Origin of the sequence: Bradyrhizobium sp. SZCCHNR1002 (genome assembly GCF_032381435.1) — a bacterium.
Classification (GTDB): domain Bacteria; phylum Pseudomonadota; class Alphaproteobacteria; order Rhizobiales; family Xanthobacteraceae; genus Bradyrhizobium; species Bradyrhizobium aeschynomenes.
Genome location: NZ_JAUHIS010000006.1, coordinates 452,735 through 508,181, shown reverse-complemented (window position 1 = coordinate 508,181; position 55,447 = coordinate 452,735). Strand labels below are relative to the sequence as shown.

Genomic DNA, 55,447 nt, shown 5'->3' with positions numbered 1-55,447 from the left:
CGTGACGGCCGGCTGCGCCGCCTGCGCCACAAGACCGAACAGGATGCATAGGACACAGCTCATGACCACGACAGCAGCACCGAAACTGGTCGGCCCCGTCATCCGCGGCGTCGACGAGGACATCATCGACGCCGTGATCGCGGCGAGCGAGCAGGACAATCCGGACGTCGAGATCGTCATCGAGGACCGCGGCGGCTACGTCCGCATCCAGGCCGACCGGAATTTCCGCCTGACGCAGAAGAGCATGCAGGCGGCGCTGGGACGGCCGTTCCGGCTCGCCGAAATCGAGCCGAGCCTGGTGTCGTTCGGCGGCCGCCTGGAATCGATGGACGACGCGTGGGTCTGGACCATCCACACAGCATAGATCTCGGGAGAACACGTCATGACCGCAATGACCGCGAAGCCGGCTGCGCGCAAGCAGAAGAAGACCTGGAGCTTGTGGACCGAACGCCGGCTGCCGTCGGAATACGAGGCCGTCACCTACAAGTTCCACAGTCATTTCCGCCGCGCGCCGGCACCGTTCGAGTTGTCGGAAAACTGGCCGGTCAACCAGTTCTATCTCAGGAATCGCGAGGGCTCGAAGCTCAACCTCGATGATTGGGAGGGCTATCGCGATCCCCTCACCTACACCTACAGGCGCTACGTCACCGATCAGAAGGACCGCGAGGTCTATTGCGACAATCTGATCGACGAGTTCGAACGCCAGGACAGCTATCGCAAACTGCCGGCGCCATGGCTCGATTTCCTCGGCCAGGCCTATCTGCCGGTGCGTTTCCCCGGACATGCGATGCAGATGAGCGCGGCCTATGTCGCGCAGATGGCGCCGTCGGCCTTCGTCACCAACACCTTCTACTTCCAGATGGGCAACGAGATGCGCCGGGTGCAGCGCCAGGCCTATGTGGCCAAGGCGCTGGCGCTCGACACCGGTCGACCGGAGCTCGCCGACAGCGACACGGCGCGGGCGATCTGGACGCAGGCACCGCACTGGCAGGGCCTGCGCGAACTGATCGAGAAGCAGCTGATCGCCTATGATTGGGGCGAGGCCTTCGTCTCCCGCAATCTGGTGCTGCGGCCGATCTTCGATCACATCTTCAATCGCGAGATCGCCGAGCTGGCGCGCGCGAATGACGATGACCTGCTGGCGCTGCTGCACGACGACTTCCGCAGCTACGACGAAGCCTATGCGGTCGAGACCACCAAGGCCCTGGTAAGCTACGCGACCGGCAAGGTGCCTGAGCATGCGGCTCTGCTGCGGGACTGGGTCGCCAAATGGATGCCGCTCGGCGAGCGCGCCGCGCGCGGCCTTAGCGAGGCCACGTCTGCCGCGCCCGGCGCCGACAACGCGCGGGCGATCCTTGAGCGGACCATGACCGCCCAGGCGCGGCTGATCGCGGAGTGCGGCTTGTAGTTGGCAGGCGCGGTCGGCGTGTGGCGCCGACCGCCAAGCCGGAAAGGATGGCATTCATGACCCGGCAACTCCGCATCGAGCCCGACGGTGTCGCGATCGACGCCGCCGATCATGACTCCATCCTGCAGGCGGCGCGACGTGGGGGCGTTTCGCTCGCTTACGAATGCGGCTGGGGCAGTTGCGGCGCGTGCAAGCTGACGCTCGTCGACGGCGAGGTCGAGTTGATGTTTCCCGGCGCGCCGGCCGTCAATCCGCGCGACGCGCGGCGCAACCGGATCCTCGCCTGCCAGTCCCGCGCGATCTCGGATATCATCGTTGCGCGCGGCCCGGGCGACTGGTCGGCGCCCGCGCCGCGATGCATCGAGCAACAGGCGATCCTGCTCGCCGTCGAGGATCTCGCGCCGGAAATTCGCCAGTTCAGCTTCGAGACGGCCGAGCCGATCGCCTTCCGGCCAGGCCAGTATGCAATCCTGCATCTCGGCGTCGGCCTGCGGCGCTGCTATTCGATGAGCAACCTGCCGGGCAGCAGGCTCCTGCAGTTCATCGCCAAGCGCTACGATGGCGGCCGTGGCAGCAACGCGCTCGCGGCACTGGCGCCCGGCGCGCGCCTCACCATCGAGGCGCCGTTCGGCGCCTGCACCCTGCGGCGCGAGCCGGGCCGCAAGGTGTTCGTGGCCGGCGGCACCGGTGTCGCGCCGATCCTGGCGATGCTGCGCGAGGCAGCCGCGGCGCGGCTCGATTTCGAAGCGCCCGTGGATGTCCTCTACGGCGCACGCACGCCGGCCGATCTCGCCGCTGGCGACATGCTGGCGGCGGCGGTCGCTCGGATTCCCCACGCGCGCCATCTGCCTGTGGTCGAGATCGCGCCGGAGAGTTGGCCGCATGCGTCCGGCTTCGTCACCGCCGCCATCACATCGACGATCGCCGAGCCGGCCGCGGCCGAGTTCTACGTCGCCGGACCGCCGGTCATGGTGAACGCCGTCAAGTCGCTGCTGCGCAGTGCCGACGTTCCGATCACGCAGGTTCATTATGACAGTTTCGGCTAGGCCAAGGTTGCGCCGGATTCCCCCGGTCTGGGCGATGGCCCCTGGACTGCGCCGCCTCGCGGCGCGTCGCGGCGACGGCCCGCGATTGGCGCCGACCTGGCCATGCCACCAGCTCGACGACGGCGCGCCTTCCAGTTTCGCCGCGCAGCTTGGCTCCTCCGCGCGTACCCTGGCCGGCGTCGACGAGGTCCCCACGCCCCTGAATGCCGCGGGCCACGCCTTCGCGCTCGACGACGCGCACGCGATGGGCCAGCCGGAAGCTTTCGTGTTCGCCCCGGTCTGGCTGATCGTGCGCCCCGACGCATCGCTGCATCTGACCCTGCGGCCGGAATGGGCGCAGAAGATCGCGGCGAAGGGCTGGGGAACGGTGCATCCCTTCGCGCGCTACATGGCGGGCGCCGTGCCGCCGCAGAGCCTGATCATCTACGCGCCGCGCGATGAGAGCGAGCTGGCGATTGCCATACGCATCGTCGCGGCGGCGCATTGCTACGCGACCGGCCGCATCGGCGACGTCGCGCTGCCCGACAGCCGGTGGTGAACGATGACGGAGCTCCCGGCCAAGACCGATGCAGGCGGCGCCGAGCGGTTTCGCGTCCGGCTCGCGCGGCCGGATGGCATTTTCAGCTTCGACGCCTCGGCCGACGAGTATCTGCTCTATGCCATGATCGATGCCGGCATCGACAGTCCCCACATCTGCGAGCAGGGCTGGTGCATCGCCTGCGCCGCGCGCCTTCTGGCGGGCAACGTCGATCGCTCCGGCGCGCTCACCGTGTATCCCGAGGACATCGAAGCCGGCTTTGTTCTGCTGTGCTCGACCATGCCGCGCTCGGATCTCGTCCTCAGCCAGGATGACCGTCAAACCCGCAGAGACATGATGCAGCACCGGATCGAGCACAACCGGCTCGCACGGGCCTATCCGCCCGGTCCACGCTCCCGGTTCCGGCGCGGACGGGCCGCCGCGCGCAGCGACACGCGTGATGACCACTCGTGACGATCCAGAATTTGCAGATGCGGGGGATGGCGGATTTCCAAATGCGCCCGAACGCATGCGGCTCATGTAACGAGACGGGAAAAACCTGGCTGGGGCGGGAGGGATCGAACCTCCGAATGGCGGAATCAAAATCCGCTGCCTTACCGCTTGGCTACGCCCCATCAGATCGGCCGGACTGCTCGGGCGCGCGGGCGCCAGGCGATTCCGGATCGGCGACCGTGGTCTACAGAGCGCGCCGGTCCATTTCAACCGCCGCGCCGCAGGAAATTTGCAGGCCGGCCGAGTGATCCGCCATCGCGACCAATTCGTCAATTCTGGCAAGCCCTTATCCCACCCGGCCGGGGCCGCCGCGGCGGCGTGCCGCGAAACGGCGCGAAAAAGTTGAGACCCGGCCGGTTTCATGGGATGACGGCGGCCAAACCGGCAGACTTTCCAAGCCCCCGAGGACACGCCATGACCTATCGCGCCCCGCTCAACGACATGCTGCTCGCCCTCAACCATGGCGCCGGGCTGAAGGCGGCGGTCGAGGCCGGCCATTACGGCGATTTCGATCCCGACATTACCGCCGCCGTGCTCGAGGAAGCCGGCAAATTCGCCACCGACGTGCTCGCGCCGCTCAACAAGATCGGCGACAGGAACGGCGTCAAGCTCGCGGACAGACAAGTCACCACCGCGCCGGGCTGGCCCGATGCCTACAAGCGCTGGACCGAGGCCGGCTGGAACGCAGTGTCCGGCCCCGAGGCGCATGGCGGCCAGGGCCTGCCGCTTGCGATCAACGCCGCCTGCACCGAGATCTGGAGCGCGTCGAACGTCGCTTTCGGCCTGTGCCCGCTGCTGACCTTGTCGGCCATCGAGGCGCTCGACGCCCATGGCAGCGAGGAGCTGAAGAACATCTATCTCGGCAAGCTGATCTCCGGCGAATGGACCGGCACGATGCAGCTCACCGAGCCGCAGGCCGGCTCCGACGTCGGTGCGCTCCGCACCCGCGCCGAGCGCGCCGCGGACGGCAGCTACCGCATCAGCGGCAGCAAGATCTTCATCACCTACGGTGAGCACGACATGACCGACAACATCGTGCATTTCGTGCTCGCGCGGCTGCCGGATGCGCCGGCCGGCACCAAGGGCATTTCCCTGTTTCTCATTCCCAAATTCCTCGTCAACGCCGACGGCTCGCTCGGCGCCCGAAACGATATCTATGCCACCGGCGTCGAGCACAAGCTCGGCATGCACGCCTCGCCGACCTGCACCATGACGATGGGCGATAATGGCGGCGCCATCGGCTATCTGATCGGCGAAGAGAATGCCGGCATGCGCTGCATGTTCACGATGATGAACCAGGCCCGGCTCGGCGTCGGCCTGGAAGGCGTCGGTGTCGCCGATCGCGCCTATCAGCAGGCGCTGGCCTATGCGCAGGAGCGCAAACAGGGCCGCGCCGTCGGCAGCAAGGCGACCGGATCGGACGCGATCATCGCCCATCCCGACGTCAAGCGCATGCTGATGCAGATGCGCGTCCTGACCGCCGCCGCGCGCTCGATCTGCTACGCCACGGCCGTCGCGCTCGACGTCGCCGTGCGCGCGAAAGATCCGGCTGTGCGCACCGAGGCCGCCGCGCGCGGCGCGCTGCTGACGCCGATCGCGAAGGCGTTCTCGACCGACATCGGCAACGAGGTCGCCTATCTCGGCGTGCAGATCCATGGCGGCATGGGCTTCATCGAGGAGACCGGAGCTGCGCAGCATTATCGGGACGCGCGCATCACCGCGATCTACGAGGGCACCAACGGCATCCAGGCGATTGACCTCGTCACCCGCAAGCTCGGCGCCAATGGCGGCGCCTCGGTGTTCAAGCTGCTCGACGAGCTCACCGACATCGTCCGCCGCGTCGAGGCCTCGAACGATCCGGCGTTCGGCTCCACCGGCACGAAGCTGCGCGACGCGCTGGGCGCGCTCGATCGCTCCAGCCGCTGGCTCCTGGAAAAGCTCGGTACCGCGCCGAACGACGCGCTCGCCGGCGCCACGCCATATCTGCGCCTGTTCGGCTCCGCGCTCGGCGGCTGCATGCTGGCCAACGAGGCGCTGGCCGCGCGCAGCGAGAACGAGACCGACGGCGCCCGTCACGTGGCGCTCGCCCGCTTCTTCGCCGAGACCTTCGCGGTGCAGGCGCCGTCGCTGGAAAAGACCGTCACCGACGGCGCCGACGCGGTGCTCGGCGCCGAGGCGGTGCTGGTGGCGTGAGGGCTCCCGCCCCACACTCGGTGTCGTCCCGGCCTTGAGCCGGGACCCATAGCCACCGGCCATCGTGGCTGGGTAAGATCGGTCCACCACCGTGCCCCGCACTCCTCCCTGGGGTTATGGGTCCCGGCTCAAGGCCGGGACGACGGAAGAGTTTGTGGCGCGCGTCCTACCCCACATTCCGTCATTGCGAGCGCAGCGAAGCAATCCAGAGTCTTCGCTCCGCCCTGGATTGCTTCGCTGCGCTCGCAAGGACGCAAACGGCAAAATCACGATCCACACCATCAAGCAGCCCGTCGCGATCAGATGAGCATCCGCGTTCTCGCGACGCATTCCGCGCCCGAGTTCTGCTCTTCAAGTCCCGCCCTCTCCAATGGAGGGCGCGAGGAAGGCCGGGCCTCGGCTGAGGCCCGTGGCCCGCCTGCAGAAAAAAAGCAGGCGGCAGTCACCACAGGTCCAGCCGGACAGACCCGGCCTTCCCCGCGCGATGGTTTTAACGGGCTATAGCGCGCTCTCCCTGGTGCGCCGGCTTTCTGGCCACCATGTCCAGCGCGACACCGTCAGGCATCAGCGCCGGGTTGATACTAGCGTCGGAGTATCAGGACCACGCGCCTTCACCGTCCGCGAGAAGCCGTTCGTCCATGCAAGAAGCACTGCGACCGCCCGCGTCCACCGCATCCCACTGCCAACGTCCGTGACGACCGCGAACCGTCCCCTACCGTGCAACGGGATACGCGGACCATAAAGCTGATTTGGGGGTGCGGCCAAGTGATTTATGTTTTTCAGAATATCTTGACAGGATAGCTTCGGATAACCGTGATTTGCCCGACGGGCACGTCGGATCGTCGCACGCGGGCCTCCATCCCTTGACTTCTCGACGCGCTCCAGCCAGTGCTGGCCACACTCCTCCTCCGCATTCGGCCGTCTGATTCACGTCGGTCTGCGAAGGAATTGGTAACGCCCTGCATAGTTCATTGTTTTTCATCACCCCTTTGGAGACGATCCATGAAATCGCTCATTGCCCCGCTGGTTGCCGCTGCCTTCATGCTGTCGCCGGCTCCGGCGTCGGCCGTCGTTCTCGACCTCTCGACCATGAGCTGCAAGCAGTTCGTCGAAAGCGGCGACGACACCATCAAGATGGTGCTGATCTGGCTGGACGGCTGGTACAAGGGCGACCAGGACGAAGCGCTGTTCGACACCGAGGAGTTCGTCGCCAACGCCAAGAAGTTCGGCACCTATTGCGCCGAGCATCCGACGGTGAGCATCGTCACGGCAGCGGAGAAGATTCTCGGCAAGTAGTGGCAACGCGCTCATCCGCGACGCGCAGGGCGGGTTGGCGTCTGCGTAACCCGTTTCGCCGCTCGAACAATGGCGGACTACGCTGCGCTAATCCGCCCTATTCTGTTGCTTCAAACTCCAAGCCATTCCAGTCCACCCGGCAGCTCATCGGCCGCGAAGTCGACCTGCAGCACTCGGCGGTGGCCGGGCTGCACGGAAGGCTCGGAGGCGTGGAGGATCGGCGTGGCGTAGAGCCAGATGTCACCGGCCTCGGCGCGGCACACCTCCGTCCCGCAGCGCGCCACCACGGCAGGCACGTCGGCTTCGGCGATGCGGCCGAGGCAGTGCGAGCCCGGGGCGATCAGCAGCGGTGCGTTGCCGTCGGGCATGGCGTCGAGATGGACGCGGAGCGTGACCATGCGCGCGAGCACCGCGTAGGGCGGCGCGACGTGCTGCAAGCCGCCCTTGATGGTCCACGGGCCGAAGCCTGCGACCTCGATACGCTCACGCACCACGATGGTGCGGTCCTGATGCCACGGCACGGCCCAGTTGGCCTGCGCGGTCTTGTCGAAATAGACGGCGCGTACCGGACGCGCCGTGCCGCCGAGGACGGCGGCAGCGGCGCGGCCAACCCGGCCATCTTGGCTGAGAAAGGGTGACAGCGCGGCGATGCCGTGCAGGCGGGTACCGGCCTGCTCGGGCGCGTAGGGCGAGAGCGCCGCGGTGAGATCGCGCAAGGCGGCTGCATCGAGTGCGGCCGGGAAATGGAGTGCACCGGCAGCGACAAATTGGGAATGTTGCAAGGCAGAGAGCGCGAGGGTCATGCGCTGGAGACTAGAGCGCAGTACCGGCGTCTGCAATCGCTTGTCTCGGGCACGAACCGGCTCGAGTCCTGAAAGGCCGGCATTTCATGCGTCGATCTGAGCCGAAGCTTGTCGGGCGGGTTAGCGGAGCGTAACCCGCCAATTCACCGCCTAGCCATGGTGGATTTCGCTCCGCTAATCCGCCCTACTCTTCATGTCTCCGCCTGAGCCTCCATCAGAACCGACGCATCCGGACATAATCGGACGCAACTCGTCGCGCCAGCTTCGGAGCGAAGCTGCGTTCAAGACACGAGCTGCGCATCCGCGCAGCGCTGCCCCTCTTCTTGATGCGAGACCTCCATGTCGATCAGCTCCGTCACGACGGCCGTCAGCACCGGCTCGGCCCAGTCCGCCTCCGCTACCCAATCCACCCCGTCGACGTCGGCCACAACGGCAACCAGCTCATCGGGCAGTACGTCGGAAAGCTCGTCCGGGAGCGGCGGCTCATCGTCGGGCAAGACCGTGGTCAGCGAGGTGTCGATCACGCTCGACGGCATGACCACCACGACGATCACCTATTCTGACGGTTCGAGCGAGGTGACCAAGACCGCCGCCAGCTCGGATTCCAGCACCAAGGGCGCACCGACCGACAACGCGCAAGGCGCAACGGCGACGGCAAAGAGCGGCAGCGCGAGCGCGGACGTGACCGCCTGAGATCGCGCGCGACGACTGATCCGTCTTCGTGCTGCGTCGATCGCGTCGCGCTCCCATCCTCATAGGGTTCCGTCGCAGGAACAGGTAACCGGTCCGTATCAGTCAGCCGTGTCGTCGGTTGCAGGCGTTGCTCAGCCATCACGTTCAATGACGCTGGCGAGCAACACTGCGCAGGCGACGTCACGCGTCCGTCATTGTTAATTTGCGCCTTCGCTCCGAGTCACGCCTGTTGGTCGTTGGCGACGACAACGGGGAGAATGTCGATGTTGCGGGGAGTGATCGGCGCGGGGTTGGTGATCCTGGCGATGGGTTCCGACGTCCGAGCGGCGAACGAGGTGGGTCCGGAGACGCGCATGTCGTGCTCGGATGTCCGCTACTACGTCGAGAAGTACACGGCCGAGGTCGCCGAGATGTATGCGCGCAGCCGCGGCGCGACCGATGCGCAGATCAACCGTGCACGACGCTGTCTGACGCCGGTGCATGTCCGGCGCGCGGAGCGGTGGCGCAGCTATACGGAGTGAGATGGCGGCCCATATTGGCTTCGCTGTTGCCATCGCTCCTCCATCGTCATTCCGGGGCGCCCGCAGGGCGAGCCCGGAATCCCTACTCACGATGGTAATGAGGCGCGAGCGGGATGTGGCGAGTGCTCGCTTCGCACCGAGGCCTGTGGTTATGGATTCCGGGCTCATTCGCGCTGCTTCAAACGGCTGCGCCGTTTGCGCGCGAATGCCCCGGAATGACGATTGAGAGAGTTCAGACTCGTAGGGCGGTTATTCAGTTAGCCGATGTCGTAACCCGCCGTCTTGGTTGGGACGACGGCGGATGACGCTGCGCTCATCCGCCCTACGATTACGCCCCCTCACGCCTGCTCGATCGCCGCCGGCATCTTGGCGACGGACATCAGCGATCTTGCGACCTGGTTGAGGAGCTGATCGGCGTTCTCCTCCTCGGCCAGCGACTTCGAGAGCAGCGCGACCACCGCGCTGTGGCGGAGCTGCGAGGCGAGGTTGCGGGCGGTGGTGTAGCCGGACATCTCGTAATGCTCGACACGCTGCGCGGCGCCGATCAGCGCGAGATCGGCGGCGGCATCCTCCTTGTCCTCGCCTTGCGCGATGATCTCCTGACCTTCCTCGACCAGGCCCATCATGCCCTTGCAGGGCTTTGCCCGCGGTGTCTTGCCGAGCAGCTCGAAGCATTCGTTGATGCGCTCGATCTGCGCCTCGGTCTCGACCAGGTGCTGCTCGAACAACTCGCGCAGCTGGTCGAAGCGTGCGGCCTCGGCCATCTTCGGCAGCGCCTTGGTGAGCTGCTTCTCGGCATGGAGAATGTCGCGCAGCTCCTCGATCAGGAGCTCGCCGAGGCCGGCCTCATCGACCGGCGGTGAGCTCTCGGTGACGATCGCGCTGGACGCGCCGTTCTCGCCGGCCTGGATCGCCGGCGATTCGGTGAAGACCCAGTCGCCGCCCTCGTTCCAGGGGCCGCGGGTGTCGATCTCGCCATGGTCGCCGGCGCCGGTGGAATCGTTGAAGAACTGGTCGACCAGGCCAGGCGTCGGCGCGATGCGGCCGACGCTGAAGGCCGGCTTGTTCATGCTCTCCAGCGCCAGCGCGAACGCCTTCATGTGGGTGATCTCGCGCGTCATCAGGAACTGCAGCGCGTCCTTGGTGCCGGCATCGTCGGTGAAGTTGATCAGCCGCTCATAGACGATCTTGGCGCGGGCTTCGGCCGCGATGTTGCTGCGCAGGTCGACGTCGAGCTCGCCGGTGATCTTGAGATAGTCGGCGGTCCACGGATTACCCTGCGAGTTGAACAGGTTGACGCCGCCGCCGCCGGCGATCGCGATCAGCGGATCGGCCTCGGCGGCCTCGCGGTCGAACTTGGCGGGCTTGAGATGCATGCGGGCGAGCGTGCCGACCACCTCGAGATGGCTCAGCTCCTCGGTGCCGATGTCCATCAACAGATCCTTGCGATCGGGGTCCTCGCAATTGAGGCCCTGGATGGAGTACTGCATGGCGGCAGCAAGCTCGCCATTGGCGCCGCCGAACTGCTCCAGCAGCATGTTGCCGAAACGCGGATCGGGCTCGTCGACACGAACGGTGAACATCAGCTTCTTGACGTGGTGATACATGGGGACCTCGATATTCCTGGGGAAGGCAATGTCGGAACGGCCCGCTTCCATGGTTGTTCCTTACCGTCTGCCGAGGAACAGGCGCGGCTCTGCGTCTACGATCCCTGTCTTATGCACGGTGAGTCGCACTGAGAGGGGAAGGCGGCGAGACGATCTCGCAAGGAACCGGCCGGAATCCATGTGACCGGCACGACATCCTGTTGGCAGCTCAACAACTGCCTCTTGCTAAGGTTTTCCCTGCTCGCCTAAGCTGTTCCGCTGGAGAGTGACATGTTGATGCGAACACCGGCCAGGGAGAAGCCAGGTCTCGGCGAGCGAGTCCGCCGGGTCATCGAGCGACTCCGCGACCACGCATCGTCACTCACGTCATCCTCGCCCGCAAATGGGGCGACAGTGCGGAAGCCGTCCTACCATTTTGTCGACGACGAACCCGACGACAGCAACATGGACGTCGCGCTGGCTGCGCTGATCGATCAGATCGAACACCCGGCGCGGACGCCGCCACCGCGGTTTCCCGGCCTGGCCCGCGTCACCTCATCGCGCCAGGCGCCGCACATCCCGGTCTACGAACGGCCGCCCTATTTCGACGTCGAGCCGCGCCAACTCGAGCCCCGCCCCCTCGAGGTCGAGCCGCGGCGGATGCCGCATGACGAGCCGGCCGAGCGGATCGTGCCCGAGGACGAGCTGTCGGAGCTGCGCAAGGACCTGATGAGCGCCATCTCGTCCCGGCTCGGTTCGCCCGAAGACCATCTGGCGACGATCCGGACGCTGCTGCGGTCGGTGAAGTAGCATGTGGGGCCGCAGCAACATCGGCAAGACGGTCGAGGAGCTGACCGATCATCTGCGGCTGGTCGATCACGTGCGCGCGCTGCAGGACGGCCAGAAGGAGATCGCCGAGGCGATCCGGGCGTTGAATCAGCGCCTCACCACGATGGAAGCCGAGTTCAGGGTGCTCAAGGCGGAGACGCAGCGCGACGCGCTGCGCGAGGTGCAGCACGCCGTGCAGGGCGTCCAGACCTCGATGCATGACGAGCTGACGCGGATGGCGACGCGGCTCGCGGTGCTGGAGCAGGCGCTGCGGCGCGAGGTGGTGCGGCAGGCGCCGACGGGCGCGCCGCGCACGCCCGCCGCGCCACCGCGCACGGACGGAGCGCGCTGAGCGCAGCGCTCAGCGCAACGTCACGGTTCGGCGGAAGATGTCGATGAGGACGCTGCCGCTCTTGACGTAGGGGTTGGGAACGAAGGCCTCGCCCGGCGCGATCTCATAGTCCTGAGCATCCTTCGGAATCGGAAAGCCCTTGGCACAGGCCTTGGTGATCGTATCGCGGTCGGCATAATCCGCCTGCGCGACGACGGTGCCGGGGCGCGGGCCGGCGGCGAGCTTCGACAGTCCGAAATATTTGAACTGCTCCGAGCAGGTGACGACGTTGGACGTGTAGGCGCCGGTGGAATCCGAAGCCGTGAGCAGAAAGTCGTAGGACATCTCGATGCGCGCGCGGCCCTTGAAGCCGACCCGCGCCACCGCGGTCTCCAGAAAGCCCTGCCCCATATGCCCGGTCAGGCAGACCAGCACGTCGAGCCCGCCCGCCTGACCGGCGATCATGCATTCGTCCACCTGCATGCCGGGCTGATAGCCACGGAAGACATAGCCGCGACCGGTCTGCTCGAACAGCACCGAGCCGCCCCAGTCGGTCGCGTGCGGCTCGCACTCGCTGCCATAGCTCACGATCAGCAGCGGCTTGCCGGGATCCACGAAGCGGCCCTGCTGGCGCTTCTCGCTGAGCTTGACGTCGCAGCGGTCACCCCTGAAGTTGGGATAGGATTTCGCGTCCTTGCAGGTCGCGCCGGCAATCGCCTTGGGCGCACAGAACAGCGACAGCAGCGCGCGATCGATGGCGCCGGCCCGCGCAGCGCCGGTGAAGGCGCTGCACAGCAGCAGCGACAGCAGCACGGAAACCGCTCGTGTCATGGGATCAGCCTTCCAGGGGGACCGCAGCTCGACCTGCGCACACATTTAGCCGCGTTGCGGTCGCAAACCAATCATAAACCACGACGTGCGGCCATTGCCAGCCACACGCCACCTTGCCGCCCGCGCCGCTTCAGCCTTTGGCGCGGTCGGCGGATGATGTAGGCTCGGGCGACAGCATCGACTCGATGATCACCGGCGGCATCGCGGCCGCCGGGACAGACGCATGAGGGGCCCATGACCGACCATCTGATCGTCACCGACGAAGGCGAGACGCGGACGATCAAGCTGCGGCGTCCGGAGAAGAAGAACGCGATCACGCAGGCGATGTATCTCGGCATGAGCGATGCGATCGACACCGCGCAGAACAATCCGCTGGTGCGCTGCATCATCATCACCGGCGGCTCCGGCGTGTTCACGGCCGGCAATGATCTGGAAGACTTTCTGCACGCCGGCAGTGCCGGCAGCGACGCCGTGCGCACCTCGGCGGCGACCAAGTTCCTGTATTCGCTGGCGCACAACGTCAAGCCGATCATCGCCGCGGTCGACGGCGTCGCGATCGGCATCGGCACGACGATGCTGTTCCACTGCGACTATGTGCTGGCCTCGACCACGGCGACGTTCTCGACGCCCTTCATCCATCTCGGCCTGGTGCCGGAGGGCGCCTCGAGCCTGCTGATGCCGCAGACCATGGGCTATCAGCGGGCGTTCGCGATGCTGGTGATGGGACGCACCATGACGGCGGCGGATGCGCAGATCGCCGGCTTCGTCAACACGGTGGTGGCCCCGGGGCATACCGAGGTCGAGGCGCACAAGGTGGCGCGCGACATCTGCCGGCTGCCGGCGGAGGCGGTTGCGATCGGGCGCAAGCTGATCCGCACCCCGCCGGACGAGCTGACCCGCCGCATCGACCAGGAGGCCTATCTGTTCGCCGAGCGCATGACCTCGGACGAGGCGATCGGCGCCTTCAAGGCATTCCTGTCGCGCAAGAAGAAAAAGTGACGCTGGGGTCTTCGCATCCGCATGGCGCAGTTTGATGTCATCGTGATCGGCTGCGGCGCGGTCGGCAGCGCCGCGCTGCTGCATCTGGCCAAGGCCGGACAGCGCGTGCTCGGCATCGACCGCTTCCAGCCGCCGCACCGGTTCGGCTCGACCCATGGCGAGACCCGCATCACCCGCGCGGCGATCGGCGAAGGCGTCGACTACACGCCGCTGGCGCAGCGCTCGCACGACATCTGGCGCGAGCTCGAACGCGAGACCGGCGCGCGCCTGTTCGAACAATGCGGCTGCCTGTTCATCCCGAGCCAGCATGGCGGTGAGGTGCACGGTGTCACGAGCGCGCAGTTCTTCGCCAACATCGAGACGGCGGCGCGGCTGCATGGCATCGACGGCGAAACGCTATCGCCGGAGCGGCTGCGCGCGAACTATCCGGCATTCGCCACTGCGGCGAGCGACCGCGCCTTTCTCGATCGCGAGGGCGGCTATCTCCTGGTCGAGGACTGCGTGCGCACCGAGCTCGCCGTCGCCGCGCGCCATGGCGCCGAGCTGCTCACGGGCCGGCGCGTGACCGCGTTCCGCCGCGTCGGCAGCGCGCTCACAGTGACCATGGATGACGGCGCCAGCGCCTCGGCGACGACGCTGATCGTCACCACCGGGCCGTGGATCACCGAGCTGATCGCGCCGCTGCAGCGGCGGGTGAACGTGACGCGTCAGGTGCTGTACTGGTTCGAGATCCTGTCCAACCCGGAGCGCTTCGGCCCCGATGCGCCGGTCTTCATCTGGGACGTCAGCGGCCGCGAGCGCGCCGCGTCCGACATCTACGGCTTTCCCTGGCTCGACTCGCCCGGCAAAGGCGTGAAGATCGCCAACGAGGTGATGACCGGCGAGACCGATCCGGATCGCGTGTCGCGCGAGGTCACGCCGGATGAAATCGTCGCGACCTACGAGACCTATGTCCGGCCGTTCGTGCCGGATCTCGGGCCCGCATGCCTGCGCAGCGAGGTCTGCCTCTACACCAATGCGCCCGGCGGACGCTTCATCATCGACCGCGATCCGGCCGATGACAATGTCATCTACGCCTCGGCCTGCTCCGGCCACGGCTTCAAGCATTCGCCGGCGGTCGGCGAGGCGCTCGCGGCGATGGCGATGGGCGCCCCGCCGCGCGTCGACGTCTCCGGCTTCGCGCTGAACCGGCTGTCCGCCCGGTGACGGCTACTTGCCGGACTGCAGCGCGGCCGTCTGCTTGGCGAGGCCCTCGTTGAACTGCGTCTCCAGCCTGTCGAGATAGGCATTGAACTCGCCCGGCTTGACGAACGGACTAGGCTCGCCCGCCGCGATCTTTGCGCGCTTGTCGGCCATGCCATACATCTCCGGATGCGGCGCGAGCATGATGTCGGGATGCACGGTTTTCGCCCAGGCATAGGTCTTCTTGTAGTCGTCGACGATCCCCGGATAGGTCGGCCGTCCCACCAGCTGGTTCAGCGCCACGGTGGCGCTGCAGAAGAAGATCAGGCTGCGCGTGGCGTCGCCGTCCTTCACGTCGGTCGTCCAGCTGGTGCAGCCCGGCGAATGGCCCGGCGTCTCATGCGCGGTCAGGGTGACGCCGCCGAGCACGACCGTATCGCCCTCGCGCACCGCGCGGTCGACCTTGACCGGCGGAAAGTTGAGATGCTTCTCATCCTCGCGGCCCGGATAGAAGCCGCCTTCCAGCAGCGGCACGTCCTTGGCGCCCGCCACCATCTGTGCGCCGGTCTCCTGCTTGATCTGCGCCAGCCCGCCGGTGTGGTCGATATGGGCGTGGGTGTTGATGATGTATTTGATGTCGGCCACCTTGAAGCCAAGCTTGCCGATGCTGGACTCAATCTGCGCTGTCGATTCCGGCATCACGGTGTCGATCAGGATGTGCCCCTGCGGCGTCGTGATCAGGTAGGAGGCGAGACCGTTGGTGCCGACATAGTAGATGTTGTCGATCACCTTGAACGGCTCGGTCGGCTTATTCCACGCGGCGATCATCTGCTTCATGAAATCCGGCAGTGATTGCGCTGCAGCGGAGCCGGCCACGAGCGACAGCGCGGCGGACAGCAGCATCATTCTTTTCATTCCGGACTCCCGATGTATTGTTGTTATGAAACCTTTTTATGTCATTGCGACCGCGTCGAGGCAATCGCGCCGCGCCGCCCGCATCACACGTGACCCGTCATGAGCCTGCTCCACCGTCTCGCCTTCGCCGCCCTGCTGGCCAGCGCCGCTGCCGGCAGCCTGGCCGCTCTGCCTGCCTCCGCCGAGGACGAGCCGGTGTCGCTGCGCATCCTCGCCATCAACGACTTTCATGGCAATCTGAAGCCGCCCGCCTCCGGCATCCGCGTCGCCGATCCCGCCGATCCGACCAAGAGCAGCGTGGTGCCGGCCGGCGGCGCAGCGCAGATGGCGAGCCTGGTCAAGCTGCTGTCGGACGGCCAGCCGAACACCATCTTCGTCGCCGCCGGCGACCTCATCGGCGCCAGCCCGTTCCTGTCGGCGATGTTCCACGACGAGCCGACCATCGAGTCGATGTCGCAGATGGGCTTGGCTCTCTCCGCCGTCGGCAATCACGAGTTCGACGAGGGCAAGGACGAGCTGCTGCGGATGCAGAATGGCGGCTGTCATCCGACCGACGGCTGCCGCGGACCGAAGCCGTTCACCGGAGCCAGGTTTCACTATCTCGCCGCGTCGACGTTTCTTGCCGGCACCGACAAGACGGTGTTTCCGGCCTACGAGATCCGCACCTTCGAGGACATCCCCGTCGCCTTCATCGGTCTGACCTTGAAGGCGACGTCCGGCATTATTTCGCCGGCGAGCGCGGCCGGCCTCGATTTCCGCAACGAGGCCGAGAGCATCAACGCGCTGATCCCGGAGCTGAAGGCCAAGGGCGTGCAGGCGATCGTCGTGCTGATCCACGAAGGCGGCTGGCCGTCCGGCGGCATGAACGAATGCCCGGGCTTGTCCGGTCCGATCGTCGACATCGTCAAGGACCTCGACAGCGCCGTCGACATCGTCATCTCCGGCCACACCCATCAGGCCTATGTCTGCACGATCGACAAGCGGCTCGTCACGTCGGGCGACAAGTTCGGCACGCTGGTGACGGCCATCGACGTCAAGCTCGACCGCACGACGCGCGATGTGACCCAAGCCGTCGCGACCAACATCGTCGTCGACACCACGCTGCCGCAGGATCCGGCGCAGACGGCGCTGATCGAAGCTTACGAAAAGCTCGCTGCGCCGATCGCCGACCGTCCTGCGGGCGCGATCACGCAGGTGCTGTCCCGCCTGCCGAACGCATCCGGCGAGAGTGTGCTCGGCAACGTCATCGCCGATGCCCAGCTCGCGGCCACATCGGCCGCAGCCAAGGGCGGCGCAGTCATTGCGTTGACGAATCCCGGCGGCATCCGCACCGATCTGGTGCGGCGCGACGACGGCGCGGTGACCTTTGCCGACGTGTTCGCCAGCCAGCCGTTCCGCAACCAGCTGATGACGGTCACGTTGACAGGAGCCGAGATCAGGGCCGCGCTGGAGCAGCAATGGCTGGATCCGGCGCGGCCGCGCATCCTGCAGATCTCCCGCGGCTTCAGCTATGCGTTCGACGCCAAGCAGCCGGCCGGGGCACGCATCGATGCGGCGACCATGACGCTGAACGGCAAGATCATCGAGCCCGCCGCGTCCTATCGCGTCACCCTCAACAACTATCTCGCGCTCGGCGGCGACGGCTTCACCGCGTTCAAGAGCGGCCGCGATCCGATCGTCGGCTCCTATGACGACGAGGCGCTGTTCGCCTATCTCAAGGCCAACAGCCCGCTGTCGCCGCCACCGCGCGACCGCATCGTCAACAAGGCCCAGTGACGCTCAGCCGGCGCGGCGGGAAACCCGGCCATATCCCCGTCAGGGCTCTTTTCGAGCCCGTGTTCAGCGCATAGATTGGGCGCTCCCGCAACGCGCGAGTGGCAGAGCCCTGATGTCGACGCTGTATCTCTCTCATGAAGCCTGCCTCGATCATGCCACGCCGTCCGGCCACCCGGAGCGGGCCGACCGCCTGCGCGCCGTCGAGGAGGCCCTGACCGAGGAGCGCTTCGCCCTGCTCGACCGCGACGAGGCGCCGGAGGCCGACATCGAGCTCGCCTTGCTGTGCCACAACGAGCATTACGTCACCGAGCTGCGCCAGATGGCGCCGACATCCGGCATCATCTATCTCGACGGCGACACCTCGATGTCGCCCGGCACCTGGGAAGCGGTCATGCGCGGCGTCGGCGGCGCGGTCGCCGCCACCGAATCCGTGATGTCGGGGCGGCACAAGAACGCCTTCGTCGCGGTGCGCCCGCCCGGCCACCACGCCGAGATCGCCAAGCCGATGGGCTTCTGCTTCTTCGACAACGTCGCCATCGCCGCCCGCTACGCCCAGCGCACCTTCGGCATCGAGCGTGCCGCCATCATCGATTTCGACGTCCACCACGGCAACGGCACCCAGGACATCTTCTGGGCAGACAAGAGCGTGATGTACTGCTCGACCCACCAGATGCCGCTGTTCCCGGGCACGGGAGCCCGTGGCGAGCGCGGTGAGCACGACACCATCGTCAACGCGCCACTGGCTTCCGAGGACGGCAGCCTGGAGTTTCGCTCCGCCTTCGAGAACCTGATCCTGCCGCAGCTGACCAAGTTCAGCCCGGAGCTGGTGATCATCTCGGCCGGTTTCGACGCCCATTATCGCGACCCTCTGGCGTCGCTGAACCTCCGGGCGGAGGACTTCGGCTGGGTCACCCGCAAGCTGATGGAACTCGCCGAGAAGACCGCCGGCGGCCGCGTCGTCTCCGTCCTGGAAGGCGGCTATGATCTTCAAGGCCTTAAGGAATCCGTCTCGGCCCACGTCGCGGCGCTGACCGGGGCGTAATCCCCAGTTTCCGACCGGTTCACCCCGGCAGGGCCTGACAGGGGCACGACCGACGTGTAAAAGCACGGCCCCGGAGTTGAGTGATCTGCAGGGAACCCGTATGGCGGACAACACCGTAACCGACGTCAAGAAGCTGTCGTTCGAGCGCGCGATCGAGGAGCTGGAATCGATCGTCAAACGGCTCGAGGACGGCAAGGTGCCGCTCGAGGAATCGGTGGCGATCTATGAGCGCGGCGAGGCGCTGAAGCGGCGCTGCGAGGAGCTGCTGCGGCAGGCCGAGGCCCGGGTCGAGAAGATCACCACCGACGCCAGCGGCCGCGCGACCGGAACCGTGCCGCTCGACGTACAGTAGCGGAAGCTGCCGGAGCCCCTGGAGCCCGGCGCTCGCATTCCGCCTCAGGGTTCAGATGGCGCTCCTGCTCTCCGGACCACCGGCTCGAAAAAAATTTTCGAGCCCGCCTGCGCGGATTGACCGCGGGGTGTGCCGCCTCCCAATCGTGCATATCGGCCGAAATTGGGGCAAAGAGGTCCTTGGCGCTCCTGCCGGGCTGCTATAGCCCCGGATCAGGAGAACTCCTGACCGTTACAACCGGCTTTCGCGGTCACGCCGGCTCGATCCATTAACGCTGTTTCTCGAAGATTATTTCGGAGGCCCAACACCCTCGTGCGCGTGCAGACCCGTCATGTGATCTACGTGCAGGGCTACGATCCGCGGGGCCTTGCGCAGTACTATCGCATGTTCCGCACCGAGCTGCGCAAGTTTGGCCGACTGTACCAGCTCGCAACCACGATCAGCCGTCCTCACAGCCGCACGGATGACGAGATCACGTCGTGGTCGATCGAGACCAGCACCGTCGACATCAGCGGCCCCGGCTGGACCACCCGAACAAACTACGACTTCCTCCGTTTCGAGGATTTCATTCAGAGCGATCTGGCCGCACCGATCTGGCGGATCGTGCTGCAGGCGGTTTGGATCTATCTGCGGCTCGTGGCGCACGGCACCATCGCGCGGTTCTGGAAAGCCAACTGGCGCTTTGCCACCTTCATCACCTGGCCGCACATCATCCTGCTGCTGGAGGCGACCGCCTGTGCTGCGATCGGCTTCGGCGTCAGCAGCGGCCTCGACGCGATCGGCGCCCCCGTTCTTCTGGGCTGGCTCGCAGGCGCCGTGACGTTCGCAGCCCTGCTCTGGGCTGCGCTGCGGACATTCGAAAACCAGACTTACGTCCTTTATTTACTGTGCGACACGATCTGGACCTGGCAGTTCGCCCACCGCCAACGTCCCGAATGGGACGCGCGCATCGACCGGTTCGCACGCTACCTGACCGAGGTCGCAGCTCGCAGCGAAGCCGATGAGATCGTCATCGTCGGCCACAGCTCGGGCTCGTTCCTCGCCGCGGAAATCCTGGCGCGCGCCTTGAAGCTCGATCCCGCGCTCGGCCGTCACGGTCCGCGGCTGCTGCTGCTGACGCTCGGCGGCAATTTTCCCATCATCGGCTTTCATCGGGCGGCCGCCGATTTCCGCGATCATCTGCGCCGGCTGGCGATCGAGCCTTCAGTCGACTGGATCGACTGCCAGGCGCGCAAGGACGTGATGAACTTCTTCCAGTTCGATCCGATCACCGCGCACGGCGTCGAGGTCGGCGACACCAGACGCAATCCGTCGATCGTGCCGGTGCGCTTCCGCGAGATCATCCGGCCCGATCGTTACAGCACGTTTCGCTGGCAGTTCTTTCGCGTTCACTTCCAGTTCGTGATGGCCAACGAAAGGCCGCATGCCTATGACTTCTTCATGATCGTGTGCGGGCCGATCCCCTTACGCGAACGCATGGCTCAGCCCGCAGCAGCGCTCGCCATCGCGACCGCAACCGATTCTGCATCGCGGGAAAAAGCCTGGACGGAGCTGGTCTCTCCGGTCTATTGCGGAGCCGCGGCTGCCGTCGATTTGAGCAGCTCCATGGAACCTCCGGTGCGCCGCCGAGGTTGAGATCTGACGTGCAGGTACCCTTTGCGGGCTTGCCATCTTGCGCCGGGTTGGCTTTAAGACGCGCTTTGGTGTAAAGCTTCTCGGAACTGCGGGTTTTTGGAAGTGCCCATTCTCCTCAAAGGATGGAACTTAAGCGCTTGCAAAAGCTGGTAAAACTGACTTGGCTGAACGACTTGGCGATCTTGGGCGACAAACGAGGACGGCAAGGCCACCAAGAGTGACTTACATCACATAGATCGATCCAAAACCCGGCTAGGCTCCGGTCTGCGGCTTCGATCCGCGCGGATGTGACCTTCAAGGCTTCAGGTTTCGCCGCCCGTTACGATGAACCTCTCAGACGTCGGCCCTTGAACCCGACCTGCAAAATTGGAATGTCACCGTGACCACATTTAGTAAGACGCCGCTTCTCGACACCATCAAGACTCCGGAAGATCTGCGCCGGCTGAAGGTCGAGCAGGTCCGGCAGGTCGCCGACGAACTGCGCCAGGAGACCATCGATGCGGTCTCCGTGACCGGAGGTCATTTCGGCGCCGGTCTCGGCGTGGTCGAGCTGACCACCGCCATCCATTATGTGTTCGACACCCCGCGTGATCGCCTGATCTGGGACGTCGGCCACCAGGCCTATCCGCACAAGATCCTGACCGGTCGCCGCGACCGCATTCGGACGCTGCGCACCGGCGGCGGCCTCTCCGGCTTCACCAAGCGCGCCGAGAGCGACTACGATCCGTTCGGCGCCGCCCATTCCTCGACCTCGATCTCCGCCGGCCTCGGCATGGCGGTGGCCCGCGACCTCTCGGGCGGGAAGAACAACGTGATCGCCGTGATCGGCGACGGCGCGATGTCCGCCGGCATGGCCTATGAGGCCATGAACAATGCCGGCGCGATGAACTCGCGGCTGATCGTGATCCTCAACGACAACGACATGTCGATCGCGCCGCCGGTCGGCGCGATGTCGGCCTATCTGTCGCGCCTCTACTCGGGCAAGACCTACCGCACGCTGCGCGATGCAGCGAAGCAGCTCGGTCAGCATCTGCCGAAGGTGATCGCCAACCGCGCCAGCCGCGTCGAGGAATATTCCCGCGGCTTCATGATGGACGGCGGCACGCTGTTCGAGGAGCTCGGCTTCTATTATGTCGGCCCGATCGACGGTCATAACCTCGACCATCTGTTGCCGGTCCTGAAGAACGTCCGCGACATGGAGACCGGCCCGATCCTGGTCCACGTCGTGACCCAGAAGGGCAAGGGCTACTCGCCGGCGGAAGCCGCGGCCGACAAATATCACGCGGTGGCCAAGTTCGACATCGCCACCGGCACCCAGGCCAAGGCCAAGCCGAACGCGCCAGCCTATCAGAACGTGTTCGGCCAGAGCCTGGTCAAGGAAGCCGAGAAGGACGACAAGGTCGTCGGCATCACCGCGGCGATGCCCTCGGGCACCGGCATCGACATCTTCGCCAAGGCCTTCCCGAAGCGCACCTTCGACGTCGGCATCGCCGAGCAGCATGCGGTGACCTTCGCGGCCGGCCTCGCGGCGGAAGGCTACAAGCCGTTCTGCGCGATCTACTCGACCTTCCTGCAGCGCGGCTACGACCAGATCGTGCACGACGTCTGCATCCAGAGCCTCCCCGTGCGTTTCGCGATCGATCGCGCCGGCCTGGTCGGCGCCGACGGCGCCACCCATGCCGGCTCGTTCGACAACGCCTATCTCGGCTGCCTGCCGAACATGGTGATCATGGCGGCGTCCGACGAGGCCGAGCTGGTGCACATGGTGGCGACCCAGGTCGCGATCGACGACCGGCCGAGCTCGGTGCGCTATCCGCGCGGCGAAGGCCGTGGCGTGGAGATGCCGGAAGTCGGCGTGCCCCTGCCGATCGGCAAGGGCCGCATGATCCGCCAGGGCAAGCAGGTCGCCCTGCTGTCGTTCGGCACCCGCCTCGCCGAGTGCGAGAAGGCGGCCGACGAGCTCGCCGCTCACGGCCTCTCCGCCTCGATCGCCGATGCGCGCTTCATGAAGCCGCTCGACGAGGAGCTGGTGCTGAAGCTCGCCCGCGAGCACGATATCCTGATCACGATCGAGGAAGGCTCGATCGGCGGCTTCGGCTCGCACGTCATGCAGTATCTGTCCGACCAGGGCATGCTGGACGGCGGCCTGAAGATGCGCACCATGGTGCTGCCGGACGAGTTCCAGGACCACGACACGCCGGCGGCGATGTACGCCCGCGCCGGCCTCGACGCCAAGGGCATCGTCCGCAAGGTGTTCGAGGCGCTCGGCAAGGACTACGCGACCGAGGCCGTCAAGCTCGCCTGAGGCGGGCTTGAGTGCCATCACCGGTGAGCCATGAAGATCTACCTGGCAGGTCCCGACGTGTTCCTGCCGGACGCCCTGGAGATCGGCCGGCAGAAGGTCGCGATCTGCGACCGCCACGGCCTGATCGGCTTCTATCCTCTCGATAACACCGTCGATCTCGCCTCGTCCGACGCTTCGCGCCAGATCTTCCATGGCAACGAGGCGATGATGGACGACGCCGATGCCATCATCGCCAATCTCACGCCGTTCCGCGGCCCCGGCGCTGATGCCGGCACGGTCTATGAGCTCGGCTACATGGCCGGATCAGGCAAGCTGTGCTTCGGCTATTGCAACGATCCGGCTGTCTATGCCGACCGCGCCCGGCGGTTCACGTCGGTGCGCGAGCAGAATGGATGGCTGGTCGATGCGGAGGGACTGACGGTCGAGGATTTCGGCCTGCCCGACAATCTGATGATGATCCACGCGCTCGACGCGTACGGCGCCCCGCTTGTGCTGCCGCGCGAGCGGCCGGTGGATGTGTGGCATGATTTGTCGGCGTTCGAGGAATGCGTGAAGCTGGCGGCCAAGCGGCTGGGCGCGGAATCGTAGGGTGCGCAAAGCGGCGCCGAAGACGACGCGTGCCCACCGTATCTCCGCGGCCGAGATCAAGATGGTGGGCACGGCGCGTCGATTGCGATACGAGCTTGCGGAGAGAGCGGTGCACGCGCCTTTGCCCACCCTACGGATCTCGTATTGAGGCAAGATATCGCTTCACGTCGTCCCGGCGAACGCCGGGACCCATAACCGCAGGACGTCGTGTTGGGCAGGCGCGGAGTGACCACCTTCCTCCAAACGTCGCCCTGTGGTTATGGGTCCCGGGTCGGCGCATCATCGCGCGTTGCGCGCTGATGCTTGCCCGGGACGACACTGATTTTGATGCGCGACCTCCACAACTCATGACAACTGATCACCACGCCCATGCCCCCTGCCCGCAAACGCGCTGATGTCCTCCTGGTCGAACGCGGCCTGTTCGAGAGCCGTGCGCGGGCGCAGGCGGCGATCGAGGCGGGGCTGGTGTTTGCCAATGACAAGCAGGTGGTGAAGGCGTCCGAGACCATTCCGATCGATGCCGTGCTGCAGGCCGAGCCGGCGCATCCCTGGGTGTCGCGCGGCGGGGTCAAGCTGGCCGCGGCGCTGGAGCACTATGGCGTCGAGGTGGAAGACCATGTGTGCCTCGATGTCGGCGCCTCCACCGGCGGCTTCTCCGAGGTGTTGCTGGCGAACGGCGCGGCGGTCGTGTTCGCGGTCGATGTCGGCCGCGACCAGTTGCACCCGTCGCTGCGCAGCCATCCGAGGATCGTCTCGATGGAGCAGACCGACATCCGCAGCTACGAGGGCAAACGGCTGCCGCAGCGTCCGGACGTGGTCGTGATCGATTGCAGCTTCATCTCGCTCAAGGCGGTGCTGCCGGTGGCGCTGACGCTGGCGGCCTCGCCGATGAGCCTGCTGGCGCTGATCAAGCCGCAATTCGAGGCGCAGGGGAAACACGGCAAGGGCGGCATCATCAAGGATGCGGCCGTCCATCAAGCCGTCTGCGAGGATGTCGCCGCCTTCGCCGCCTCGCTCGGCTGCAGCGACATCGAGATCTTCCCGTCATCGATCAAGGGCGGCGACGGCAACGCCGAATTCTTCCTGGGAGCGCGCCGCCATGGTTGAGCGTCTCGTCATCGACCATGTCGGCCATCGCGGCGACGGCGTGTCGCTGTCCTCGGGCGAGGCGCTGTACGTGCCCTACACGCTGGCTGGTGAAACCGTGGAGGCGGCTGCCGTTCCCGGCCACCCGGATCGCCGCAAGCTGCTCTCGGTGGAGACGGAGAGCGCGGAGCGGATCGTGCCATTCTGCACGCATTTCGGCGTCTGCGGCGGCTGCGCCATTCAGCACTGGGCGCCGGAGCCCTATCGGCAATGGAAACGTCACATCGTCGTCGAAACGCTACGCGCCGCCAAGGTCGATTGCGATGTCGCCGATCTCGTCGACGCGCACGGGGCCGGCCGGCGGCGCGCGACGTTTCACGCGCGAATGGGCACGCACGACATTCTTCGCGTTGGCTTCTCGGCGGCGAACAGCCACGAGATCGTCCCGATCGACCGCTGCCCCATCCTTGATCCCGCGCTCGATGGCGCGCTCGAAGCGGCGTGGGCGCTCGCGGAGGCGCTGAAGCCGACAGGCAAGCCGCTCGACATCCAGGCCACGGCAACCCGCAACGGGCTCGACATCGACATCCGCGGCTCCGGCCCGCTGCCGCCGCCGCGGGTCGCGGCGCTGTCACGCCTCGCCGAGCAGCATGGCCTGGCGCGCCTGACGCGGCATGGCGAGCTGGTGCTGATGCGTAATCCGCCGGTCGTCACCATGGGCACGGCGCAGGTGGCCTTGCCGCCGGGATCATTCCTGCAGGCCACCGTGCAAGGCGAGGAGACGCTGGCGCAGCTGGTGATGGAGCGCGTCGGCACGGCCAAGCACGTCGCCGACCTGTTCTGCGGCGTCGGCCCATTCGCGCTGCGGCTGGCGGCGCGAGGGCGCGTCACCGCGATGGACAATGATGCCGGCTCCATTGCGGCTCTGCAGAAGGCGGCGGGCACGCCGGGCCTCAAGCCGATCAAGGCCGAGGCGCGCGACCTGTTCCGCCGCCCGCTGATGCCGCCGGAGCTGCGCGACATTGACGCCGTCGTGTTCGACCCGCCACGCCAGGGCGCACAGGCCCAGGCGAGGCAGCTCGCGGCGAGCAAGGTGCCGGAGATCGTCGCGGTGTCCTGCAACGTGACCACGTTCGCGCGCGACATCCGTATGCTGATCGACGGCGGCTACAGGCTGGGAACCGTGGTGCCCGTCGACCAGTTCAGACATACGCCGCACGTGGAGCTCGTGGCGAAGCTGGTGCGGTGAGCCCAAGCTAACTATTAGTTGACACGCAAAGCTTACTCGGCACGAACGGTGCGCCCCCTCTCCCCGTTCTTCACGGGGAGAGGGAGCGCAGCGCCGCTTGTGACGGCGACCCCGGTTCATCGCCAGAGCTGAGCCATCCATCAGCCAACGTGATCGCCAACCCTCAGCTCTTTTCTGTTCTCACCGCGTAGACCACCACCTGCGAGGCCTACCTCACCACGCTGACCTTCACCGGCGCCACACCCGTATTGATCATGCCGAGCGCCTGGGCGGCGGAGTAGGACACGTCGACCACCCGCCCCTGGACGAACGGCCCGCGATCGTTGACGCGCACCACCACGGAGCGGCCGGTCTTGACGTTGGTCACCTGCAGGCGGGTGCCGAATGGCAGGCTGCGATGCGCGGCCGTCAACTCCGAGGGATTGAAGCGCTCGCCGCTGGCGGTCTTCTGGCCTTCCGAATAGTAGCTGGCGAGACCTGACGAGGTTGAGTGGGCCGGCGGCAGGCTCGGCTCGGCATGGCGCACGCGAACCACCGATTGCGACGCTGTCTCGGCGCGCTGTACCTGCGGCCGGAATTCGGCGCCGGCCTGCTTTGTCGGCGACGTCCAGCGCGCCTGCCGGACTGCCGAGGATTGCGCGCAGGCGGCCAGCGAGGCCGCCGCCGCACAGACGAGGGTCACTCTCAGGAGCTGACGGGAGAGCCCCGAGGTCCCGACCTGAATGATGGAGTTGCGTGCGTCCTGCCGTTCGCGACGTTCTGTCCGGTCGATGATACGCATGTTCTGTGCGCCTCTGCCTCAACCGCTTCATGGTCGCGGCCCAATCGCGGCGGCACGGTGGCAAAGAGAGTTTCAGCGCGACGCAACTCCTGGTTTTCCCGCCACATGTTGCAGCGATGTCACAGATTCATCGGATCAATGACGCGCCCGGGTTTTCCACACGGGATCGGGTTACCGACCCTTGCATCCGACGTACGTCCGTAGGGTGTGCAGATGCAGGCCGGGCGCAACAGAGCCTCCGGAAGGCGCTGCGGCGTCACCGCCCCCAGCGATCCTGCCAGATCTTCTCGCCGATCATGCAGGACACCCGCGGCTCCTTGCCGGTATCGTCGGCGACGGGCACGAAGCGCGGCGGAGGTGCGCGTCCGGCGACCTCCATCAGCAGCTTGGTGCGGATGGCGTCCTTGAACTCATCGCGGCTCTTGATGGTGACGACGAACGAGCCGCGTCCGCCGGTGACGCAATCCCTGTAGTAGAGATCGAGGTTCTCGATATCCATCGTCGAGTAGGACGGCTCCTTGACCATGATCGGCAGGCCGTTGATCGTGATGCCCTTGTTGACCGCCTCGTCGCGCGCCATCGCGACCGGCGAGCCGTTGTTGTTCGGCCCGTCGCCGGAGATGTCGATGACGCGGCGCAGGCCGCGGTACGGGTTGTCGTCGAACAGCGGCATCGCGAAGTAGATCGCGCCCGAGATCGAGGTGCGCGAGGCCCGCCGGATCGGCGTCTTCATGATCTCGGCGGCGACGGCGTCGGCAGTCTCCGGTCCATCGATCAGCCGCCAGGGGATGATCATCTTCTGATCGCTCGATGCGGCCCATTCGAAGTAGGTGACGGCGATGCGGCCATGCAGCCCGTTCTTCAGCGCCTGCAAGAACTCCCGCGAGCTGAGCGCCTGGGCATAGCCTTCGCGCTGGATCGCGAGCTCGTCGAGGTCCATCGAGTAGGAGACGTCGACCGCGAGGATCAGCTCGACGTCGACGGATGCCTCCTTTTCGCTCAGCTGCTGCGCCGACTTCGCGCCCGGCGCCGCCGCGACGGTGGCGACGTCGCCGCCGGCCAGGGCGCCCGCCATACACGCCATCCCGATCGAGATCCACCAGCGCATATGCTGCCCTCCAATCGCGTCAGATGATGGTGACACGCAATGCGCACACAGCAAAGCGGGAACGCGCGCATCCATTCACATTCCGGTTAGTCCCGGGGGATCACTTGCGGGCCCGCCGGTCCGACGCCACGTGCGCCCTTCGACCAAAAGCGAGCAGCCCGTGGTTTCCCGGAGTGACGAGAGGCTGTATTGTGGCGTGTCCGCCGCATCAGGAACACAGGCGTGCTGCTCACATGAACGACGCCGTCACCAAGCCGAAGACGAAGGTCCGCACCAAGGTCGAGCGTCCCCGGCTCTACAAGGTCATCCTGGTCAACGACGACTTCACGCCGCGTGACTTCGTCGTGATGATCCTGAAGGCTGAATTCCGCATGACCGAGGACCAGGCCTACAAGGTCATGATCACGGCCCATAAGCTCGGGGTGTGCGTGGTGGCCGTGTTCACGCGGGACGTCGCCGAGACCAAGGCGACCCGCGCGACCGACGCCGGCCGCGCCAAGGGATACCCGCTGCTGTTCACCACCGAGCCGGAGGAGTGAAAACCCCGAACTAATCGCCCTCCTCGCGCAGCCCGAACACGCGCTGCGTGGTCGAAAAGCCGGCGATTGGATGTTCGCCTAGATCGGTCCAGAGCCCGATGGAGATCTCGGGACAGGCGCCGACAAAGGCTTCGGACGCGACCACTGTCCGCTTCAGCCGCGCGGCAAGCTTCTCCAGGCGGGCGGCGAGGTTGACGGCAGGGCCGATGCAGGTGAAGTCGAGCCGGTTGCCGCCGCCGATGTTGCCGTAGAGCAGCGGGCCGACATGCAGCGCGAGGCCGAAGCGGAAGCGCTCGTCGGCGTCGCCGATGCGATATTCCAGGGCACCGACGCGCTCGCGCGCCGCGCGGGCTGCGGCCAGCACACGGGCGCAGACCTGGGTCTGCGCCTCGCCCAGCTCCGCGATGGGAAACACGGCGAGCAGTCCGTCGCCCATGAATTTGAGCACCTCGCCACCGTGCTCGCGAATGGCCGGTACCTGACAATCGAAGTAGTTGTTGAGGATATCGACCACCGTCTCAGCCGGAAGCCGGTCCGACAATGGCGTGAAACCGCGCAGGTCCGACAGCCAGATGGCCGCGTGCATCGTATTGGTGTGGCCACGGCGAATCTGACCGCCGAGAATGCGGGCGCCGGCGCTGTTGCCGACATAGGTGTCGAGCAGCATCGATGCTGTTCGGCGCGTAGCCACCACTTCGGTGTAGCGCGCGATCGCCGGAGCGACGGCTTTCATCAGCTCGACCTGTTCCGGCGTGAAGCCCTCAGGCACCTTCGTCGTCCAGCTCGCCGCGTGCACCTCCTGGTCCAGAAAGGTCAGCGGCAGCGCCAGATAGTCGGTCACGCCTTCCGCGCGCAGATCCATCAGAATCGGATAGCGCTCGGCCTCGGGCGCCTGAGGGTCGGCCCTGAATGCGCGGCACTCGCGAACGACGATCGACAGCGGGCTGTCCCAGTACATCGGCGAGTCCTGGAACCCGTAATCGACGCTGCCGATCTCGACGGCGCCATCCGGACGCCAAATGAAGCTGCGGCCATAGATGTCCGGATGCAACGTGCGCACGAAGATGCCGACGCGCCACAGCGGCACGCCCAGCTCGACGAGGCGCGCGCAGGCCTGGGACAGCGTCTCGCCCGGCTCCTCCGCGGACCGCGCGCCGTCGATCAGCCAGGTAATGAGCTCGAGATGTGCCGTCCGATCCATGACCCGACGTTAGGGCAAGAGCGGCGAACCCGATAGCTCGGCAGACCCCTGAAACGACTCGGCCCGCGGGCAATTTTAGCCATTCGCGATAAGGCCCGTTCAGCTCCTCGCGGTATCCTGGCGGCATGAGAGAGAACCTCCGCAGCGCTGCATCCGTCCCCGTTCCACGGACCTCGTTCGGACCGCTGCGGATGCTGCCGGCGCTGCCATGGCTGATCCTCGCCGCTGCGATGCGGGTGATCGCCTTTGCCGGCGGTCCGGCCAGCCTGCCCGCGCTGGTCGTGGCGGCGATCGCCGTTCTGCACGCCTTTATTGTCACGGCACAGCGCTGCATCGAGGCGAGCGGCGGGCAAACGAGCCTCGGCGACCTCACGATGGCCGAGCAGTTCCGGCTGTCTCTGGCGGTGTTGTGGCGGATCGCACTGCTGATGATCGTCGCCACGCTGGCGCTGGTCTTCACGCCCTATGCGGCCCAAAGCCATCATTTGATGGCCGGACTGGATGGCATGGCCTTCGACCAGTTCACGCATCTCGGCCGGTTCTGGAGCGCCTTCGTCGCGGCGCTGGTGCTGCTGATGATTCTCCACGCCGAGCAGAACCAGGGCCGGACTGCATTCTTCCCCGCACTCGGCGAGTTCGCCCGGCGCGGACTGTGGCTCGGCACCGCCGTGCTGGTGCTCGGCCTGGTCAACATCGGATTGGGCTACGGGCAGAATGCCGTGCGCAGCATGGTCTGGACGTTCGGGCAGACTGGCGCCAGTCAGTTCCTCAAGAACCTGGTGTTCTTCGTCTTCATCTTCTCGTTTGCAATGCTGCGGCTGTGGATGACGCTCTCGATCGTGACCTTCGGGTTGAAGGCGTCCTATGTGTACGGTGAAAGCGACTAGCGAACCGCCCCTGTCAGCCCACCTGGCCGCGATGGCGCAGCAGGTGGTCGGCGAGCACGCAGGCCATCATCGCCTCGCCGACCGGGACGGCGCGGATGCCGACGCAGGGGTCGTGGCGGCCCTTGGTCAGGATCTCCGTCTCGTGGCCTGAGCGATCCACGGTCTGGCGCGGGGTGAGGATCGACGAGGTCGGCTTGACGGCGAAGCGCAGCACGATCGGCTGTCCCGTGGCGATGCCGCCGAGGATGCCGCCGGCATTGTTGGAGAGAAAGCGCGTGCCGTCATTGGCCGAGCGCATCTCGTCGGCATTCTCCTCGCCGGTCAGCTCGGCCGCGCCGAAGCCGGCCCCGATCTCGACGCCCTTGACGGCGTTGATGCTCATCATCGCCGCTGCGAGGTCGGCGTCGAGCTTGCCGTAGAGCGGCGCGCCAAGGCCCGCCGGCACGCCCTCGGCCACGATCTCGAGCACCGCGCCGATCGACGAGCCGGACTTGCGGATACCGTCGAGATAGCTTTCGAAGAACGCCGCCTTGTCCTTGTCGGGACAGAAGAACGGGTTGCGCGCGACCTCGTCCCAATCCCAATTGGCGCGATCGATCTTGTGCGGCCCCATCTGCACCAGCGCGCCGCGCACCTTCACGTCGGGCAGGATCTTGCGCGCCACGGCGCCGGCCGCGACCCGCGTCGCGGTCTCGCGCGCCGACGAGCGGCCGCCGCCGCGATAGTCGCGCAGGCCGTATTTCGCCTCATAGGTGAAGTCGGCGTGGCCCGGCCGGAACTTGTCCTTGATCTCGGAATAGTCCTTCGAGCGCTGGTCGGTGTTCTCGATCTCAAGCGCGATCGGCGTGCCCGTGGTGACCTGCGCGCCGGTGTCCGGATCGGCCATGACGCCGGACAGGATCTTCACCTGGTCGGGCTCCTGCCGCTGGGTGGTGAAGCGCGACTGGCCCGGCCGGCGGCGATCGAGATCGACCTGGATCTCCTCCGCAGTCAGCGGGATGCGTGGCGGACAGCCGTCGACCACGCAGCCGATGGCCACGCCATGGCTCTCGCCGAAGGTGGTGACGCGAAACATGTGGCCGAAGGTGTTGAAGGACATGATCTGATCTACCAATCGGGGAAACCGTCATTCCGGGATGGTCCGAAGGACCAGACCCGGAATCTCGAGATTCCAGGTTCGCCTCTCACGGGGCGCCCCGGAATGACGGAGCAAATCAACTAAACTTCTCGAAGCCGTTCTCGCCGAACACATACACTGCGCCCTGCTGGATCGGCAGGTCGACGGCCCGGTTCGGCGTAGCGAAGCCGAGTGCGACCATCAGCGCACGCGCCGTACCGCCATGTGCCACCGCGACGATATCGCCGGAGAGGCCATCATACCAGTCGCGAACCCGGCGCTCGACATCGGCATAGGTCTCGCCGCCTTCCGGCGCCAGCGTCCACTTCTCGGTCAGCCGCCTGGCATAAAATGCGGGGTCGGCGGCTTGCATTTCCGGCAGGGTCGCGCCTTCCCACTTGCCGTAGCCGATCTCGCGCAGCCGCGCATCGAGCGCGTAGTCCTCGACCGGCAGCTTCAAGGTCCCGCGCACCAGCTCCATGGTCGCGCGGGCGCGGCTGAGCGGGCTGGCGACATAGGGCAGACGCGCCGCGTCATAACCATTGCGGGCGACCAGCTCGGCCAGCAGATTGCCGGCCTGGACTGCCTGCACCCGCCCGAGCGCGTTGAGCGGGATGTCCTGCGTGCCCTGCAGCCGGCCGAGCGCATTCCATTCCGTCTCGCCGTGGCGGATGTAGTAGATCGTGGGCCGGGGCATTGCGAGCGCTACGTCTATTCCTTGGCGCCGACGGAGTTGCTGAGCGAGATGTCGGGCGCCTCGGGCCGCTTCATGCCGACGACGTGATAGCCGGAATCGACGTGATGCACCTCGCCGGTGACGCCGCGCGACAGGTCGGACAGCAGATACAGCGCGCTGTCGCCGACCTCGTCGATGGTGACGGTCCGGCGCAGCGGCGCGTTGTACTCGTTCCACTTCAGGATATAGCGGAAATCGCCGATGCCGGAGGCCGCCAGCGTCTTGATCGGGCCGGCCGAGATGGCGTTGACGCGGATGTTCTTCTCGCCGAGATCGGCGGCGAGGTAGCGCACGCTCGCCTCCAGCGCGGCCTTGGCGACGCCCATCACGTTGTAGTGCGGCATCCACTTCTCGGCGCCGTAATAGGTCAGCGTGATGATCGAACCGCCGTCGGTCATCAGCTTCTCGGCGCGCTGTGCGATCGCGGTCAGCGAGTAGCAGCTGATCAGCATGCTCTTGGAGAAATTGTCCTGCGTGGTCTCGATGTAGCGACCGTCGAGCTGATCCTTGTCGGAAAAGGCGATGGCGTGCACGACGAAATCGATCTTGCCCCACTTCTCCTTGAGCACGTCGAACACGGCGTCGACGGTGGCGGGATCCGTCACGTCGCAATGGCCGAGCACGAGGCCGCCGAACTCGGCGGCCAAGGGCTCCACCCGCTTCTTCAGCGCGTCGCCCTGATAGGTCAGCGCGATCTCGGCGCCAGCCGCGCGCGCGGCCTTGGCGATGCCCCAGGCGATCGAGCGGTTGTTGGCCACGCCGAGGACGACCCCGCGCTTGCCCTGCATCAAACCTGAAATCTGCGCCATGCGGCTTCCCATCGAACTGATTATTAAGGACTGGACGTACACCACCGGTCTGGCCCGGTACAGCCCCATTCCGCCCGCTCTGTGGCAAACTCCAGGCAGAGTCTCCGGCCGGCGGAATAGGCCTGTCATCACGGGGTTATGGTCTGTGCAAGGCGCGGTTGCGGCCCGCGCTCCTGTCCGAATGTCCAACTGCCGCAGGGCACCCCATGAGCGCGTTCCGCCAAAGCGTCGAGGCCATGATCCCGGCATTGCGCCGCTATGCCCGCGCCTTGGCCCGCGACATGGATGCGGCGGACGATCTGGTCCAGGACACGCTGGTTCGGGCGTTGCGCTCCGAGCGGCTGTTCCTCGGCGGCGACATCAGGAGCTGGCTGTACACGATCCTGACCAATCTGAACAAGAACCGCCGGCGCTCGCTGGCGCGGCGGCCGCATTTCATGCCGCTGCAGGACGACAATCCCGACGCCAGCGGCACCGAGGCCGAGGGCCGCGACATCGAGCGGGCGCTTGCAACGCTGGTCGAGGAGCAGCGCGCCGTGCTGCTGCTCGTGGTGCTCGAAGGCATGAGCTACCGCGAGGTCGCCGATATCCAGGGCGTGCCGATCGGCACCGTGATGTCGCGCCTGGCCCGCGCCCGCGCCCATGTCCGGGCCGTGATCGAAGGCGAACGGCCGACGCTGCGGAGAGTGAAATGACCCTGCAATTGACCGCACAAAAACCGCGCTGCCGCGTTCGCCTGCTCAAGGCCGCCGGGGTCGCGCGTCGGCGCGGCCGCGCGACTGCAACGAGATCCAGATGATGACCGACCCGACCATTCCCGTCACCGAAGACGAGCTGCACGCCTATGTCGACAACGAGCTGCCGGCCGAGCGCCGTGGCGATGTCGAGAGGTGGCTCGCCACGCATCCGGCCGAGGCCGAACGGGTCGAGTCCTGGCGCAGCATGGCCGAGGCGCTGCATGCCCGTTACGATTCCGTCGTCAACGAGCCGGTGCCGCCGCGCCTCGATCTCGACCAACTGGATCGCCGGCCGCGACGCTGGATCATTGGCGCGATCGCGGCGAGCGTTGCCGCCTTCGCGGTCGGCGGTGCCACCGGCTGGGTCGCGCATGGCGCGGCATCCTCGCCGTCGCTGCTGCAGAACCTGACCGGCGAGGCGCTCGATGCGCACCGGCTCTATGTCGTCGAAGTGCGCCACCCGGTCGAGGTTCCCGGCGAGGAGAAGGCGCATCTGCAGCAATGGCTGACGCGGCGGTGCGGCCGCACCGTGCAGGCGCCCGAGCTGGAAGCCACCGGGCTGAAGCTGGTGGGCGGCCGGCTGCTGCCGGGGCCGACCGGCCCGGCCTCGTTCCTGATGTATGAGAGCGCGTCCGGCGAGCGCTTCACGGTCTACGCGACCAAGGCCGGCATCGAGGCGGCCCAGATGCGCTACGTCGCGGAAGGCAATACATCGGCACTGGCATGGGCGGAGCGCGGCGTCAGCTACGTCGTCAGCGGCAGCAGCGACCGGACGCGTCTCACTCAGGTTGCACGCCTTGTTTATGACCAGTCCGAACGCGTGGGCGGCTAGCGGCGGAGCGCAGCCGAAAGCCGCCCCGCGCCGGCCGCTCCGCGATTCCCGATGCGATCAGAGGCGTTTGCACGACCGCTCGAAAGGCCGGGCCAGGGCATGACGGCAACCAGATGCCGCGGATCGACGACACGCCAAGGTCGACGCCGCAATTCCGTCACCGAAAATCTGGAATCAGGGCACCGGCGCGTCTCAATATCGCACCAAAACTTCACGAAAAAATGAGGAGTGTTCGATCCGCCGATCGACACGGAAGCGGCCTCGATCGGGGTTTTGTACCGCGCTGGTCCCCCTTTCGAGGCCGCACTTTTTTCTCTTCTCACTTTTGACATTCGGCCCGCGGACGCATCCGCGCAGCCCGGCCGTGCGATAGACGGCGATCCGGGGCCGCCGATGCGCCACGCCCCTCACCCGGATTGCTGCGCAATCAAACCTCTCCCTGCAGAGGGCGGGAGAGGTTTGGAGCGGCATTACGTTACGAAAGATTGCTGCGCGGATTGTAGGGATGCTTATCGCGCCATTTGGTCATCAGCGCCTCGAGCTCGGCGTCGTTGCCGTCCGGCAGCACAATTCGCGTGGTGACGAACAGATCGCCCGCCGAGCCGTCGCCCTTGGGCAGGCCCTTGCCCTTCAGCCGGAAGGTGCGGCCGCTGGACGTGTTCTTCGGGATCGACAGCTCGACCGCGCTGCCGAGCGTCGGCGCGCGGACCTTGGCGCCGAGCACCGCCTCGTACAGCGTGATCGGCAAATCGAGCCTGACATCGCTGCCCTCGACCTTGAAGAACGGATGCGGCGCGATCTGGATGGTGATCAGGAGATCGCCCGGCCGGTGTCCCGGCGCGCTCTCGCCCTGCCCCTTCAGGCGGATCTGCTGGCCCGCCGTCACGCCGGGCGGGACCTTGACGTTGAGCTCCTTGCCCGAAGGCAGGCGCACGCGCTTCTCGCCGCCCTTGACGGACTCCTCGAGCGTCACCGACATCGCCACCTTGAGGTCGAGATCGACACCGACGCCGCCGGTATCGAACTCGAACGGGCTGCCACCGCCGCGCGCGCCTCGCGCCGCGCCACCGAACATGCTGTTCAGAATGTCCTCGAAGCCGGCGCCGCCGAAACCACCGCCCGGCCCGCCGCCGCTGCGAAAGGTGTAATTCTCGAAGCCGCCGCCCGGACCGCCGCGGCCGGCACCGCCGCCAGGAAAGCCCTGGAAGCGCGGCTTGCCCTCGGCGTCGATCTCCCCGCGATCGAACTGCTTGCGCTTGTCCTCATCGCCCAGGATCTCGTTGGCCGAATTGATCTCGGCGAATCGTGCCGATGCCTTCGGGTCATCCTTGTTGCTGTCGGGATGATGCTTCTTGGCGAGCTTGCGATAGGCGCTCTTGATGGCCGCAGCGCTGGCGCTTCGCGGCACCCCCAAGACCTCATAGGGGTCGCGCATCCGTCACGTCTCCTTACAGAAAGTCAGATACTAACCTATGGGCTCCCCGCCCGCTTTGCATTTTATCTGGGGAGTCCGTTGTATTTTTGCAACGGGTTCCGGCGCGATCCCGCTAGCTTTGCTGCCAGGGTTTGAGCGTCTGGATGTCCCATCGACCGCGCTCGATCCGGCAGGCCGAGCCCTGCAGCCAGCGCTCGGTCTTGCCGTTGACGTAGCTTGCCAGGAAATCCCGGCAGGTGCGGCCGTTTTCGGCGGTGTAGGACTTGGCGATCGGCGTCACCGAGCCGCGGGCGCCGGTCTGCGGATTCTGCCAGGGCTGGCTGGAATCCTTGGTGCCCTTGGTCAGCACGTCGGAGGCGGCGTTGCGGGCGAAGGCGAGATCGGCCTCGGTGGGCTCGCGCTCGGGCGGCGGGCTGATCGTGCCGGTGATCTCCGCATCCTCCATCTTGGCGAACGCCGTTTCGGGACGCGAGAGGCTGCAGCCGCCGCCCGACAGACCGATTAGAATGAGTGTCAAAGCGGTGCCGGCATGACCTATCGCGGATAGGCCAAGCCGGACCGATGCCCTATATAGGACCGGACCACACTGGACTTGCACGCGCTTGGCCGCGGGTGAACGCAAAACTCGGACTCCCCATACACATGACCGACCCCACCAGCATCAAACACCAGACAACCTTAACATCCGGTACATCGGCCGATTTTACCCAGGCCAGCGAGCCGTTTGCGCTGTTTGCCGAGTGGTTTGCGGAAGCCAACAAGAGCGAGCCGAACGATCCGAATGCGATGGCGCTGTCGACCGTCGATGCGGACGGGTTGCCGGACGTCCGCATGGTGCTGATGAAGGGCTATGACGAGGACGGCTTCGTCTTCTACAGTCACAAGGCCAGCCAGAAGGGCCAGGAGCTTGCCGCCAATCCGAAAGCTGCGCTGCTGTTTCACTGGAAGTCGCTGCGCCGGCAGGTGCGCATCCGCGGCCTCGTGACCCCGGTGACGAACGAGGAGGCCGACGCCTATTTCGCGACGCGGCCGAAGCAGGCGCAGCTCGGCGCCTGGGCCAGCAAGCAGTCGCAGCCGCTGGAGAGCCGCTTCGCCTTCGAGCAGGCGATCGCCAAGGTCGCCGCGCAATACATCATCGGCGAGGTGCCGCGCCCGCCGGGATGGAGCGGCTGGCGCATTGCGCCCGTCCGGATGGAGTTCTGGCACGATCGGCCGTTCCGGCTGCACGATCGCATCGAATTCCGGCGCGATGCGGCCGGCCAGCCCTGGGCCAAGGTGCGGATGTATCCGTAGCAACCTTCAGGGTCCGTCCGGACTCATCGATCACGCGTCAAACGTCACGTTCGACATCGGTGCGCACGAATCGCGCACCGCTCATGCAACCATTGTGGTAAGTTGATCCCTCAAGGGATCGTGAGAGACCCAGTTCATGCCGACCTCCTCCAACCAGCCGCGGCGCACGATGCTGCTGACCGGCGCCAGCCGCGGCATCGGCCACGCGACGGTGATCCGCTTCTCGTCCGCCGGCTGGCGCGTCCTCACCTGTTCGCGGCACCCATTCCCCGAGGAATGCCCGTGGGGCGCCGGCCCCGAGGACCACGTTCAGGTCGACCTGTCCGATCCGCAGGACACCCTGCGCGCGATCGCCGAGATCAAGCAGCGCATCGACGGCGGCGAACTGCACGCGCTGGTCAACAACGCCGCGATCTCACCGAAGGGATCGGGCGGCGCGCGGCTCGGCACGGTCGACACCGATCTCGATACCTGGAATCACGTCTTCCGCGTCAACTTCTTCGCACCCATCATGATGGCGCGCGGCCTGATCAACGAGCTGAAGGCGGCCAAGGGCTCCGTCGTCAACGTCACCTCGATCGCCGGCTCGCGCGTGCATCCGTTCGCCGGCGCCGCCTATGCGACGTCAAAGGCCGCGCTGGCCGCGCTGACACGCGAGATGGCGTCGGATTTCGGCCGCGTCGGCGTGCGCGTCAACTCGATCGCCCCCGGCGAGATCGACACCTCGATCCTGTCGCCGGGCACCGAGAAGATCGTCCAGGAGCAGATCCCGATGCAGCGGCTCGGCACCCCCGACGAGGTCGCCAAGATCATCTACGTGCTGTGCACCGAGACCAGCTCCTACGTGAACGGCGCCGAGATCCACATCAACGGCGGCCAGCACGTCTGATTGCCGTCGACTCACGGCAGCGCGATGCCGAGTGGGACTTGGTTCATGGCGACTTGCCGTGTCCCGGCGATTCCCGGCCCGGTGCGCCAATGCGCGATTAACGCCACTCGCAAAGATCGCTGCGCCAACCCACCCGCACAAACAAAAGCGCCCTCCGAAGGGGGGCGCTGTTGATGGGTCGGCATCGGCAGACATGAGTTCAAGGCGTCGGCCGGGAGCGATCGGACGAAGAACGGTCGTTCAGCCCTCGCACACCAAGCCGCGCAGGATCTGGGCGGCCCGCCAGCGCAAGCGGTCGGTTTCGACATTTAGGGCGCTCGAGCAGTCGTCCTCGCGCTCGTCATCGTCGAGATCGGCACCGCAGTAGCGGCAGGTGCGGGGCGACAGCGCATGGGCCACGACGATGTCGGCACGGCCGCGCTGGTAGCTGGCGAGCTCGACCACGTTGTTCGATGCCGTTATGCGTTTCTCAACCATTGCCGCCTCTTGGCCCTGGGCGCGATGAGCGCGCCCCTTCAGCTCTGCCTTGCATGCCACGCGCCGAAGCGTTCATTGTTGGTCATGCTCACGAGCTGATTTATCGCAGAGAAGTTTCGATCAAACGTTCAGGGTTCCCGTCAAATTTTACCTGAGCAATTGAGGCGGCTTTGCAGCCGTGTTGCAGCCGGCCTAACAAGTATTTCCTATCATGTCGCACGCCCTGCATTTTGTGTCGCTTGAAGTGCATAGCGACATACCTGCGAGAGCATCCACTGAGCGAACACGCCGCCCCTCGCAGCTAATAACGAGGCATGAGTGCGGCCGAGACGTGGCGCGGAGCGCGATGTGAAGGGCCATCCTGCGCATGCGCAAAATGCCTGCGGCCCCATAGGAATCGTCGACCCCGCGCGGGGCCGGATCATGACGAGCTACTACGCATCATGATCCCATCTCCTCTCTTGTCTTTGCTCGCGCGATCTCCGCTCAGGCCTCTGTCGCCCGGGATTCGGCTCTTGCCGGATGCTGGCTTAGAGCCACTTCTTCCATTTGAAGATCCAGTACGGCACGATCGCGCAGATCAGCATCAGCCCGAGCGCCATCGGATAGCCGTGAGCCCATTCGAGCTCCGGCATCATCTTGAAGTTCATGCCGTAGATCGATGCGATCAGGGTCGGCGGCATCAGCACCACAGCCATGACCGAGAACAGCTTGATGATGTTGTTCTGCTCGAGATTGACGACGCCGAGCATCGCGTCGAGCACGAAGGTGATCTTGCTGGCGAGGTAGGAGGCGTGGTCGGTCAGCGAGGCGACGTCGCGCTGCATGGTCTTGAGCTGCTCGCGCATGTCCTTCGACCATTTCACGCCTTCGACCACGGCCGACAGGAAGGTGACGAGACGACCGATCGACACCAGGCTCTCGCGCACCTTCGAGGTCAGATCGCCCTTGCGGCCGATCGCGATCAGGATCTGCGAGTACTGCTTGGCGTGGCCGTGCCGCTCATTGTTCGGCTCGAAGATTTCGTGACTGACCTGGTCGATATCAGCGCCGACCTTTTCGAGAATGTCGGCGCAACGATCGATGACGGCGTCGAGCAGCTCCATCAGGACCATCTCGCCAGTGATCCCGGGCGCGCAATTGCGAGCGAGCTTGGCCTCGACCACCGCGAAAGGCCGCGGCTGGTCGTAACGCACCGTCACCAGCCGATGGCCGGCCAGGATGAAGGTGACGGCCGTGGTCCTGGGCATGTCGGTGTCGGAGTGACACATCAGCGTCGCCGTCATGTAGCGGGCGCCGTTCTCGATGTAGAGGCGGCTGGAGATCTCGATCTCCTGCATGTCCTCGCGCGTCGGCACCGCGATCCCCGCGAGTTTCTCGACGGCCCGGTCCTCGGCATTGCTCGGATTGACCAGGTCGACCCAGACCGCGTTGTCGGGTAGGGCCGAGGGATCGGTGATCTCAGCCTTCTTCAGCGCTGCGTCGGACGGGACAAACACCGAGAACATGAAAAGCTCCGAATCGCAGAACGTGGTTTTCGGGGGATTTAGCGGCGGGGCGCTGCCGCCTTGTGACGCAGCTTGGTGACGGGGTCCATCGGCTTTTCAAAGCGGAACCAGCGACCGCCCGACATCGGGGCCACCGTGCCCTGCGGAGCACAGCTGTGGATGAGTGCCCGCAACTTTGCGGCAAAAAGGCAACAATCGCGGCGCTGCAGCGTGACTTGTGCGTGTATCGGCTGGAATTGAGAACGATTTTGACGATAATGGGACATGTGGAATCGCGCTGCAGTGGCGCGGCCGTGCCATTGCAACGTCAGCTGTCAATTGGAATTGGTGACATGTCGCTGAAGGTGAAACTCGGACTCCTGGCCGCCGGCCTGATGCTGTCGGGCTGCATGCAGGCCACGACCTATGAGGCGACCAATACCCAGGCCTTCAAGCCGAAGGACAAGGATCTTCTGGCGAAGGTCCGCTATACCAACACCCCGGTGGCGGAGCCCTATCGGCGCGCGATCGTCGACTACCACCGCAAGGAAGCGCCGGGCTCCATCGTCGTCGATTCCGACAGCCATTACCTGTTCTACGTGCTGGAGGGCGGCAAGGCGATCCGCTACGGCATCACCGTCGGCGAAGAGGCCATGGCCTGGTCGGGCATCGCCAAGGTGGGCGCCATGACCGAGTGGCCGGCCTGGCATCCGACCAAGAGCGAGATCGAGCGGCTTGGCGTGCCGACCTTCGTCGCGGCAGGCCCCGACAATCCGATGGGCTCGCGGGCGATGTACCTCTATGCCAACGGCAAGGATACGCTGTTCCGCATCCACGGCACCAACCAGCCTGAATATATCGGCGCTTCGATCTCCTCGGGCTGCATCCGCCTGACCAATGAGGACGCCATCGACCTCTACAACCGGGTCAAGGTCGGCACCATCGTCGTCGTGCTGGATCCGAAGAAGGGCGATTCGCCGTACAAGCCGCAGATGGCCCTGCAGGGCGGCGGTACCTACGCGGCGATGCAGTAAGCGCCGTCTGGCGGACACGGGATCAAAAGCCGAGAAACGCGTTTAGCAGCCTCTTTGAGAGCGTCGGGCAACCGGCGCTCTTTTGTTTTGGCACGATCGAGGTGTCAGCCCATCGGTTTCACCGCCTCGGCCGTTGAGCGGCGGAGCGGAGGCGGCGAATCGGCAGCGGCAGCGTCGCTCGCCATCAGGACTTGCTCTTGTGCTTCTTCTTGCCGCCTTTTGCAGGGGCAGGCTGCGGAGCGGGAGGCGGCGTCGCGAGCTCGGGATCCTCGGCCTCTGCCGCCGCGGCATCGCCAGATGATGACTCCGACGGCGCCGCCTTCCGTGCGTCCGGCTCCGCCGCGCCCCGCGGCCCAGCGCGACCGGCGGCCTTCTCGCCCTTTGCTTCCTGCTTGGCGCCTTCCTTGGCACCTTCATTGGCCTCCTCCTCGGCCTCCGCCGTCTCGCGCGGCGGCGCGTCGTCGGGCCGGACGGCCGGCATCAGCGGTGCGATCTTCGGCAAGGGATCGAGCACGTCCCACTGGCAGATGCGATAATTGCTGCGGCGCTCCGCGAGATCGAGGTGGATGTGATCCTCATGATACCAGTCCGAGTCCGGGCCCAGCACGGTCGAGAAATGCGTGCAGACCGAATGCAGCACGGCCTCCCGCAGATCGCGCGGCTGGGTGCGGTCGGTGAGTTCGATCATGCGGCCGTCCGCGAGCTTGAAGCCGCGCACGTCGAGCGCGTTGGCCCGGCCATGCTCAGACATCTGCGCTCCGGCAACGTTGTTGCGGCCTCGGCATTGATACGAATCGAAATTATCCAGCGCGGCGATCGGGCTGCCGAGGCGGACGACCAGCGGGGCAACATCGTTGCGGACCCAGTTGGCGACCGTAGACGCCATCGTGCAGCGCATCACCGCCGCCGGCGTCACCGCCACCCGCCGCTTGTCCGGCAGCACCACCGCCTCCAGCCGCACCAGGTCGTCGCCGCCGCAGGCCCCCGGCCCCTTGATCGGCGGTATCGAGGGCGCAATCGCGATCTCCTCGGTCAGCGCGATTCGGCAGGCGGATGGCTGCGGCGCGGGCGGTGCCTTGGCCTCCTTTGCCCCCTCCTTGCCTCCGTCGGTCCCCTCCTCCCGGGCGGCGTCCTTGGTCTGCTCGCGGGAGGCGGGCTGCGGTGCCGATTCGGGACGTGGCCGTGGCAGCGGCACGGCCGCGAGCGGATGCTCCCTTTGCGCTGCGGCCGCTGCCGGGGCGCGATGGTGTGACGGGTCAGCCGCCCCGGACCGTGCGGCCGCCGGCGCTGCGGCCATGAGGCAGCTCAATGCCACCGCCGTGGCCGTGGCGCTAACCATCGCCCTGGCCGCGACCTCGTTACCCCTACAAGCCCATTTGCGCGCGCTGCTGCGCGCGCTAAAATTCACGGAACAGACCAAAAGACCCTCGCTGCCCTAAAGCGAATACCACCGGAGGAACGACCTGATGCTTGGTTTGATGCAAGACTGGCCCCTGCTTTGTCACCGGATCATCGAGCATGCGGCGACAATCCACGGCTCCCAGGAGGTCGTGACCCGCTCGGTCGAAGGCCCCATCGTTCGCACCACCTATCGGCAAATCCACGACCGCGCTCTCAAGGTTTCACAGAAGCTGACGCGCGACGGCATCAAGCTCGGCGACCGCGTCGCCACCATTGCCTGGAATACCGCTCGTCATCTCGAGGTCTGGTACGGCATTATGGGAATCGGTGCGATCTGTCACACGGTCAATCCGCGCCTGTTTCCGGAGCAGATCGCCTGGATCGTCAACCACGCCCAGGACCGCATCGTCATCACCGATCTGACCTTCGTGCCGCTGTTGGAAAAGCTCGCCGACAAGCTGCCGAGCGTCGAGCGCTACGTGGTGCTGACCGATGCCGCGCATATGCCGCAGACGACGCTGAAGAACGCGGTTGCCTACGAATCGTGGATCGGCGAGGCCGATGGCGACTTCAAATGGAGCACCTTCGACGAGAACACCGCGGCGGCGATGTGCTACACGTCCGGCACCACGGGCGATCCCAAGGGCGTGCTGTATTCGCATCGGTCCAACGTGCTCCACGCGTTGATGGCCAACTCCCGCGATTCGCTGGGCACGTCGGCCGGCGATACAATGCTTCCGGTGGTTCCGCTGTTCCATGCCAACAGCTGGGGCATCGCGTTCTCCGCGCCTTCGATGGGCACCAAGCTGGTGATGCCCGGCCCCAAGCTCGACGGCGCCTCGGTCTACGAGCTGCTCGACACCGAGAAGGTGACCTACACCGCCGGCGTGCCGACGGTGTGGCTGATGCTGCTGCAGCACATGCAGGCGCATAAGCTGACGCTGCCGCATCTGAAGATGGTGGTGTGCGGCGGCTCGGCGATGCCGCGCTCGATGATCCAGTCCTTCCTCGACATGGGCATCGGCGTGCGTCACGCCTGGGGCATGACCGAGATGAGCCCGATCGGCACGCTCGCCACCCTGAAGCCGCCGTTCCTCACTGCCGAGGGTGACGCGAAGCTCGACGTGCTGCAGACCCAGGGCTTCCCGCCGTTCGGCGTCGAGATGAAGATCACCGACGATGCCGGCGCCGAGCTGCCGTGGGACGGCAAGACCTTCGGCCGGCTCAAGGTGTCGGGCCCAGCGGTGTCCAAGGCCTACTACAAAGTCGACAGCAACATCCTCGACGAGGAAGGCTTCTTCGACACCGGCGACGTCGCCACCGTCGACGAGCATGGCTTCATGCGCATCACCGACCGCTCCAAGGACGTCATCAAGTCCGGCGGCGAGTGGATCTCCTCGATCGACCTCGAGAACCTCGCAGTCGGCCACCCCGCCGTGGCGGAGGCCGCCGTGATCGGCGTCTATCATCCGAAATGGGACGAGCGTCCGCTGCTGATCGTCCAGCTCAAGCAGGGCCAGACGGCAACCCGCGAGGACATCCTGAAATTCATGGAAGGCAAGATCGCCAAGTGGTGGATGCCCGATGACGTCGCTTTCGTCGACGGCATCCCGCACACCGCGACAGGCAAGATCCTCAAGACCGCGCTGCGCGAGCAGTTCAAGGCATATCGCTTCCCCAACGCCGCGGCCTGACGCGCCTAGCTGAGCTTCGAATCAGAGCGGCCCCTCCGGCGATGGTGGGGCCGCTTCTGTCTGGGCCGAAAGCCCCTGCGATCGTCGCCTCGCTCCAGGGCTGTCCCGTCGATCTCGTGAACCTCAAGGGTGCTGGCAAAGTCCTTGAATTTGCGTCATCCCCATGGTCTCTCAGATGGCGACGGCCATCGACCATGATGGCTCAACCCCGGCAGCTCCCGACCCGATGGCCCGCAGGTTCCACGCCCCCTATCTGTCGGAGCCGACCTCCAGCCTCGCGACCTGGACCCGCAACCTCGCGGTGTTCTCCGTCGTCGCCGTGGTCGTCTCGATCCTGATCCTGCGCTTCGACTTCCTGGAGATGAAGCCGGCGCTGGCGACCTTCTTCGGCGCGCTCGGCCTCGCGGTGCTGTCGATCCTGCTCGGCCTCGCCGCCTTCGTCGCGATCTGGCGCAATGGCAGCCGCGGCATGAGCCGCGTCCTGCTTGCCTTCATGATCGATGCGGTCGTGCTGGCCTACCCCGCTTATCTCGCGCTTCAATACCGCAAGCTGCCGAAGATCTACGACATCACCACGGATCCCGTCGACCCGCCGCGCTTCGAGGCGCTGGCGCCGTTGCGCAACGGCGACGGCACCAACACCGCCGTCTACGCCGGTCTGTATTCGTGGGAGCAACAGCGGACGATCTACCCGGACATCGAGCCGGTGCAGATCGAGCTTCCGCCCGACCGCGCCTATGCGGTCGCGCTGAAGCTGATCAACCGGCGCAAATGGTTCATCGTCGACGAACGCGCGCCGCAGCCGCCGCGCCGCGAGGGCCGCATCGAGGCGGTCGCACGCACGCCGATCATGGGCTTCCGCGAGGACATCTCGATCCGCGTCAAGCCCGACGGCGAGGACTCCCGGATCGATGTGCGCTCCGCCTCGCGCTATTTCGATTCCGATCTCGGCAGCAACGCATCACGCGTGACGAAACTGCTGGAGGATCTGTCCAACGCCGGTGAGGCCGAGGCGCAGAAGCCGGTGAAGAAGGTCACGCCGCCGCCGGTGGCCGCGAAGGGAAATGCGAAGACGGTGAAGAAGTGAAACGGGCGAATGGCGAATAGGGAGTAGCGAATACGGAATGAAGTCGCTCAGGCCTGTGCTCGCTCACCTGTTCGCTACTCCCTATTCGCCTTTCGCTACGCCAGCCGATAAGTCCCACCGATGACCGGATCGCCCTCGGTCGCCACGATGCCGCGAGCCACAAGGTCTTCCAGATGGGCCAGCACGGAATAGCCCGCTGCCGTGGTGAGCCGGGGATCGATGCCGATATAGATCGCGCGCACCATGGTCGGGATGTCCGCTTCGCCCTTGGCGAGGCGATGCAGGATCGAGGCTTCACGGGCCTGGCGGTGGCGCAGCAGGAAGCGGGTGTAGCGCGGGCCCTCGGGAATCTCGGGGCCATGGCCCGAGAAATAGAGATCCTCCGGCCGGCCCGCGAGCCGCTCCAGCGAGGCCATGTAGTCAACCATCGAGCCATCGGGCGGCGCCACGATCGACGTGGCCCAGCCCATCACGTGATCGCCGACGAAGGTCGTGCTGCGCTCGCTCCAGGCGAAAGCGAGATGATTGGCTGTATGCCCGGGCGTCGCCACCGCCTCGAGCTGCCACCCCTGCCCTTCGATCACGTCGCCGTCGGCGATCGCGACATCCGGCGCGAAGTCGCGGTCGACGCCGGATTCCGGACTGTGCTTCTCGCTCTCATAGCGCGGCCGCGAGGCGCGGTGCGGACCCTCGGCATAGACCGTGGCGCCAGTCGCAGCCTTCAAACGTCCGGTGTTCGGCGAGTGGTCACGATGCGTATGCGTGACGATGATATGGGTCACCGTCTCCCCGCGGACGGCATCCAGCAGCGCCTGCGCATGCGCCTCGTTATCCGGGCCGGGATCAATGATCGCGACGTTGCCGCGGCCGACGATGTAGCTGACGGTGCCGGTGAAGGTGAAGGGACTCGGATTGTTGCAGAGAACGCGGCGAATGCCTGGCCGCACCTCGTCCACTTGTCCAGCGACGAGCGGGAAGCTGCGGTTGAACGGGATGTCGTCATTGTCGGCCATGGCGTGCCTTCCTGCATGGGGCACACAGTCACCCCACTCTCCGCCGTCATACCCCGCGAAAGCGGGGTATCCAGTACTCCGAGACGGTCATGAGTCTCGATGAGCCGGCGATTACTGGATCGTCCGCCTTCGCGGACGATGACAGTGGTGAGCGCGATGGCGACCGCCCATCTCGCGGGCGGAGGCGACGCGCGTCGCGTAGCGCCCTTAGAAGAACGCCTGAATACCCGTGATCGCCCGGCCGAGGATCAGGGCGTGGACGTCGTGCGTCCCCTCATAGGTGTTGACCGTCTCGAGGTTGGAGACGTGGCGCATCACGTGATACTCGATCTGGATGCCGTTGCCGCCGTGCATGTCGCGGGCAACGCGGGCGATGTCGAGCGCCTTGCCGCAATTGTTGCGCTTGACGATCGAGATCATCTCGGGGGCCATCTTGCCCTCGTCCATCAGCCGGCCGACGCGAAGCGAGCCCTGCAGGCCGAGCGCGATCTCGGTCTCCATGTCGGCGAGCTTCTTCTGCACCAGCTGGGTGGCGGCGAGCGGACGGCCGAACTGCTTGCGGTCCAGCGTGTACTGGCGGGCGCGCTGCATGCAGTCCTCGGCGGCGCCGAGCACGCCCCAGGAGATGCCGTAACGGGCGCGGTTGAGGCAGCCGAACGGCCCCTTGAGGCCGGAGACGTTGGGCAGCAGCGCGCTCTCCGGCACCACCACGCCATCCATCACGATCTCACCGGTGATCGAAGCACGCAGCGAGAGCTTGCCACCGATCTTCGGCGCCGACAGGCCCTTCATGCCCTTCTCGAGGATGAAGCCGCGGATCTGGTTGTCATGCGCGGCCGACTTGGCCCACACCACGAACACGTCGGCGATCGGCGCGTTCGAGATCCACATCTTGCTGCCGGTCAGCCGATAGCCGTCGGCCACCTTTTCCGCGCGCGTCTTCATGCCGGCCGGATCGGAGCCGGCGTCCGGCTCGGTCAGGCCGAAGCAGCCGACCCATTCGCCGCTGGCGAGCTTCGGGAGATATTTCTTGCGCTGGTTCTCGTCGCCATAGGCGTAGATCGGATACATCACCAGCGACGACTGCACCGAGTTCATCGAGCGGTAGCCGGAATCGACGCGCTCGATCTCGCGCGCCACGAGGCCGTAGGCGACGTAGCTCGCATTGGCGCAGCCATATTCTTCCGGCAGCGTGATGCCGATCAGGCCGAGCTCGCCCATCTCGTTGAAGATCTCGCGGTCGGTCTTCTCCTCGAGATAGGCCTTGGTCACGCGCGGCAGCAGCTTGTCCTGGGCATAGGCGCGCGCGGTGTCACGCACCATGCGCTCGTCCTCGGTCAATTGCTCGTCCAGCAGGAAGGGATCGTCCCACTGGAAGCTCGACTGGGCCGGCTTGTCCTTTGCCTGAGGGCGCGCGCTCATGAATGGTCCTTTCGCGTCTCGCTGCGCACGGGTCGCAGCCGTCTGGAGGTTAAATCCTGGAAGTTCAGCCTTCAAGCCGCTCATTAGCGACGATCTCGATGCCGAACCCCGACAGGCCCTTGTAGTCATGGGCCGACGAGGTCAGGTTCCGGATCGACGTCACGCCGAGATCGCGCAGAATTTGCGCACCGACACCGACCTCGCGCCACTGACGGTGGCGATCGGCCTCTGCGGTATGCGGCTCCGTGACCGGCTCGACCGGAACGCCGGCCGCGCCGTCACGCAGATAGATCAGCACGCCACGGCCGGCCTGCTTGAAGTGCTGCAGCACCGCTTGAATACGCTGCGGACCCGCAATCAGATCCTTCACGATGTTGGGCTTGTGCAAGCGCGTCAGCACGTTCTTGCCGTCGCCGATGCCGTTGTAGACGAACGCCGCATGGGTGATCGGATCGAACGGCGAGCGATAAGCGAAGCCCTGCAACGGCCCGATCGGGCTTTCGGTGGTGAAGGTCGACACCCGCTCGATCAGCTTCTCGCGCGCCTGCCGGTAGGAGATCAGATCGGCGATCGTGACGTGCTTGAGATTGTGGGCGGCGGCGAAGCGGACGACCTGCTCGCCCTTCATCACGGTGCCGTCGTCGTTCATCAACTCCGAGATGACGCCGACCGGCGGCAGCCCCGAGAGCTTGCAGAGATCGACCGCCGCCTCGGTATGGCCCGAGCGCAGCAGCACACCGCCGTCACGCGCGATCAGCGGGAAGATATGGCCGGGGCGTGCGAAATCAGCGGCGCCGGCATTCGGATTGGCGAGCGCACGGCAGCAGGAGGCGCGCTCTTCGGCGGAGATGCCTGTGCCGCCATCCGGCTTGTAGTCGATCGAGACGGTGAAGGCCGTGGTATGATTGGAGTCGTTGTGAGCGACCATCGGATCGAGACGCAACCGCCGTGCGTCCTCAGCCGTGATCGGGGCGCAGACGATGCCCGAGGTGTGACGGATGATGAACGCCATCTTGTCGGGCGTGCAGAGCGAGGCCGCCACGATCAGATCGCCTTCCCCTTCGCGATCGTCATCGTCGGTCACGACGACCATCTCGCCCTTGGCGAAGGCGTACAGAACTTCCTGGATCGAGTCGGCCATTACAAGTCTCGCTGCTTTTCCGGGGTGCTTTAGCCGGGATCGCGGGCGCGCGCCAGAGCAGCGGAACCGCGGCTCGAAAGTCGGCCTTCCCCGGAAAAGGACCTGTCCCGTGGGGACAAGCGCCCTGGTATCTGTTTAAAGTCGCGGCAAATTGAGAACAAGGGAGGCGTGCCTCATGGCCGCATTCGATTTTGCACCGCTCCTCGGCCCCGGCCTGCCGCCGCCGGCCGCGCGCTGGACCGGACTTGCAAGATACAGCTTCGTCGGCGGCAACAATGACGCTGACGCCGTGCCGGTCGAAGACTTGCGCGCCGCGGCTGACGCCGTGCTGGCCCGCGAAGGCCGTTCCCTGGCGACCTACGGCCTCGCCCATGGACCGCAGGGCTATCGGCCATTGCGGGACTTCCTGGCCGCCAAGCTGGCGCGCGACGCCGGCCTATCGGCCCGGGCGGACGACATCATGATCCTGTCCGGCTCGTTGCAGGGGCTCGACCTGGTCAACCAGGCGCTGCTCACGCGCGGCGACACCGTGCTGGTCGAGCAGGACAATTACCAGGGCACGCTGACGCGGCTGGCGCGGCTCGGTGTGAAGGTCATCGGCATCCCGCTCGACCGGGACGGCATGCGAACGGACGTGCTGGCCACCGTGCTGGCCGATTTGAAGGATCGCGGCATCCGGCCGAAATACATCTATACCATTCCCACGGTGCAGAACCCGACCGGCACCATCATGCCGGAGAACCGCCGCGCCGAGCTGTTGTGGCTGTCGCGCGCCTATGGCGTGCCGGTGTTCGAGGACGACTGTTATGCCGACTTGATCTGGGAGGGCAAACGGCCGCGCGCGATCCATGGCATGTCCGACCATGGCGGCGTCATCCACCTCGGCTCATTCTCGAAATCGGTCGCACCTGCCCTGCGCGTCGGCTTTCTGGTCGCGCCCTGGGAGATCATGTCGGTGCTGCTCGCACTCAAGACCGACGCCGGCTCGGGCGCCCTCGAGCAGATGGTGCTGGCAGAATACTGCAAGCCGCATTTCGCGAGCCACGTGCCGCAACTGGTGCGCGGGCTGCGCGCCAAGCTGGACACCCTGATCGACGCGCTCAATGCCGAGTTTGGAACGGCCGCCGAGTTCGAGCCGCCGAAGGGCGGTATCTTTCTCTGGGTCAAGCTGCCGGACCAGGTCGACGCGATGAAGCTCTCGCAGGCCGCACTCAAGCGCGGCGTGTCGATCAATCCGGGACCGGAATGGTCGACCGACGCCGCGCATGCGCGAAGCCGCGTGAGGCTGTGCTTTGCCAGCCCCTCGCATCAGGAGATCCGGGAGGGCATCGCCGTCCTCGCGGAGGTCTGCCGCGACGAGTTCGGCGTGCCCAAGCGTTCGGCGAACGTGGAGCGAAGCAGCGCGACCGAATGATCGCGCCGCTGCTTCATCGGACCGAGAACGGCGACTGATACGGTCGGCCGAATGGCACGCCGTTGATCACGGTCTGGACCGGCTTCAGCTGCAGCTTGCCCTCGCGCCTGTTGCCTCGCGTGTCCAGGAAGCTGACGGGCCCTTCGACCAGATCCATGATCGCGATATCGGCCGGCGCACCCACCTGCAAGGTGCCGAGCTTGGGCGTCCGGCTGATGATCTTGGCCGGCGCCGAGGTTGCCATGCTCACCACCTGCTCCAGGGAGAACCCCATCGCCAGGAATTTGCCCATGACGTTGGGCAGGAACGGCATGCCCGGTGAATTGCCCGAGAACACATGGATGTCCGAGGAGATGACATCGGGTCCGCAGCCGCCGGGGATCGCCACCTCGGCCACCGTGAAGTCGAAGCTGCCGCCGCCATGACCGACATCGAACAGCACGCCTCGCTGCTTGGCGGCGAGCGCCGCCGGCAGCAGCTTGCCGTCCTGGACGATGTTGGTGAAGGCGCCGCCGAGGTTCGGCGCGCCGGAATAGGCATGGGTCAGGACATCGCCGGGCCGCAACAGGTCCAGGATCTGGGACATCAGCTCGGCGGTCTCGACGCCCCCGATATGCACCATCATCCGCGCCGGCCAGCCGCATAGCTCACAAGCCTTGATGGCGCGCTTCAACGGCTCGAGCCCGTGCTTGAAGATCACGTTCTCGGACATCCGAACCTTGACCCCGAGCAGGAAGTCCGGGTTCTCGGCCAGCGCCATGGCGCAGGCGTCCACCTGCGCATTGTCGATGTTGTAGAGCTCGGCGACCGGGAACGCCGACAGGCCGTTGTTGGCGATATGGATGAAGGCGTAGATGCGTGCGCGCGACTGCGCCGCGATGAAGCGGCGCAGCGCGGCCACGTTGTTCACCCCGGCGTCGCCCGCCGAGACCACCGTCGTGGTACCCTGGAACTGCACCAGCTCGTCCGGCGGAATCCCGATCGCCGAACCATAGGGATAGACATGGCTGTGAAGGTCGATGAGGCCCGGCATCACCAGCCGGCCGGCGGCATCGATCGACCGCAGCGCCCGGTCGGCAGCAATCTCCGGCTCGATCGCCTCGACGACGCCCCAGCGGATTCCGACGTCCCGCTTGCCGCGCAGCGATTGGCTGGGGTCGATCACGTCGCCGCCTTTGATGAGGATGTCGAACTTGTCGGCCGGACCCATGGCGGCATCAGCAGGCCTCGACATCGCGGCCATGGCGGCCGCTCCGGACGACAGCAGGAAATTGCGGCGCGACAGCGCGGACATGTTCAGCCTCCCCAAGCTTGTTTGTAGTTGCCGGGAGCATGCGCCTCGCCCTCCGGTCCAGCAAGGCCGGCTCGAAAAGATTGAGACTTTCTGTCAACCGTCCCAGCTCAGGTCTGACGTTGCGCAGTTGACGCAGTGCATTAAGATGTCCCGGCAGTCATCTCCGCGAGACCGCATGACATCGATCTTCCGCCCGCTCCTTGCGATCCTCCTCCTCGCATCATCATTCGCGTCGGCTGCTTCGGCCGGTGATGCCGTCGACGCCGCGCGGGCCTGGGGCTTGATCGGGACATGGGCGGCCGATTGCAGCGTGCCGGCGGTCAAGGGCCGCGGCGCCATCATCTCCTACGAAGTCACGTCCGATGGCCAGCTGATCTATCGCCGCGATCATGATCCGTCCGACGTCAACGAGGTGGCCAGCGCGCGCATCGAGCCCGACCAGACGCTGGTGCTCTCGATCGTGCTGCCGAAGGCGCGGCAGACGCGCGAGAACGGCATCGTGAGGACATCGGACGGCGGCATTCGCTCGCTGTTCAATCGCGGCGAGGACGGCAGCTACACCATTCGCGAGGCGCGGTTCGTCGCCAATGGCAGGCCGACTCCGGCTCTCAGAAAGTGCGACTGACCGGGACAAAAGTCGCGCCAGGCCAGCACGGCGCTCGTGCCTCAAACGAAATCTGAACGTACATTCAGCAACTTCGTAGAAGTTCCTGCGGAACGTTCTTGCACACTTCAAGTTGACCTCGCGCAATTCATCCTGGAGGACAACATGAAGAAGCTCGCTCTTGCACTCGCGTCGCTCTCGGTCATCGCGCTGGCGGTGCCGTCGATCGCCAGCGCCGAGACCGTCATTATCAAGCGCGGCGGCCACCACCATCACGGCTGGGATCGCTCGCGCGCCGAGTACCGCGTGCATCGCCACGTCGTTCCCCGCTACGTCCGTCCGTATCACCGCCACCACGACCGCACGGTGGTGATCAAGCGCTACTGATCCGCTGCGCAGACAAGGAAATGGCCCCGCACGGGGCCATTTTTCTGTTGATCGCAGCACGTGCTCTGCCGACGTCAGCGATCCCAGTCCGGCGCGAAGCCCGGATTGACGAAGCGCTTGTCCTTCGGGAGTACTGCGATCGTCTGGCGGTCCTCGTCATCGAGTCGAACCTTCATCGCATCCCAGTTGGCCTGCTGGCTTTCCTTGCGGCCGGCCTTGGGGATCGCCGCGACTCCGTCCTGGTCCAGCAGCCATTTCAGTGCGACCTGCGCGGCGCTCGCGCCGTGCTTGCGGCCGATCGCGGCAAGCGTCTCGTCGGCGGCGGCACGTCCCTGCGCCAGCGGACAATAGGCGACCAAGGGGATCGACCGGCTGGCCATGTAGGCCATCAGCTTCGATTGGTCGAGCATCACGTGATACTCGACCTGATTGCAGGCGATCGGCGCCTGGATGTCCTCGACGGCCTGCTTCAGCAGCGCGACCGTGAAGTTGGCGACGCCGATGGCACGGGTGCGGCCCTCCTCCTTCAGCTTCAGCAGCGTGTCCAGCGCGGCCGGAAGATTCATTCCCTTGGCCGGCCAATGGATGAGATAGAGATCGACGAAGTCCAGCCTGAGCTTCTTCAAGCTGGTGTCGAACGCGCGGCGGATCGAGTCCGGCGCGAGATTTTCCGGCCAGACCTTTGTCGTGACATGCAATTCCTCCCGCACCACCGACGCCGCGGCGAGCGCGGCGCCGATCGCATCCTCGTTGGCGTACATCTCGGCGGTGTCGATGTGACGATAACCGAGCGCGAGCGCGCTCTCGACGGCCTCGCGGCATACCGTGCCCTGCATGCGAAACGTGCCAAGGCCAAGCTTCGGCAGACGGATACCCTGCGTTTCAATGACGTTCATGACTTCTCCTGGAGACGCGCCAACCGGCGGCCGAGCGGATGCTGGCGGCAGCCTCGGAACATCAAGACCTTGGCGGGATCGGCTCAGCTTGCCTGCGCGGCGCTTGGCAGTTCAAGCGGGCCGGCATCCGACCTCAATCAAGATATCGGGAGATTGGTTCCGTCTTGGAGGACCAGCATCCGGCTCAACGCCAGCCGCAGATTCCGCCGTTTCCCGGCCGGCAAGGCCAGGTCTGAATCCGCGTGTCCATCGCCTGCGCATCCAGCGGATTGCCGCGCCGCTGCGCGAGTCGGTTGCGGGCCGCGCCGCGCGGCCGCTCCGCCGTCCGTGCGGCCTGAGGCCGGCGGGCGACGTTGGCATGCGGGACGATCGCGGTGATATCCGAATCCACCGGCAGCCGGGACGCGACAGTTGGCCGGTCGGTCCGAGCCTCGATAGGAACGGGCTCGAAATGCGCCTCGGGTCCAAGTGGCTCCGGCGACAAGACGGCCTTCGACAAGTCGAGCCGGAGGAAGTCACCCGGCTGATATGTACCTGCGATGGATTCCGTTCCCGTGAGCAACACGGCGCAAGTGACCGTGCCGATGAACGCTCTCAAGACCATCCCGTCCTCCCGTCTTCCCGCGCAACCTCAATTGCGCGCCCCTGCTGCGAGATCCCCTGGCGACACGGATTGCAACGTCGACCGCCGCAAGCGCTCAGCGCTTTGACCCGCACCGTGATGTTCGTTGATCGCCCGTTATCGGTTAGGAGAAAAAAGCCCAACAACCGCCGGTCGTTCGACGCATCATATCCAAAGTTCCGCCGCCGTCTCTGATGTAGGTCGCGGCGTCGCCTTTTCCAGGCCTTAAACTGCGAGTCACGGTTACCGCTGTGCACGCAAACGGGCGCTTGCCACATAAGTCATACTAATCGGATGATTGGATCTTGATGCGGCAACGCAGCGTCTCAGCTGCTCCCGTTGCGATATGCATAATGCCAGGCTTGGCCATGAACTCCGCATCAAAATCGAGCGGGCTCGCAAATCCGCGCCAAGGCTCGATGCACAGGAACGGCGCGCCGCCCGGCTTCGACCAAATGCCGAGCTCGCGGAAACCGTCCCAGCTGATGTCGAGGGCCGGTCCCCTGCTCCCGACCAGGCGAACCGAGCGGCTCAAGGGCTGATCCAGGATCACGGCATCGTTCTCGAAAAGGCGTTCGTTCAACGACAGCACGCGCCCTTCGATCGGCGAGCGCTCCGGCCGCTCGCACAGCAAGCCACCGGTCAGGCGCCGGATCGGTGCCGGCTCGGGTTCGGCAAAGACCAGGCGATAGCTGTCTTTCGGCTCGCCCGGGAGCAACGGCCAGTTGAAGGCGGGATGTGCGCCGAACGAGGCCGGCAGCACCTCCGCGCCGGGGTTCGCGATCTCGACCACCATGTCGAGCGCATCGGCGGTGATCCGGTAGCTCAACGTCAGGCGGAAGGCGAAGGGATAGCGCGCTTGCGTCGTCTGGTCGTCGGTCAGTTGCAGTATGCAGGCCTCCGCGCCACGCTCCAACCACGTGAAGCGCAGGTCACGCGCAAAGCCATGCTGCGTCATCGGATAGGTTCGGCCGCCGTGGTGGAGCTGGTCATTCTTGAGCCGGCCGACGATCGGAAACAGCCAGGGCGCATGACGCGGCCACGCAGCGCCTGCTTGCCAGAGCAACTCCAGATCATTGGCCGTCTTCAGCGAGCACAGCTCGGCACCATCCGCCTTGATCGTCGCAGTGATGCCGCCTGCGCTGATCGTGTGAAGGTCGTCGCTCATCGGTCACCGCCCAGGTCGCAAAAGCGCACGAGGTGATGCCGGATTGCGCCGCCAACGTCCAGAGGCCTGCGATCACCGCTCCCCCACGAGCAGCCGGTATCGGACCTGATCGAGGATGACGGCGAGCACCAGCAGCGAGCCAAGCAGCACCATCTGCATGTAGGAACCGATCTGCGCGATGTTCATGCCGTTCTGCAAGAGCACGATGAAGAAGCCACCGAGCACGACGTTCTCGACCCGGCCGATG

58 protein-coding genes and 1 tRNA gene (2 of these 59 cut by a window edge) are annotated in these 55,447 nt (G+C 65.9%); 34 read left to right on the top strand and 25 right to left on the bottom strand.

Features of this window, described 5'->3' with window-relative positions; translation table 11 throughout:
- From QX108_RS27385 to QX108_RS27360, 6 genes are all read left to right on the top strand, one after another.
- On the top strand, positions 1-51 hold the final stretch of the coding sequence (locus tag QX108_RS27385; protein WP_172110642.1) for a Rieske 2Fe-2S domain-containing protein. The gene continues 330 nt to the left of window position 1, outside the view; only the last 51 of its 381 coding nucleotides appear in the window; the start codon falls outside the window, past its left edge; the stop codon is at positions 49-51.
- 10 nt (positions 52-61) lie between these two features.
- Positions 62-364 carry an MmoB/DmpM family protein gene (locus QX108_RS27380; RefSeq protein WP_172110643.1) on the top strand — a complete coding sequence of 101 codons (303 nt, stop codon included), beginning with the start codon at positions 62-64 and terminating at the stop codon, positions 362-364.
- A gap of 18 nt (positions 365-382) precedes the next feature.
- Positions 383-1,408 (top strand): toluene hydroxylase, encoded by a 1,026-nt coding sequence (locus QX108_RS27375; RefSeq protein WP_315785976.1) that lies wholly within the window; start codon positions 383-385, stop codon positions 1,406-1,408.
- 56 nt (positions 1,409-1,464) lie between these two features.
- Positions 1,465-2,454, top strand: coding sequence for a 2Fe-2S iron-sulfur cluster binding domain-containing protein (locus QX108_RS27370; protein ID WP_315785974.1), 990 nt, complete (start codon positions 1,465-1,467; stop codon positions 2,452-2,454).
- 85 nt (positions 2,455-2,539) lie between these two features.
- A complete protein-coding gene (locus QX108_RS27365; protein ID WP_315785972.1) occupies positions 2,540-2,992 on the top strand; it encodes a luciferase family protein in 453 nt (150 codons plus the stop codon).
- 3 nt (positions 2,993-2,995) lie between these two features.
- Positions 2,996-3,445, top strand: coding sequence for a 2Fe-2S iron-sulfur cluster binding domain-containing protein (locus QX108_RS27360; RefSeq protein WP_315785970.1), 450 nt, complete (start codon positions 2,996-2,998; stop codon positions 3,443-3,445).
- Positions 3,446-3,531: 86 nt separating this feature from the next.
- Here QX108_RS27360 and QX108_RS27355 read toward each other — a convergent pair.
- A tRNA-Gln gene (locus tag QX108_RS27355) sits at positions 3,532-3,606 on the bottom strand.
- Between the two features lie 292 nt (positions 3,607-3,898).
- On the opposite strand from QX108_RS27355, the gene QX108_RS27350 reads away from it, so the two are divergent.
- Positions 3,899-5,677, top strand: coding sequence for an acyl-CoA dehydrogenase (locus tag QX108_RS27350; protein WP_315785969.1), 1,779 nt, complete (start codon positions 3,899-3,901; stop codon positions 5,675-5,677).
- A gap of 1,002 nt (positions 5,678-6,679) precedes the next feature.
- Positions 6,680-6,973 (top strand): HdeA/HdeB family chaperone, encoded by a 294-nt coding sequence (locus tag QX108_RS27345; protein ID WP_172110649.1) that lies wholly within the window; start codon positions 6,680-6,682, stop codon positions 6,971-6,973.
- A 110-nt stretch (positions 6,974-7,083) separates the two neighbouring features.
- Here the strand turns inward: QX108_RS27345 and QX108_RS27340 are convergent, their stop codons facing one another.
- Positions 7,084-7,776, bottom strand: coding sequence for a phytanoyl-CoA dioxygenase family protein (locus tag QX108_RS27340; RefSeq protein ID WP_409998558.1), 693 nt, complete (start codon positions 7,774-7,776; stop codon positions 7,084-7,086).
- Between the two features lie 281 nt (positions 7,777-8,057).
- The gene (locus QX108_RS27335; protein WP_315785964.1) at positions 8,058-8,321 is read right to left on the bottom strand and encodes a hypothetical protein; all 264 of its coding nucleotides are present in this window, start codon (positions 8,319-8,321) and stop codon (positions 8,058-8,060) included.
- Between QX108_RS27335 and QX108_RS27330 the strand changes: the two genes are divergently transcribed.
- Together QX108_RS27330 and QX108_RS27325 are read left to right on the top strand one after the other, a co-directional pair.
- The gene (locus QX108_RS27330) at positions 8,311-8,469 is read left to right on the top strand and encodes a hypothetical protein (RefSeq protein WP_315785961.1); all 159 of its coding nucleotides are present in this window, start codon (positions 8,311-8,313) and stop codon (positions 8,467-8,469) included. The two genes, QX108_RS27335 and QX108_RS27330, sit on opposite strands and share 11 nt — an antisense overlap.
- A gap of 263 nt (positions 8,470-8,732) precedes the next feature.
- Positions 8,733-8,990 (top strand): hypothetical protein, encoded by a 258-nt coding sequence (locus QX108_RS27325; protein ID WP_315785959.1) that lies wholly within the window; start codon positions 8,733-8,735, stop codon positions 8,988-8,990.
- Positions 8,991-9,328: 338 nt separating this feature from the next.
- Here the strand turns inward: QX108_RS27325 and QX108_RS27320 are convergent, their stop codons facing one another.
- Positions 9,329-10,597, bottom strand: coding sequence for a DUF892 family protein (locus QX108_RS27320; RefSeq protein WP_315786023.1), 1,269 nt, complete (start codon positions 10,595-10,597; stop codon positions 9,329-9,331).
- 444 nt (positions 10,598-11,041) lie between these two features.
- Here QX108_RS27320 and QX108_RS27315 point away from each other — a divergent pair, with 444 nt between their 5' ends.
- Both QX108_RS27315 and QX108_RS27310 read left to right on the top strand, forming a co-directional pair.
- On the top strand, positions 11,042-11,386 hold the full coding sequence (locus tag QX108_RS27315) for a hypothetical protein (protein WP_246739128.1): 345 nt from the start codon (positions 11,042-11,044) through the stop codon (positions 11,384-11,386).
- Between the two features lies 1 nt (position 11,387).
- Complete coding sequence (locus QX108_RS27310) at positions 11,388-11,756, top strand: hypothetical protein (RefSeq protein ID WP_315718939.1); 369 nt, start codon at positions 11,388-11,390, stop codon at positions 11,754-11,756.
- A 9-nt stretch (positions 11,757-11,765) separates the two neighbouring features.
- Here QX108_RS27310 and QX108_RS27305 read toward each other — a convergent pair whose 3' ends face one another.
- Positions 11,766-12,566 (bottom strand): hypothetical protein, encoded by an 801-nt coding sequence (locus QX108_RS27305; protein ID WP_315718938.1) that lies wholly within the window; start codon positions 12,564-12,566, stop codon positions 11,766-11,768.
- Between the two features lie 234 nt (positions 12,567-12,800).
- Between QX108_RS27305 and QX108_RS27300 the strand changes: the two genes are divergently transcribed.
- Together QX108_RS27300 and solA are read left to right on the top strand one after the other, a co-directional pair.
- Positions 12,801-13,565 (top strand): crotonase/enoyl-CoA hydratase family protein, encoded by a 765-nt coding sequence (locus QX108_RS27300; protein ID WP_315785956.1) that lies wholly within the window; start codon positions 12,801-12,803, stop codon positions 13,563-13,565.
- Positions 13,566-13,586: 21 nt separating this feature from the next.
- Positions 13,587-14,771 carry an N-methyl-L-tryptophan oxidase gene (gene solA / locus QX108_RS27295; RefSeq protein ID WP_315785955.1) on the top strand — a complete coding sequence of 395 codons (1,185 nt, stop codon included), beginning with the start codon at positions 13,587-13,589 and terminating at the stop codon, positions 14,769-14,771.
- A gap of 3 nt (positions 14,772-14,774) precedes the next feature.
- Here the strand turns inward: solA and bla are convergent, their stop codons facing one another.
- Complete coding sequence (gene bla / locus QX108_RS27290; protein WP_315718935.1) at positions 14,775-15,662, bottom strand: subclass B3 metallo-beta-lactamase; 888 nt, start codon at positions 15,660-15,662, stop codon at positions 14,775-14,777.
- A gap of 99 nt (positions 15,663-15,761) precedes the next feature.
- Here bla and QX108_RS27285 point away from each other — a divergent pair, with 99 nt between their 5' ends.
- From QX108_RS27285 to QX108_RS27250, 8 genes are all read left to right on the top strand, one after another.
- Positions 15,762-17,438, top strand: a complete 1,677-nt coding sequence (locus QX108_RS27285) for a bifunctional metallophosphatase/5'-nucleotidase (RefSeq protein ID WP_315785951.1) — start codon at positions 15,762-15,764, stop codon at positions 17,436-17,438.
- 112 nt (positions 17,439-17,550) lie between these two features.
- Complete coding sequence (locus QX108_RS27280) at positions 17,551-18,480, top strand: histone deacetylase family protein (protein WP_172110658.1); 930 nt, start codon at positions 17,551-17,553, stop codon at positions 18,478-18,480.
- A 100-nt stretch (positions 18,481-18,580) separates the two neighbouring features.
- Positions 18,581-18,832 (top strand): exodeoxyribonuclease VII small subunit, encoded by a 252-nt coding sequence (locus QX108_RS27275; protein ID WP_315718932.1) that lies wholly within the window; start codon positions 18,581-18,583, stop codon positions 18,830-18,832.
- 312 nt (positions 18,833-19,144) lie between these two features.
- On the top strand, positions 19,145-20,467 hold the full coding sequence (locus tag QX108_RS27270) for a hypothetical protein (RefSeq protein ID WP_315785948.1): 1,323 nt from the start codon (positions 19,145-19,147) through the stop codon (positions 20,465-20,467).
- Positions 20,468-20,846: 379 nt separating this feature from the next.
- A complete protein-coding gene (gene dxs / locus QX108_RS27265) occupies positions 20,847-22,772 on the top strand; it encodes a 1-deoxy-D-xylulose-5-phosphate synthase (RefSeq protein ID WP_315785946.1) in 1,926 nt (641 codons plus the stop codon).
- 30 nt (positions 22,773-22,802) lie between these two features.
- Positions 22,803-23,360: a nucleoside 2-deoxyribosyltransferase gene (locus tag QX108_RS27260; RefSeq protein WP_315718929.1), complete on the top strand. Its 558-nt coding sequence runs from the start codon at positions 22,803-22,805 to the stop codon at positions 23,358-23,360.
- A 369-nt stretch (positions 23,361-23,729) separates the two neighbouring features.
- Positions 23,730-24,467: a TlyA family RNA methyltransferase gene (locus QX108_RS27255; protein ID WP_315718928.1), complete on the top strand. Its 738-nt coding sequence runs from the start codon at positions 23,730-23,732 to the stop codon at positions 24,465-24,467.
- Positions 24,460-25,695 (top strand): class I SAM-dependent RNA methyltransferase, encoded by a 1,236-nt coding sequence (locus tag QX108_RS27250; protein WP_315785944.1) that lies wholly within the window; start codon positions 24,460-24,462, stop codon positions 25,693-25,695. Before QX108_RS27255 ends, QX108_RS27250 begins: the two co-directional genes overlap by 8 nt.
- A gap of 208 nt (positions 25,696-25,903) precedes the next feature.
- Here the strand turns inward: QX108_RS27250 and QX108_RS27245 are convergent, their stop codons facing one another.
- Both QX108_RS27245 and QX108_RS27240 read right to left on the bottom strand, forming a co-directional pair.
- Entirely contained in the window at positions 25,904-26,476 is a 573-nt protein-coding gene (locus tag QX108_RS27245) for a septal ring lytic transglycosylase RlpA family protein (RefSeq protein ID WP_315718926.1), read from the bottom strand.
- Positions 26,477-26,732: 256 nt separating this feature from the next.
- Positions 26,733-27,584: a DUF1194 domain-containing protein gene (locus QX108_RS27240; protein WP_315785940.1), complete on the bottom strand. Its 852-nt coding sequence runs from the start codon at positions 27,582-27,584 to the stop codon at positions 26,733-26,735.
- Between the two features lie 233 nt (positions 27,585-27,817).
- Between QX108_RS27240 and clpS the strand changes: the two genes are divergently transcribed.
- Positions 27,818-28,123: an ATP-dependent Clp protease adapter ClpS gene (gene clpS, locus QX108_RS27235; protein WP_315718924.1), complete on the top strand. Its 306-nt coding sequence runs from the start codon at positions 27,818-27,820 to the stop codon at positions 28,121-28,123.
- Between the two features lie 10 nt (positions 28,124-28,133).
- Here clpS and QX108_RS27230 read toward each other — a convergent pair whose 3' ends face one another.
- Positions 28,134-29,324: an adenylate/guanylate cyclase domain-containing protein gene (locus QX108_RS27230; RefSeq protein WP_315785937.1), complete on the bottom strand. Its 1,191-nt coding sequence runs from the start codon at positions 29,322-29,324 to the stop codon at positions 28,134-28,136.
- A gap of 125 nt (positions 29,325-29,449) precedes the next feature.
- On the opposite strand from QX108_RS27230, the gene QX108_RS27225 reads away from it, so the two are divergent.
- Positions 29,450-30,211, top strand: coding sequence for a hypothetical protein (locus QX108_RS27225; protein ID WP_315785934.1), 762 nt, complete (start codon positions 29,450-29,452; stop codon positions 30,209-30,211).
- Positions 30,212-30,224: 13 nt separating this feature from the next.
- On the opposite strand, the gene aroC is transcribed toward QX108_RS27225, so the two are convergent.
- The 3 genes from aroC to fabI form a co-directional block, all read right to left on the bottom strand.
- Positions 30,225-31,310, bottom strand: coding sequence for a chorismate synthase (gene aroC / locus QX108_RS27220; protein WP_315785931.1), 1,086 nt, complete (start codon positions 31,308-31,310; stop codon positions 30,225-30,227).
- Positions 31,311-31,425: 115 nt separating this feature from the next.
- A complete protein-coding gene (locus QX108_RS27215) occupies positions 31,426-32,025 on the bottom strand; it encodes a histidine phosphatase family protein (protein WP_315785927.1) in 600 nt (199 codons plus the stop codon).
- Between the two features lie 14 nt (positions 32,026-32,039).
- Positions 32,040-32,873, bottom strand: a complete 834-nt coding sequence (gene fabI, locus QX108_RS27210; RefSeq protein ID WP_315785925.1) for an enoyl-ACP reductase FabI — start codon at positions 32,871-32,873, stop codon at positions 32,040-32,042.
- Between the two features lie 206 nt (positions 32,874-33,079).
- Here fabI and QX108_RS27205 point away from each other — a divergent pair, with 206 nt between their 5' ends.
- Both QX108_RS27205 and QX108_RS27200 read left to right on the top strand, forming a co-directional pair.
- On the top strand, positions 33,080-33,568 hold the full coding sequence (locus QX108_RS27205; RefSeq protein ID WP_172110672.1) for a sigma-70 family RNA polymerase sigma factor: 489 nt from the start codon (positions 33,080-33,082) through the stop codon (positions 33,566-33,568).
- A gap of 100 nt (positions 33,569-33,668) precedes the next feature.
- Positions 33,669-34,442, top strand: coding sequence for an anti-sigma factor family protein (locus QX108_RS27200; RefSeq protein ID WP_172133298.1), 774 nt, complete (start codon positions 33,669-33,671; stop codon positions 34,440-34,442).
- A 475-nt stretch (positions 34,443-34,917) separates the two neighbouring features.
- Here the strand turns inward: QX108_RS27200 and QX108_RS27195 are convergent, their stop codons facing one another.
- Positions 34,918-35,877, bottom strand: a complete 960-nt coding sequence (locus QX108_RS27195) for a DnaJ C-terminal domain-containing protein (RefSeq protein WP_315785923.1) — start codon at positions 35,875-35,877, stop codon at positions 34,918-34,920.
- A 112-nt stretch (positions 35,878-35,989) separates the two neighbouring features.
- Positions 35,990-36,394 (bottom strand): RT0821/Lpp0805 family surface protein, encoded by a 405-nt coding sequence (locus QX108_RS27190; protein ID WP_315718917.1) that lies wholly within the window; start codon positions 36,392-36,394, stop codon positions 35,990-35,992.
- A gap of 125 nt (positions 36,395-36,519) precedes the next feature.
- Between QX108_RS27190 and pdxH the strand changes: the two genes are divergently transcribed.
- On the top strand, positions 36,520-37,170 hold the full coding sequence (gene pdxH, locus QX108_RS27185; protein WP_315785921.1) for a pyridoxamine 5'-phosphate oxidase: 651 nt from the start codon (positions 36,520-36,522) through the stop codon (positions 37,168-37,170).
- 136 nt (positions 37,171-37,306) lie between these two features.
- Positions 37,307-38,059, top strand: a complete 753-nt coding sequence (locus tag QX108_RS27180) for an SDR family NAD(P)-dependent oxidoreductase (RefSeq protein ID WP_172110676.1) — start codon at positions 37,307-37,309, stop codon at positions 38,057-38,059.
- A 240-nt stretch (positions 38,060-38,299) separates the two neighbouring features.
- Here the strand turns inward: QX108_RS27180 and QX108_RS27175 are convergent, their stop codons facing one another.
- Together QX108_RS27175 and QX108_RS27170 are read right to left on the bottom strand one after the other, a co-directional pair.
- Positions 38,300-38,536: a hypothetical protein gene (locus tag QX108_RS27175; protein ID WP_172110677.1), complete on the bottom strand. Its 237-nt coding sequence runs from the start codon at positions 38,534-38,536 to the stop codon at positions 38,300-38,302.
- Positions 38,537-39,066: 530 nt separating this feature from the next.
- Positions 39,067-40,044 carry a magnesium transporter CorA family protein gene (locus QX108_RS27170; RefSeq protein WP_315718915.1) on the bottom strand — a complete coding sequence of 326 codons (978 nt, stop codon included), beginning with the start codon at positions 40,042-40,044 and terminating at the stop codon, positions 39,067-39,069.
- Between the two features lie 332 nt (positions 40,045-40,376).
- Between QX108_RS27170 and QX108_RS27165 the strand changes: the two genes are divergently transcribed.
- Positions 40,377-41,057: a L,D-transpeptidase gene (locus QX108_RS27165; protein WP_315718914.1), complete on the top strand. Its 681-nt coding sequence runs from the start codon at positions 40,377-40,379 to the stop codon at positions 41,055-41,057.
- Positions 41,058-41,241: 184 nt separating this feature from the next.
- Here QX108_RS27165 and QX108_RS27160 read toward each other — a convergent pair whose 3' ends face one another.
- The gene (locus QX108_RS27160) at positions 41,242-42,396 is read right to left on the bottom strand and encodes an extensin family protein (protein ID WP_315785918.1); all 1,155 of its coding nucleotides are present in this window, start codon (positions 42,394-42,396) and stop codon (positions 41,242-41,244) included.
- Between the two features lie 127 nt (positions 42,397-42,523).
- Here QX108_RS27160 and QX108_RS27155 point away from each other — a divergent pair, with 127 nt between their 5' ends.
- Together QX108_RS27155 and QX108_RS27150 are read left to right on the top strand one after the other, a co-directional pair.
- The gene (locus tag QX108_RS27155) at positions 42,524-44,152 is read left to right on the top strand and encodes a fatty-acid--CoA ligase (RefSeq protein ID WP_315718912.1); all 1,629 of its coding nucleotides are present in this window, start codon (positions 42,524-42,526) and stop codon (positions 44,150-44,152) included.
- Between the two features lie 226 nt (positions 44,153-44,378).
- Positions 44,379-45,239 carry a DUF1499 domain-containing protein gene (locus tag QX108_RS27150; protein ID WP_172110681.1) on the top strand — a complete coding sequence of 287 codons (861 nt, stop codon included), beginning with the start codon at positions 44,379-44,381 and terminating at the stop codon, positions 45,237-45,239.
- Positions 45,240-45,334: 95 nt separating this feature from the next.
- Here QX108_RS27150 and QX108_RS27145 read toward each other — a convergent pair whose 3' ends face one another.
- The 3 genes from QX108_RS27145 to ribB all read right to left on the bottom strand — a co-directional run bounded on the left by QX108_RS27145 (position 45,335) and on the right by ribB (position 48,815).
- Positions 45,335-46,252 (bottom strand): MBL fold metallo-hydrolase, encoded by a 918-nt coding sequence (locus QX108_RS27145; protein WP_315718911.1) that lies wholly within the window; start codon positions 46,250-46,252, stop codon positions 45,335-45,337.
- 207 nt (positions 46,253-46,459) lie between these two features.
- Positions 46,460-47,674, bottom strand: coding sequence for an acyl-CoA dehydrogenase (locus QX108_RS27140; protein ID WP_315785915.1), 1,215 nt, complete (start codon positions 47,672-47,674; stop codon positions 46,460-46,462).
- Between the two features lie 64 nt (positions 47,675-47,738).
- Entirely contained in the window at positions 47,739-48,815 is a 1,077-nt protein-coding gene (ribB, locus tag QX108_RS27135) for a 3,4-dihydroxy-2-butanone-4-phosphate synthase (RefSeq protein WP_315785913.1), read from the bottom strand.
- A gap of 175 nt (positions 48,816-48,990) precedes the next feature.
- On the opposite strand from ribB, the gene QX108_RS27130 reads away from it, so the two are divergent.
- Entirely contained in the window at positions 48,991-50,229 is a 1,239-nt protein-coding gene (locus QX108_RS27130) for a PLP-dependent aminotransferase family protein (RefSeq protein WP_315718909.1), read from the top strand.
- A 13-nt stretch (positions 50,230-50,242) separates the two neighbouring features.
- Here the strand turns inward: QX108_RS27130 and QX108_RS27125 are convergent, their stop codons facing one another.
- On the bottom strand, positions 50,243-51,523 hold the full coding sequence (locus tag QX108_RS27125; protein WP_315785911.1) for an amidohydrolase/deacetylase family metallohydrolase: 1,281 nt from the start codon (positions 51,521-51,523) through the stop codon (positions 50,243-50,245).
- A gap of 175 nt (positions 51,524-51,698) precedes the next feature.
- Here QX108_RS27125 and QX108_RS27120 point away from each other — a divergent pair, with 175 nt between their 5' ends.
- Together QX108_RS27120 and QX108_RS27115 are read left to right on the top strand one after the other, a co-directional pair.
- On the top strand, positions 51,699-52,148 hold the full coding sequence (locus tag QX108_RS27120) for a hypothetical protein (RefSeq protein ID WP_315785909.1): 450 nt from the start codon (positions 51,699-51,701) through the stop codon (positions 52,146-52,148).
- Between the two features lie 144 nt (positions 52,149-52,292).
- Positions 52,293-52,514, top strand: coding sequence for a hypothetical protein (locus tag QX108_RS27115; RefSeq protein WP_315785907.1), 222 nt, complete (start codon positions 52,293-52,295; stop codon positions 52,512-52,514).
- A gap of 74 nt (positions 52,515-52,588) precedes the next feature.
- On the opposite strand, the gene QX108_RS27110 is transcribed toward QX108_RS27115, so the two are convergent.
- The 4 genes from QX108_RS27110 to QX108_RS27095 all read right to left on the bottom strand — a co-directional run.
- The gene (locus QX108_RS27110) at positions 52,589-53,410 is read right to left on the bottom strand and encodes an aldo/keto reductase (protein WP_315785905.1); all 822 of its coding nucleotides are present in this window, start codon (positions 53,408-53,410) and stop codon (positions 52,589-52,591) included.
- A gap of 184 nt (positions 53,411-53,594) precedes the next feature.
- The gene (locus tag QX108_RS27105; RefSeq protein WP_315785903.1) at positions 53,595-54,014 is read right to left on the bottom strand and encodes a hypothetical protein; all 420 of its coding nucleotides are present in this window, start codon (positions 54,012-54,014) and stop codon (positions 53,595-53,597) included.
- 304 nt (positions 54,015-54,318) lie between these two features.
- Entirely contained in the window at positions 54,319-55,200 is an 882-nt protein-coding gene (locus QX108_RS27100) for an aldose 1-epimerase family protein (RefSeq protein ID WP_315785901.1), read from the bottom strand.
- Between the two features lie 72 nt (positions 55,201-55,272).
- Positions 55,273-55,447 carry the end of an ABC transporter permease gene (locus tag QX108_RS27095; RefSeq protein WP_315785899.1) on the bottom strand. The gene runs 872 nt beyond the window's last position, so 175 of the gene's 1,047 nt are visible here — the last part of the coding sequence; its start codon lies beyond the right edge, outside the window; its stop codon occupies positions 55,273-55,275.

Coding starts and splice junctions, on each gene's coding strand:
- QX108_RS27350 (WP_315785969.1), top strand. CDS start 3,899: ATGACCTATCGCGCCCCGCTCAACGACATGCTGCTCGCCCTCAACCAT.
- QX108_RS27375 (WP_315785976.1), top strand. CDS start 383: ATGACCGCAATGACCGCGAAGCCGGCTGCGCGCAAGCAGAAGAAGACC.
- QX108_RS27275 (WP_315718932.1), top strand. CDS start 18,581: ATGGCGGACAACACCGTAACCGACGTCAAGAAGCTGTCGTTCGAGCGC.
- QX108_RS27115 (WP_315785907.1), top strand. CDS start 52,293: ATGAAGAAGCTCGCTCTTGCACTCGCGTCGCTCTCGGTCATCGCGCTG.
- QX108_RS27315 (WP_246739128.1), top strand. CDS start 11,042: ATGGACGTCGCGCTGGCTGCGCTGATCGATCAGATCGAACACCCGGCG.
- QX108_RS27360 (WP_315785970.1), top strand. CDS start 2,996: ATGACGGAGCTCCCGGCCAAGACCGATGCAGGCGGCGCCGAGCGGTTT.
- QX108_RS27300 (WP_315785956.1), top strand. CDS start 12,801: ATGACCGACCATCTGATCGTCACCGACGAAGGCGAGACGCGGACGATC.
- QX108_RS27110 (WP_315785905.1), bottom strand. CDS start 53,410: ATGAACGTCATTGAAACGCAGGGTATCCGTCTGCCGAAGCTTGGCCTT.
- QX108_RS27280 (WP_172110658.1), top strand. CDS start 17,551: ATGTCGACGCTGTATCTCTCTCATGAAGCCTGCCTCGATCATGCCACG.
- QX108_RS27105 (WP_315785903.1), bottom strand. CDS start 54,014: ATGGTCTTGAGAGCGTTCATCGGCACGGTCACTTGCGCCGTGTTGCTC.
- QX108_RS27255 (WP_315718928.1), top strand. CDS start 23,730: ATGCCCCCTGCCCGCAAACGCGCTGATGTCCTCCTGGTCGAACGCGGC.
- QX108_RS27215 (WP_315785927.1), bottom strand. CDS start 32,025: ATGCCCCGGCCCACGATCTACTACATCCGCCACGGCGAGACGGAATGG.
- QX108_RS27165 (WP_315718914.1), top strand. CDS start 40,377: ATGTCGCTGAAGGTGAAACTCGGACTCCTGGCCGCCGGCCTGATGCTG.
- QX108_RS27325 (WP_315785959.1), top strand. CDS start 8,733: ATGTTGCGGGGAGTGATCGGCGCGGGGTTGGTGATCCTGGCGATGGGT.
- QX108_RS27380 (WP_172110643.1), top strand. CDS start 62: ATGACCACGACAGCAGCACCGAAACTGGTCGGCCCCGTCATCCGCGGC.
- QX108_RS27175 (WP_172110677.1), bottom strand. CDS start 38,536: ATGGTTGAGAAACGCATAACGGCATCGAACAACGTGGTCGAGCTCGCC.
- QX108_RS27205 (WP_172110672.1), top strand. CDS start 33,080: ATGAGCGCGTTCCGCCAAAGCGTCGAGGCCATGATCCCGGCATTGCGC.
- solA (WP_315785955.1), top strand. CDS start 13,587: ATGGCGCAGTTTGATGTCATCGTGATCGGCTGCGGCGCGGTCGGCAGC.
- clpS (WP_315718924.1), top strand. CDS start 27,818: ATGAACGACGCCGTCACCAAGCCGAAGACGAAGGTCCGCACCAAGGTC.
- QX108_RS27160 (WP_315785918.1), bottom strand. CDS start 42,396: ATGGTTAGCGCCACGGCCACGGCGGTGGCATTGAGCTGCCTCATGGCC.
- QX108_RS27345 (WP_172110649.1), top strand. CDS start 6,680: ATGAAATCGCTCATTGCCCCGCTGGTTGCCGCTGCCTTCATGCTGTCG.
- fabI (WP_315785925.1), bottom strand. CDS start 32,873: ATGGCGCAGATTTCAGGTTTGATGCAGGGCAAGCGCGGGGTCGTCCTC.
- QX108_RS27230 (WP_315785937.1), bottom strand. CDS start 29,324: ATGGATCGGACGGCACATCTCGAGCTCATTACCTGGCTGATCGACGGC.
- QX108_RS27245 (WP_315718926.1), bottom strand. CDS start 26,476: ATGCGTATCATCGACCGGACAGAACGTCGCGAACGGCAGGACGCACGC.
- QX108_RS27125 (WP_315785911.1), bottom strand. CDS start 51,523: ATGTCCGCGCTGTCGCGCCGCAATTTCCTGCTGTCGTCCGGAGCGGCC.
- QX108_RS27200 (WP_172133298.1), top strand. CDS start 33,669: ATGATGACCGACCCGACCATTCCCGTCACCGAAGACGAGCTGCACGCC.
- QX108_RS27225 (WP_315785934.1), top strand. CDS start 29,450: ATGAGAGAGAACCTCCGCAGCGCTGCATCCGTCCCCGTTCCACGGACC.
- QX108_RS27370 (WP_315785974.1), top strand. CDS start 1,465: ATGACCCGGCAACTCCGCATCGAGCCCGACGGTGTCGCGATCGACGCC.
- QX108_RS27330 (WP_315785961.1), top strand. CDS start 8,311: ATGACCACCACGACGATCACCTATTCTGACGGTTCGAGCGAGGTGACC.
- QX108_RS27240 (WP_315785940.1), bottom strand. CDS start 27,584: ATGCGCTGGTGGATCTCGATCGGGATGGCGTGTATGGCGGGCGCCCTG.
- QX108_RS27155 (WP_315718912.1), top strand. CDS start 42,524: ATGCTTGGTTTGATGCAAGACTGGCCCCTGCTTTGTCACCGGATCATC.
- QX108_RS27100 (WP_315785901.1), bottom strand. CDS start 55,200: ATGAGCGACGACCTTCACACGATCAGCGCAGGCGGCATCACTGCGACG.
- QX108_RS27285 (WP_315785951.1), top strand. CDS start 15,762: ATGAGCCTGCTCCACCGTCTCGCCTTCGCCGCCCTGCTGGCCAGCGCC.
- QX108_RS27140 (WP_315785915.1), bottom strand. CDS start 47,674: ATGAGCGCGCGCCCTCAGGCAAAGGACAAGCCGGCCCAGTCGAGCTTC.
- QX108_RS27170 (WP_315718915.1), bottom strand. CDS start 40,044: ATGTTCTCGGTGTTTGTCCCGTCCGACGCAGCGCTGAAGAAGGCTGAG.
- bla (WP_315718935.1), bottom strand. CDS start 15,662: ATGAAAAGAATGATGCTGCTGTCCGCCGCGCTGTCGCTCGTGGCCGGC.
- QX108_RS27145 (WP_315718911.1), bottom strand. CDS start 46,252: ATGGCCGACAATGACGACATCCCGTTCAACCGCAGCTTCCCGCTCGTC.
- pdxH (WP_315785921.1), top strand. CDS start 36,520: ATGACCGACCCCACCAGCATCAAACACCAGACAACCTTAACATCCGGT.
- QX108_RS27260 (WP_315718929.1), top strand. CDS start 22,803: ATGAAGATCTACCTGGCAGGTCCCGACGTGTTCCTGCCGGACGCCCTG.
- QX108_RS27305 (WP_315718938.1), bottom strand. CDS start 12,566: ATGACACGAGCGGTTTCCGTGCTGCTGTCGCTGCTGCTGTGCAGCGCC.
- QX108_RS27340 (WP_409998558.1), bottom strand. CDS start 7,776: ATGACCCTCGCGCTCTCTGCCTTGCAACATTCCCAATTTGTCGCTGCC.
- QX108_RS27310 (WP_315718939.1), top strand. CDS start 11,388: ATGTGGGGCCGCAGCAACATCGGCAAGACGGTCGAGGAGCTGACCGAT.
- QX108_RS27195 (WP_315785923.1), bottom strand. CDS start 35,877: ATGCGCGACCCCTATGAGGTCTTGGGGGTGCCGCGAAGCGCCAGCGCT.
- aroC (WP_315785931.1), bottom strand. CDS start 31,310: ATGTCCTTCAACACCTTCGGCCACATGTTTCGCGTCACCACCTTCGGC.
- QX108_RS27320 (WP_315786023.1), bottom strand. CDS start 10,597: ATGTATCACCACGTCAAGAAGCTGATGTTCACCGTTCGTGTCGACGAG.
- QX108_RS27130 (WP_315718909.1), top strand. CDS start 48,991: ATGGCCGCATTCGATTTTGCACCGCTCCTCGGCCCCGGCCTGCCGCCG.
- QX108_RS27250 (WP_315785944.1), top strand. CDS start 24,460: ATGGTTGAGCGTCTCGTCATCGACCATGTCGGCCATCGCGGCGACGGC.
- ribB (WP_315785913.1), bottom strand. CDS start 48,815: ATGGCCGACTCGATCCAGGAAGTTCTGTACGCCTTCGCCAAGGGCGAG.
- QX108_RS27180 (WP_172110676.1), top strand. CDS start 37,307: ATGCCGACCTCCTCCAACCAGCCGCGGCGCACGATGCTGCTGACCGGC.
- QX108_RS27150 (WP_172110681.1), top strand. CDS start 44,379: ATGGCCCGCAGGTTCCACGCCCCCTATCTGTCGGAGCCGACCTCCAGC.
- QX108_RS27120 (WP_315785909.1), top strand. CDS start 51,699: ATGACATCGATCTTCCGCCCGCTCCTTGCGATCCTCCTCCTCGCATCA.